The organism is Imperialibacter sp. (assembly GCF_040222385.1).
In the GTDB taxonomy this organism is placed as follows: Bacteria; Bacteroidota; Bacteroidia; order Cytophagales; family Cyclobacteriaceae; genus Imperialibacter.
In genome coordinates this window covers 173,015-230,685 of record NZ_JAVKDF010000027.1, presented here as the reverse complement: position 1 = coordinate 230,685, position 57,671 = coordinate 173,015, and the positions used below count along the sequence as shown (strand labels likewise).

General features: G+C 47.3%; 51 protein-coding genes (2 of these 51 running past the window's edge). 25 read left to right on the top strand and 26 right to left on the bottom strand.

What is annotated here, in order from left to right:
- The 12 genes from RIG68_RS13945 to RIG68_RS13890 all read right to left on the bottom strand — a co-directional run.
- Nucleotides 1-2,497: the 5' portion of a M14 family zinc carboxypeptidase gene (locus RIG68_RS13945; protein WP_350123233.1), read on the bottom strand. The gene continues 20 nt to the left of window position 1, outside the view; the window shows 2,497 of its 2,517 coding nt (coding positions 1-2,497); the start codon lies at nucleotides 2,495-2,497; the stop codon falls past the left edge of the window.
- 87 nt (nucleotides 2,498-2,584) lie between these two features.
- Nucleotides 2,585-3,409: a ThuA domain-containing protein gene (locus RIG68_RS13940; protein WP_350123230.1), complete on the bottom strand. Its 825-nt coding sequence runs from the start codon at nucleotides 3,407-3,409 to the stop codon at nucleotides 2,585-2,587.
- 50 nt (nucleotides 3,410-3,459) lie between these two features.
- Nucleotides 3,460-4,899 carry an amidohydrolase gene (locus tag RIG68_RS13935; protein ID WP_350123227.1) on the bottom strand — a complete coding sequence of 480 codons (1,440 nt, stop codon included), beginning with the start codon at nucleotides 4,897-4,899 and terminating at the stop codon, nucleotides 3,460-3,462.
- 65 nt (nucleotides 4,900-4,964) lie between these two features.
- Nucleotides 4,965-7,106 (bottom strand): c-type cytochrome domain-containing protein, encoded by a 2,142-nt coding sequence (locus RIG68_RS13930; RefSeq protein WP_350123224.1) that lies wholly within the window; start codon nucleotides 7,104-7,106, stop codon nucleotides 4,965-4,967.
- Entirely contained in the window at nucleotides 7,103-8,140 is a 1,038-nt protein-coding gene (locus RIG68_RS13925) for an NHL repeat-containing protein (RefSeq protein ID WP_350123221.1), read from the bottom strand. Before RIG68_RS13925 ends, RIG68_RS13930 begins: the two co-directional genes overlap by 4 nt.
- Nucleotides 8,141-8,146: 6 nt before the next feature.
- Nucleotides 8,147-8,335 (bottom strand): type II toxin-antitoxin system HicA family toxin, encoded by a 189-nt coding sequence (locus RIG68_RS13920; protein ID WP_339784243.1) that lies wholly within the window; start codon nucleotides 8,333-8,335, stop codon nucleotides 8,147-8,149.
- A complete protein-coding gene (locus RIG68_RS13915) occupies nucleotides 8,332-8,550 on the bottom strand; it encodes a type II toxin-antitoxin system HicB family antitoxin (RefSeq protein ID WP_339784241.1) in 219 nt (72 codons plus the stop codon). The genes RIG68_RS13920 and RIG68_RS13915 overlap by 4 nt, the downstream gene beginning before the upstream one ends.
- 31 nt (nucleotides 8,551-8,581) lie before the next feature.
- Nucleotides 8,582-10,036: a DUF1501 domain-containing protein gene (locus RIG68_RS13910; RefSeq protein WP_339784239.1), complete on the bottom strand. Its 1,455-nt coding sequence runs from the start codon at nucleotides 10,034-10,036 to the stop codon at nucleotides 8,582-8,584.
- Nucleotides 10,037-10,039: 3 nt separating this feature from the next.
- Nucleotides 10,040-12,358, bottom strand: a complete 2,319-nt coding sequence (locus RIG68_RS13905) for a PSD1 and planctomycete cytochrome C domain-containing protein (protein ID WP_502880638.1) — start codon at nucleotides 12,356-12,358, stop codon at nucleotides 10,040-10,042.
- A gap of 135 nt (nucleotides 12,359-12,493) precedes the next feature.
- A complete protein-coding gene (locus tag RIG68_RS13900; protein ID WP_350123218.1) occupies nucleotides 12,494-12,841 on the bottom strand; it encodes a HepT-like ribonuclease domain-containing protein in 348 nt (115 codons plus the stop codon).
- A complete protein-coding gene (locus tag RIG68_RS13895; protein WP_350123215.1) occupies nucleotides 12,828-13,424 on the bottom strand; it encodes a nucleotidyltransferase domain-containing protein in 597 nt (198 codons plus the stop codon). The genes RIG68_RS13900 and RIG68_RS13895 overlap by 14 nt, the downstream gene beginning before the upstream one ends.
- A gap of 152 nt (nucleotides 13,425-13,576) precedes the next feature.
- A complete protein-coding gene (locus tag RIG68_RS13890; protein WP_350123212.1) occupies nucleotides 13,577-15,763 on the bottom strand; it encodes a S9 family peptidase in 2,187 nt (728 codons plus the stop codon).
- Between the two features lie 139 nt (nucleotides 15,764-15,902).
- On the opposite strand from RIG68_RS13890, the gene RIG68_RS13885 reads away from it, so the two are divergent.
- Nucleotides 15,903-16,307, top strand: coding sequence for a MaoC family dehydratase (locus RIG68_RS13885; RefSeq protein ID WP_350072459.1), 405 nt, complete (start codon nucleotides 15,903-15,905; stop codon nucleotides 16,305-16,307).
- A 2-nt stretch (nucleotides 16,308-16,309) separates the two neighbouring features.
- Here RIG68_RS13885 and RIG68_RS13880 read toward each other — a convergent pair whose 3' ends face one another.
- A complete protein-coding gene (locus RIG68_RS13880) occupies nucleotides 16,310-16,663 on the bottom strand; it encodes a hypothetical protein (RefSeq protein ID WP_350072458.1) in 354 nt (117 codons plus the stop codon).
- Between the two features lie 20 nt (nucleotides 16,664-16,683).
- Entirely contained in the window at nucleotides 16,684-17,139 is a 456-nt protein-coding gene (locus RIG68_RS13875) for a TerB family tellurite resistance protein (protein ID WP_152001444.1), read from the bottom strand.
- A gap of 199 nt (nucleotides 17,140-17,338) precedes the next feature.
- On the opposite strand from RIG68_RS13875, the gene RIG68_RS13870 reads away from it, so the two are divergent.
- From RIG68_RS13870 to RIG68_RS13850, 5 genes are all read left to right on the top strand, one after another.
- Nucleotides 17,339-18,886: a DUF4301 family protein gene (locus RIG68_RS13870; RefSeq protein WP_350123208.1), complete on the top strand. Its 1,548-nt coding sequence runs from the start codon at nucleotides 17,339-17,341 to the stop codon at nucleotides 18,884-18,886.
- Between the two features lie 235 nt (nucleotides 18,887-19,121).
- Nucleotides 19,122-19,670 carry an RNA polymerase sigma factor gene (locus RIG68_RS13865; protein ID WP_350123205.1) on the top strand — a complete coding sequence of 183 codons (549 nt, stop codon included), beginning with the start codon at nucleotides 19,122-19,124 and terminating at the stop codon, nucleotides 19,668-19,670.
- On the top strand, nucleotides 19,667-20,389 hold the full coding sequence (locus tag RIG68_RS13860; RefSeq protein WP_350123202.1) for an energy transducer TonB: 723 nt from the start codon (nucleotides 19,667-19,669) through the stop codon (nucleotides 20,387-20,389). Before RIG68_RS13865 ends, RIG68_RS13860 begins: the two co-directional genes overlap by 4 nt.
- A gap of 11 nt (nucleotides 20,390-20,400) precedes the next feature.
- A complete protein-coding gene (locus RIG68_RS13855) occupies nucleotides 20,401-22,929 on the top strand; it encodes a T9SS type B sorting domain-containing protein (RefSeq protein WP_350123199.1) in 2,529 nt (842 codons plus the stop codon).
- 13 nt (nucleotides 22,930-22,942) lie between these two features.
- Nucleotides 22,943-24,481, top strand: coding sequence for a PorP/SprF family type IX secretion system membrane protein (locus RIG68_RS13850; protein ID WP_350123196.1), 1,539 nt, complete (start codon nucleotides 22,943-22,945; stop codon nucleotides 24,479-24,481).
- A 63-nt stretch (nucleotides 24,482-24,544) separates the two neighbouring features.
- Here RIG68_RS13850 and RIG68_RS13845 read toward each other — a convergent pair whose 3' ends face one another.
- Nucleotides 24,545-27,037: a zinc-dependent metalloprotease gene (locus RIG68_RS13845; protein WP_350123193.1), complete on the bottom strand. Its 2,493-nt coding sequence runs from the start codon at nucleotides 27,035-27,037 to the stop codon at nucleotides 24,545-24,547.
- Between the two features lie 69 nt (nucleotides 27,038-27,106).
- On the opposite strand from RIG68_RS13845, the gene RIG68_RS13840 reads away from it, so the two are divergent.
- A complete protein-coding gene (locus tag RIG68_RS13840; protein ID WP_350123190.1) occupies nucleotides 27,107-27,718 on the top strand; it encodes a 2'-5' RNA ligase family protein in 612 nt (203 codons plus the stop codon).
- Here the strand turns inward: RIG68_RS13840 and RIG68_RS13835 are convergent.
- Together RIG68_RS13835 and RIG68_RS13830 are read right to left on the bottom strand one after the other, a co-directional pair.
- A complete protein-coding gene (locus RIG68_RS13835; protein ID WP_350123187.1) occupies nucleotides 27,672-28,490 on the bottom strand; it encodes a mechanosensitive ion channel family protein in 819 nt (272 codons plus the stop codon). The genes RIG68_RS13840 and RIG68_RS13835 overlap by 47 nt on opposite strands.
- Before the next feature lie 41 nt (nucleotides 28,491-28,531).
- The gene (locus tag RIG68_RS13830; RefSeq protein ID WP_350123184.1) at nucleotides 28,532-29,020 is read right to left on the bottom strand and encodes a DUF6702 family protein; all 489 of its coding nucleotides are present in this window, start codon (nucleotides 29,018-29,020) and stop codon (nucleotides 28,532-28,534) included.
- Between the two features lie 78 nt (nucleotides 29,021-29,098).
- On the opposite strand from RIG68_RS13830, the gene RIG68_RS13825 reads away from it, so the two are divergent.
- The 3 genes from RIG68_RS13825 (at nucleotide 29,099) to RIG68_RS13815 (ending at nucleotide 34,266) form a co-directional block, all read left to right on the top strand.
- Nucleotides 29,099-29,683: a HupE/UreJ family protein gene (locus RIG68_RS13825; RefSeq protein WP_350121885.1), complete on the top strand. Its 585-nt coding sequence runs from the start codon at nucleotides 29,099-29,101 to the stop codon at nucleotides 29,681-29,683.
- 14 nt (nucleotides 29,684-29,697) lie between these two features.
- Nucleotides 29,698-31,917 (top strand): M1 family metallopeptidase, encoded by a 2,220-nt coding sequence (locus tag RIG68_RS13820; RefSeq protein WP_350123181.1) that lies wholly within the window; start codon nucleotides 29,698-29,700, stop codon nucleotides 31,915-31,917.
- Between the two features lie 117 nt (nucleotides 31,918-32,034).
- Nucleotides 32,035-34,266 carry a M1 family metallopeptidase gene (locus RIG68_RS13815; protein WP_350123178.1) on the top strand — a complete coding sequence of 744 codons (2,232 nt, stop codon included), beginning with the start codon at nucleotides 32,035-32,037 and terminating at the stop codon, nucleotides 34,264-34,266.
- A gap of 175 nt (nucleotides 34,267-34,441) precedes the next feature.
- Here the strand turns inward: RIG68_RS13815 and RIG68_RS13810 are convergent, their stop codons facing one another.
- Nucleotides 34,442-35,599, bottom strand: a complete 1,158-nt coding sequence (locus RIG68_RS13810) for a hypothetical protein (RefSeq protein WP_350123175.1) — start codon at nucleotides 35,597-35,599, stop codon at nucleotides 34,442-34,444.
- A 136-nt stretch (nucleotides 35,600-35,735) separates the two neighbouring features.
- Here RIG68_RS13810 and RIG68_RS13805 point away from each other — a divergent pair, with 136 nt between their 5' ends.
- Nucleotides 35,736-36,659: a M28 family peptidase gene (locus RIG68_RS13805; RefSeq protein WP_350123172.1), complete on the top strand. Its 924-nt coding sequence runs from the start codon at nucleotides 35,736-35,738 to the stop codon at nucleotides 36,657-36,659.
- Nucleotides 36,656-37,225 (top strand): DNA-3-methyladenine glycosylase I, encoded by a 570-nt coding sequence (locus RIG68_RS13800; RefSeq protein WP_350123169.1) that lies wholly within the window; start codon nucleotides 36,656-36,658, stop codon nucleotides 37,223-37,225. The genes RIG68_RS13805 and RIG68_RS13800 overlap by 4 nt, the downstream gene beginning before the upstream one ends.
- Nucleotides 37,226-37,236: 11 nt before the next feature.
- On the opposite strand, the gene RIG68_RS13795 is transcribed toward RIG68_RS13800, so the two are convergent.
- The 3 genes from RIG68_RS13795 to RIG68_RS13785 all read right to left on the bottom strand — a co-directional run bounded on the left by RIG68_RS13795 (nucleotide 37,237) and on the right by RIG68_RS13785 (nucleotide 41,092).
- Nucleotides 37,237-38,202: a Fic family protein gene (locus tag RIG68_RS13795; protein WP_350123166.1), complete on the bottom strand. Its 966-nt coding sequence runs from the start codon at nucleotides 38,200-38,202 to the stop codon at nucleotides 37,237-37,239.
- 223 nt (nucleotides 38,203-38,425) lie between these two features.
- Nucleotides 38,426-40,357 (bottom strand): ATP-binding protein, encoded by a 1,932-nt coding sequence (locus RIG68_RS13790; RefSeq protein WP_350123163.1) that lies wholly within the window; start codon nucleotides 40,355-40,357, stop codon nucleotides 38,426-38,428.
- A gap of 78 nt (nucleotides 40,358-40,435) precedes the next feature.
- Entirely contained in the window at nucleotides 40,436-41,092 is a 657-nt protein-coding gene (locus tag RIG68_RS13785; protein WP_350123160.1) for a Tll0287-like domain-containing protein, read from the bottom strand.
- Between the two features lie 90 nt (nucleotides 41,093-41,182).
- On the opposite strand from RIG68_RS13785, the gene prfA reads away from it, so the two are divergent.
- The 9 genes from prfA (at nucleotide 41,183) to RIG68_RS13740 (ending at nucleotide 50,765) form a co-directional block, all read left to right on the top strand.
- Nucleotides 41,183-42,250, top strand: a complete 1,068-nt coding sequence (gene prfA / locus RIG68_RS13780; protein WP_350072443.1) for a peptide chain release factor 1 — start codon at nucleotides 41,183-41,185, stop codon at nucleotides 42,248-42,250.
- Between the two features lie 30 nt (nucleotides 42,251-42,280).
- Nucleotides 42,281-43,678: a right-handed parallel beta-helix repeat-containing protein gene (locus RIG68_RS13775; RefSeq protein WP_350123157.1), complete on the top strand. Its 1,398-nt coding sequence runs from the start codon at nucleotides 42,281-42,283 to the stop codon at nucleotides 43,676-43,678.
- 92 nt (nucleotides 43,679-43,770) lie between these two features.
- Complete coding sequence (locus tag RIG68_RS13770) at nucleotides 43,771-44,196, top strand: secondary thiamine-phosphate synthase enzyme YjbQ (RefSeq protein WP_350123154.1); 426 nt, start codon at nucleotides 43,771-43,773, stop codon at nucleotides 44,194-44,196.
- 76 nt (nucleotides 44,197-44,272) lie between these two features.
- On the top strand, nucleotides 44,273-45,055 hold the full coding sequence (gene trxA, locus RIG68_RS13765; RefSeq protein WP_350123150.1) for a thioredoxin: 783 nt from the start codon (nucleotides 44,273-44,275) through the stop codon (nucleotides 45,053-45,055).
- Nucleotides 45,056-45,164: 109 nt separating this feature from the next.
- Entirely contained in the window at nucleotides 45,165-45,842 is a 678-nt protein-coding gene (locus tag RIG68_RS13760) for a DUF4956 domain-containing protein (RefSeq protein ID WP_350123147.1), read from the top strand.
- The gene (locus tag RIG68_RS13755) at nucleotides 45,843-46,835 is read left to right on the top strand and encodes an HlyD family secretion protein (RefSeq protein ID WP_350123144.1); all 993 of its coding nucleotides are present in this window, start codon (nucleotides 45,843-45,845) and stop codon (nucleotides 46,833-46,835) included. It abuts the gene before it with no gap.
- Nucleotides 46,832-48,067 (top strand): hypothetical protein, encoded by a 1,236-nt coding sequence (locus RIG68_RS13750; protein WP_350123141.1) that lies wholly within the window; start codon nucleotides 46,832-46,834, stop codon nucleotides 48,065-48,067. Before RIG68_RS13755 ends, RIG68_RS13750 begins: the two co-directional genes overlap by 4 nt.
- 14 nt (nucleotides 48,068-48,081) lie before the next feature.
- Nucleotides 48,082-49,749: a CotH kinase family protein gene (locus tag RIG68_RS13745; RefSeq protein WP_350123138.1), complete on the top strand. Its 1,668-nt coding sequence runs from the start codon at nucleotides 48,082-48,084 to the stop codon at nucleotides 49,747-49,749.
- 254 nt (nucleotides 49,750-50,003) lie between these two features.
- Nucleotides 50,004-50,765 (top strand): SDR family NAD(P)-dependent oxidoreductase, encoded by a 762-nt coding sequence (locus RIG68_RS13740; RefSeq protein ID WP_152001473.1) that lies wholly within the window; start codon nucleotides 50,004-50,006, stop codon nucleotides 50,763-50,765.
- On the opposite strand, the gene RIG68_RS13735 is transcribed toward RIG68_RS13740, so the two are convergent.
- Nucleotides 50,762-51,250: a DinB family protein gene (locus RIG68_RS13735; protein ID WP_350123135.1), complete on the bottom strand. Its 489-nt coding sequence runs from the start codon at nucleotides 51,248-51,250 to the stop codon at nucleotides 50,762-50,764. The genes RIG68_RS13740 and RIG68_RS13735 overlap by 4 nt on opposite strands.
- 3 nt (nucleotides 51,251-51,253) lie before the next feature.
- Entirely contained in the window at nucleotides 51,254-51,667 is a 414-nt protein-coding gene (locus tag RIG68_RS13730) for a VOC family protein (protein ID WP_350123132.1), read from the bottom strand.
- Between the two features lie 68 nt (nucleotides 51,668-51,735).
- Here RIG68_RS13730 and RIG68_RS13725 point away from each other — a divergent pair, with 68 nt between their 5' ends.
- Together RIG68_RS13725 and RIG68_RS13720 are read left to right on the top strand one after the other, a co-directional pair.
- Nucleotides 51,736-52,629, top strand: coding sequence for a patatin-like phospholipase family protein (locus RIG68_RS13725; RefSeq protein ID WP_350090485.1), 894 nt, complete (start codon nucleotides 51,736-51,738; stop codon nucleotides 52,627-52,629).
- The gene (locus RIG68_RS13720; protein ID WP_350123129.1) at nucleotides 52,626-53,240 is read left to right on the top strand and encodes a class I SAM-dependent methyltransferase; all 615 of its coding nucleotides are present in this window, start codon (nucleotides 52,626-52,628) and stop codon (nucleotides 53,238-53,240) included. Before RIG68_RS13725 ends, RIG68_RS13720 begins: the two co-directional genes overlap by 4 nt.
- Here the strand turns inward: RIG68_RS13720 and RIG68_RS13715 are convergent, their stop codons facing one another.
- Genes RIG68_RS13715 through RIG68_RS13705 form a run of 3 tightly spaced genes read right to left on the bottom strand, consistent with a single transcriptional unit; the run spans nucleotide 53,241 to nucleotide 55,035 of the window.
- Entirely contained in the window at nucleotides 53,241-54,038 is a 798-nt protein-coding gene (locus tag RIG68_RS13715; protein ID WP_350123126.1) for a TPM domain-containing protein, read from the bottom strand.
- A complete protein-coding gene (locus RIG68_RS13710; RefSeq protein WP_152001479.1) occupies nucleotides 54,013-54,450 on the bottom strand; it encodes a TPM domain-containing protein in 438 nt (145 codons plus the stop codon). Before RIG68_RS13710 ends, RIG68_RS13715 begins: the two co-directional genes overlap by 26 nt.
- 3 nt (nucleotides 54,451-54,453) lie before the next feature.
- A complete protein-coding gene (locus tag RIG68_RS13705; RefSeq protein ID WP_350072429.1) occupies nucleotides 54,454-55,035 on the bottom strand; it encodes a LemA family protein in 582 nt (193 codons plus the stop codon).
- Nucleotides 55,036-55,107: 72 nt separating this feature from the next.
- On the opposite strand from RIG68_RS13705, the gene RIG68_RS13700 reads away from it, so the two are divergent.
- Both RIG68_RS13700 and RIG68_RS13695 read left to right on the top strand, forming a co-directional pair.
- Nucleotides 55,108-55,653, top strand: coding sequence for a hypothetical protein (locus RIG68_RS13700; protein WP_350123123.1), 546 nt, complete (start codon nucleotides 55,108-55,110; stop codon nucleotides 55,651-55,653).
- 209 nt (nucleotides 55,654-55,862) lie between these two features.
- On the top strand, nucleotides 55,863-57,671 hold the 5' portion of the coding sequence (locus RIG68_RS13695) for a CASTOR/POLLUX-related putative ion channel (protein WP_350123120.1). The gene runs 96 nt beyond the window's last position; the window shows 1,809 of its 1,905 coding nt (coding positions 1-1,809); its start codon is at nucleotides 55,863-55,865; the stop codon falls past the right edge of the window.

Here is a 57,671-nt window from a genome sequence, read left to right as displayed (position 1 = left end):
CAGCGTTAGCAAACAACAGTTTTCCGTTGTCCCAAAATGCCCGGAACAATGGATTGTCAGACATATAGATCACCTGGCCACCGCCCATGCGATCAACGCCAAAGACTAGTGAGTTCTCCAGTTCCTTTTGTACCCTGTTGCCAGCAAAGCCGCTTACGGGTTTAGCGCCTGACGGGATATAGGCGACGTTCCAGGCGCCTGACAATTTGCCGAATCGGCTCTCGGCTGTTTTTAAACTGAAATAGGAGTTGCCGTAGCCATAAGCCAGTGGATGAGTATTGTCGAGGCTTACTTTGTAAATAGCCCCGGGGATAATTCCCTGAATGTAGTTTCGTTCACGGTCAGCATACTTTACGCTGGCGTCTGCTTCTTCCCATTTTTCCTTCAGCTTTTTCAGGGCAGCTTTTTCGTCGTCGTCAGCATAGCGCTTCAGCGAATAGCCGTCACGATCAGCAAAGCTGTTGAGTGCACCCTGCACAAGTATCAGCCTTCCGCCGTTTCGCACCCATTCGTCAATCATTTTCATAGAGCCGTCGCCCAGCCCGTTGTATCTGCCGTTTTGGATAATGATCACGTCGTAGCCCGACAGGTCGAAGCGGCTGAAATCATCTGTGTCGAGTACACTGATGGGGTAGTCGAGCTGGCGCTCGAAGAAATGCCAGGTTTCGCCATAAGCCAAAGAGGAAACACCGTTGCCGGCCAGTACTGCCACTTTAGGGGCGTCGATGTAGTGAACATCGCCACTGCCGAAATCTTTACCTGAATCAACAAAGCCAGTAGTGGTGGCATCCAACGAACGGCCGTATTCTTTGGCTAACCCTTTTACCAACCCATCAAAGCGGGAAGCATGCTGCTCGTTACCTCGACGGGTAATGATAAGCGTACCTCTTTCGTAGTTTTTTCCGCCGATGGAGAATGGCGTTTCAGCATAGCGAACTTTCACTTTGTTTTTGAGCAGCTGGGCTAGAAACTTAGCATCTTCCAGCGTTTGCCAGCGGGCAATATAAGCGTAAGCTTTGTCGGCCGAAGTTACCTCAGCTGAGGGAGCACTGTACTTGCCAGTTCCGGGCGTAATTTTCTCGCTTACTGCATAAGCCTTAAGGCCTTTGGCGTAAGGCACGCCCCAGGCTGTGATATCATAGGTGTTGGAATCTTCCACATAAGTGCTTGGCTCAAACAGAATGCTGGCCAAAACGCCTCTCGGCTGATAGTTACTTACAACCAGGTCGCTGGAAGTTAGATTGAAAGATTCTGTGGCCTGCGTTTGATAATTAAATCCTTTTAGCGGTTTGCCTGCTGCACCTGTTCCATAGGCTATGCCCATAGCATCGAGCCAATTAGCAAGAGCAGTTAGCTTGTCAGGGTTGTTATCTCCCTTGATCACGAACCCTTTGTATTTCCCTGGAAAGCTGTTGACGTTGTTACTGAAGAACTTCTGGTACTCCTGAAGTACCTGGCTCTTGTGGGCAACCGTAACTTCCACTGTTGAAACACCATTGCTGTGGTGGTGGGCAATTCTGTCTTTCAGTGTTAAAGTATCTCCTTCGGCTGTAAGTACGCCTAAACCACCACGTCCGCCGCCGCCTTGTTCGTAGGTCATGCCAATGGCCCCGTTGTACACCGGATAGGTGTCGCCATAAGAAGGATAGAGCAAATCAAAGCGCTCCTTGGTAAAGTACAGCCAGCCATTTTGGTCAAAGTATTTGGCGTTGTTCTTACCAATAGTTACCTGGAAGTCATATTGCCATTTGGTGATCAGCTCATGATAAGGCTTGGCGGCAGGTGCCATGTAGTAAGGGCTGTTGACACCCTGCTCATGAAAATCGACGTGGATTTGTGGCATCCACTGATTGTAAACTGCGATTCGCTTTTTCGACTCGATCTGAGTTTGCCATGCCCAGTCCCGGTTAAGGTCAAACAGGTAGTGGTTGGCTCTGCCGCCGGGCCACACTTCGTTGTGCTCTTTGCTTTGAGGGTCGGGATTGTAATCCTTGTTGCCATACTGATTGTAGTAGTTGGCGTAGCGATCCCTTCCGTCAGGATTGATACATGGATCCATGATCACTACACCCTCTTCGAGCCAGGCAGATTTGTTAGTGACCAGCTCGTAAATAGTGGCCATGCTGGCTTCCATGGAAACGGACTCATTGCCATGCACATTATAGCTGAGCCAGATAATTGGAACGTTGGTAGATGGGCTACCGTTTTGCAAACCGGCTCGTTTCAGGTTGTCGGTTCTGATGGTTTCAATGTTTTGATGGTTGGCCTCGCTGGTAACGATGGCATAAACCAGTGGGCGATCTTCAAAGGTGCGCCCGTATTCTTTGAGGACAACCTTAGAAGAATTAGCCGCCACGTGCTGGTAATATTCCACCACCCGGTGATGGCGGGTAAATCTTTCGCCAAGTTCGTAGCCAAGAAATTCTTTCGGGCTTTGCACTTGTGCCCAGGCCTGTGTGAATGCCAGACAAAGTAGAAGTAGTAGCAATTTTCTCATATCAATGTAATGCAGAGTTTGGGTTTTCAATTGGAGCCCAAGATAAGAGAAAGATGGGAATGGCAAGTTCGGAATTACGCAGGTGGCTTACTTGCTGTTACCCAGCCAAAGCAGGGCGTTGATCACAAGCTGATTCTGGAGCGGATTGTTAAAAGTGTATGACAACGTTTCGTTGGTGTCGCCTTCATAGTCGATATCATTATGACCAAAATTGAAATAGATCATGCGGTATTTGGTATTAGTCCAAACAATGGGGTAGTAGCCGCTGTGCCAAATTTCATGCTGCTTGGATCCCGTTCCCAGGGGAAAACTTGATGAGTCAACCGATAGCAAAATGTTGATGTCGGGATTTTGGGCGAGGTCATTTTCCCACCGGTACCATTCGCTTGGTGACGTTTTGAAAGTGTCGGGTAGGTCTTTTAATGCAGGATGGTTGGGTGCTTCGTTCCGAAGAATGGCTGAGGTTGGCCGCCAGGTATTGCTTTTGTACTGACCGGCCCCCAAAAACTCCTTGTGGTACCAGTCCCAGTCCTGATTAAAATCAGAAGGGGTAAGAGCAAAAGCAGCAAAGTGAAAGCCCATCCATGCTCCACCATTTTTCATGTACTTTTCTAGCGCTGCCCTTTGCTCCGGCGCTTCCGGCCGGGTATCGAGGAAAGCAACGACATCGTAATTAGCCAGGAATTCGTCGTTGAGATTGCTCCAGTTGCTGGTGGAGTCGTAGGTGAAATTGAATTTGGCTGCCTGCTCTATGAACCACGGATGAGCCTCGCCGACAAAGCTGATATGGGCCTGGTCATTTTTGGCAGTGAAGAAGGAGATGACTTTGAATTCGTGGTTCACTTTCGGAGATGAGCAGCTGATTGCCCACAGAATAATACCGCTTAAGATCAGAGCCGAAAACGTCTTCATGGATAAATGTCTTTAGGTATTCTGAATGTTGAAGCTTTTTTCAAGAAAAGTCACCTCACGGGCGGAGGCCCTTCAGGTAAAATGGCCTTGTACACGTAATCGCCTCTTTTTTCCAGAAACTCATCTCGCATCGCTTTTCTGATCGACTCGTTTTCGAAAAGGTCGACCATTGTTAGCGCCAGGCTTTTGGCAGCAAATACCATTCCCTTGTGCCCAATGGACATGCCGCCGCAGGCAACTACTGCCCACGAGTGCCAGGGTGTTCCGATGGGTGCGGTAGTGGCCACAAGTGAAATTTCCGGAGTGATCCAGCTGATGTCAGCCACGTCAGTTGAGCCGCCTGTGGGAAATTCCGCCGTGGGGTCAATTCCGCCTATGGTTCCGTCCAGGCCTTTTTCGTCCATTTTTACAGCTCTCTGGATGCCCTTCGCAAACGCTATTTCATCCGCTGTGTAGCTGATCGGCCCAACCAATTGCATGTTTTTGTAAAGCACGTTGGCGCCGGCAAAATTTGGCAATTGCTCGTGATAGCCAGAGGTGATCGTTAGCTTTGGCGTAACTCCAGCAATCATAGCTGCCCCTTCTCCAATTTCCTGCACCCTTTTATATACTTCCATCATGCCATCTCTGGTGGCATCCCTTACATACAAGCCCACCCGGGCGTAGTCGGGCACAATGTTGGGTGCTTCACCGCCCTTTTCGATGACATAATGGATACGAACGGAAGGCTTAATGTGCTCCCGGAGCATGTTGAGGCCGTTAACAAATGCCTCTACCGCATCCAGCGCACTCCGGCCATTCCAGGGATCGAACGCAGCATGGGCAGCTTGTCCGCTAAACTCAACTGTTACCTCAATCATTGCCTGACTACTCTGGGTGCTTGCTTTGTTTTCAGCGTCGGGGTGCCAGTCGAGACAGGCGTCCAGGTCGTTGAACAAACCGGCCCGGGCCATGTAGATTTTTCCTCCAACTGCTTCTTCGGCAGGGGTTCCGTAAAACCGAACCGTTCCCTTTAGCTTTCCGGCTTGTATCAACTCTTTGATGGCCAATGCCGCTCCAAGACTGCCGGGGCCAAATAGATTATGCCCACATCCATGGCCCGGAGCACCCTCTACCAAAGGATCTTTGCCAGGCACTGCCTTTTGTGATAATCCGGGCAAAGCGTCATATTCTCCCATGATGCCGATGATGGGCTTGCCGCTACCGTAAGAAGCAATAAATGCAGTGGGCATTTCAGCCACTCCTCTTTCGACAGTGAAACCCTGTGCTTCCGCATAGTCGGCCAATGCTTTGGCAGACACATTTTCTTTTAAGGCGATTTCTGCTGCCTCCCAGATTTTGTCGCTGAGATCAATAAGTTCGGAGGAGTGTTTATCCACCGACTCAAGGGCGGCTTTTTTGTTGCTAGAGATTTTTTGCGCCTTTTGACTAAAAGAAACAGAAGTGCTTAGCAGGGCGGCGAATAGCAAGAGAACAATGCTCTTTTTCATGATAGGTTGGTTTACCATAGTTATATAAAACAAAGCACCTGACACTGGTGCTTATTTGTTGGGCTCTAGTTCAAAAGAATCTCGTCGATAAACACCCACCCTGGGTTTCCTTTGGCGTCGTGCCAGGCTGGAAGTTTTGCTACAGGCACAATGTGAAGCTTGAGCACGGCGTATTTTTCCTGAGGCAGATCGAAAGTGTAGAAGGCAGGGCCAACCGGCAGGTTTTCGGATGGTTGTGCTACTTTATTTTTTTTCCAGAGCTTCAGATTTTTTTCGTCTTCACCATACCAAATGTCGATGCTGGCCGGAGGCATGATCCAGCCGCCGGTGTTGTTGAGGCTGCTAATTGTGATCGACTTTTGGGGCACATCGTCGCCAAGGTTGATTTGAACATCCATGGCTTCACCCTGGTAGCCCAACCAGTTGCCGTCGGTATGAATATTGGTGCCTTTGATGTGGTCAAAAAGCGCCTGCTCCAGCTTGCCTTTGTATTTTGGGTTCGGGGGAGTCAGCAAGCTAACGCTGGTGGGCGTAATCGAACTTCTAAGAAAAGATTTCGAAACCATTTCGCTGCTGTACCAGCCATCTTTGAATGCTTTGACAGTAACTATTGTATTGCCGTCCAAAGGAATCCCGTCTTGGTAGATTGGAGAACTGACACTGTCGGGTGCTGAGCCATCCAGCGTATAGCGAAGCGTAACTCCGTTGAGATAATGTTTCACTTTCACTGAAATAGGTTCGGTAAAGAAGGCATCGTTGCCAACAATCACCGGGGCTGAAAGCTGAATGACCGTACCTTTGTCGTCGTAACCCGATTCAAAAGAAACAGTAGAAAAAACCTCCAATAATTGGCTGACTTCGTTTGCTTCAATAGCCGTATTCCAGATAAAAACTTTTTGGAGCGCTGAAAGTGACTTCAGTGCTGAAATACCCGAAGCAGTTACGGCTGTTCCAGACAGCGATAGCTCTTGCAAACTGGAAAGCTTTGCCAGTGAAGAGAGCCCTTTGTCTGTCACACCAGTAAAATTGAGATGCAGTTTTTCGAGGTTTTCGAAAGGCACCAGAAATAAAAGATCCTCGTCTTTGACAGGAATCTTGTTCAGGCTCAACTCAACTATTTGGGTGCGGATTTTTTCGAGCTCTTTTAGTTGATTTGCACCAAAAGCTTCGCTGGAAAAAAAGGTAACGGTGAGTGCCGGCGAATTCAGGGCAATCGGGCTTATGATCCGATAGTTGGAATTGAGAGACTCCACCAGCTCAGGGTCGGCGGCTTTGAAGTCATAGGCTTTGTTCACGTTGAATTTTGCCTGAGCTATTTGATAGAGTGGTTGATCCGGCGCAGTTTCGGCTGCCAAAGCTTGAAAAGAAGCCCCGCTGGCAATCCAGGCTTCAAGCACTTCCTTTTCCTCGTCGGTAAGTTGCGTCTTACCTTCCGGCGGCATATGCTCCTCGACCGATTCCGGCAGGTGAATTCTTTTTAGAAGTAAACTTGTTTCGTAATTGACAGAGTCCCAAAGCGGCCCATTCTTTCCACCAGCCAAAATAGCCTCCCGGGTTTCCATCACAAGCTCGCCCTTGGCTTTGAGGCTGTTGTGGCAACCCATACATTTTTCCCTGAGAATTGGCTGCACCATGTGGTCGTAAATCACGACTTCTGCAAAAGGAACATTTTCGAAACTTTCGTCGGGCATAACAGGTGCCAGCACAAAATTTTCGCCGTGTGTGATATTGGCACCCTGGTGCCCGGCAAATGTGACAAGCGCCACCATGGCTACGGGAATGCCTTTCGACAACATTGGCAGAGAATTCCAGGTTTTTCTGAAAGTGTACCACCCATAGGAGGCAAAGGCAATCAAAGCACCTCCCCATTTGTGCCACGTCAAGCTGCCTTCAGTATAGCCACCCTCCTTAGAGAGTAATAACCCCATGAGGGCAGAAAGAGCAGCTGTAAAACTTCCGAGAAGGAGTAGGTCTTCGGCATGAAGTGGTTCATTGGTTGAGGATTCGGACGGCCTTTTACTCACAAAAACCAACAGGGCATAAACAACCAATAAGGCTATGGGGAAATGAAGCAGCAAAGGGTGCATTCGTCCCAGCACCTGAAGCCAGGCGGGCGTTGTAAAACTATTTTCGAACACGAGAAGAAAAGCCAGCAAGCAGCAAATGAAAAAGCTACCGTTGGCGATCAGGCCCCTAAGCTTGGTCATGAAACAGGCGTTAGTTTGTATGGGTATACCTGGCCAGAATTCCACTGGGCTACATAAAGATTTTCCTCATCATCGATGCACACATCATGAGGGTAGGCAAAAACTGCATCGGTCTGGAATAACTCCTTCAGCTGACCAGCCTCATATTCCGGGGCATTTGCAGCAATGTTGGAAACCACTTTGTCATTCTTGTCGAGAATCGTTACAAACCCAGATTGCTTCCAAGGCTGGCTGGCGCTCATAAGCACGGCTGCATATAAGTAGTCGTTTTTGATAACGGGGCGACAAACCCAGGCTCCAGGAAGGGAAATAGTAGACAGGTATTTTCCATCAAGCGTATACCGCTTGAAAGCCATTTGCTGGCGGGAGCTGATAACCAACGATGGATTAGCCGGATCACGGAAATCCATGCAAACGCCGTGGGCATTGAGCAAGTGGGCATCGGTTTCTCCTCTGCCACCAAAGTGACGGATGTAGTTGCCTTTGCTGTCGTACTGTATGATAAAATCTTTGCCATAACCATCGGCCACAAAGATATCTCCATTGGGAGCAATGGCGGTTTCGGTAGGAACGTACTCGTCTGCCTTTGTGTATTCTCCCGTTTCTTTTGGATAGTCGAGCGTCAAAAGTACACGACCGTTCATGTCCGTTTTGATTACCTGATGACGGGTGTTGTCGCAAATGAAGAGCACCTCGGTGCCATTTTCGTCAAACAAAGTCAACCCATGAGCCCCCGGGTACTCCGATCCCCACGTTGAAAGCAGCTTCCCTTTTTTGTCGTAGATAATGACATTGTTTTTGGTTTCGTTGGTGAGCAGCAGGATACGGCCTTTGCTGTCCTGCACCATTTCGTGGCAGTCTTTCACCGGGTATTTGGTGATGTCGGCCTGGCTCCATTTGGTGTCGAGCTTGTAGCGCTTTTTACCATGGCCGAGGATAATCTCATCCGCTCGCTTATTGGCGAAAACATAGGGTGCCGATAGAATACCAGCCGCCGTGGCCGCACTTTTGACAATGAAATCACGTCTTTCCATAAATCATTATTTTAGACGAGCCTGTTTAAGAATGCTCATTTCCGTTCCTTTTGCCAAGTCTTTGTTCTGACCATGATCGGGAACGGTTACTCTCCCAGGCTTATCAGGGTGTTTAAATTGTTTGTGACTGCCTTTTTGGCTGACCTGAACCCAACCATCCTTTCGTAAGAGATCAATTATCTCTTTTACCTTCATGCTGTTTCAGGAATAATCAAATTCATCCCCTCGCTTAGCGCAGGAGGAATAGGCTCTCCGTCTTCTTTCATTCCCTCTATGTGTAATAAAATAGCTTCCTGGATATTATTTTCAGTTTCCTCACGAGTCTCACCTACAGTTATACAGCCTGGAAGATCCGGTACATATGCGCTATAGCCCGTTTTGGTTTTCTCGATGACTACTAAATATCTCATAGGGAAATTTCTGAAAATAAAACTAACAAGATTAAGCAATAATTCCTTTCACGACCTTTCCGGCCACATCCGTCAACCGGTACCTTCTTCCCAAATGCTTGTAGATAAGTTTCTCGTGATCGAGGCCCATTTGGTTGAGCACGGTCGCATGAAAATCGTTGACGTGCACGGGGTTTTCGGTGATATTATAGCCAAACTCGTCGGTTTCTCCGTAGACCATCCCTGGTTTTATGCCGCCACCTGCCATCCAGATAGTGAAGCAGCGGGGGTGATGGTCACGGCCATAATTGTCGCCGGTCAACTTACCCTGGCAATAGTTGGTTCTGCCAAACTCACCGCCCCAAATCACGAGGGTTTCGTCAAGCAGGCCTCTCTGCTTCAGGTCCATGACCAGTGCTGCAGATGATTGATCCACATCTTTGCACTGGCCAACAATTTGGCCTGGCAAATTATCGTGGGCATCCCATCCCTGGTGGTACAGCTGCACAAACCTAACCCCGCCTTCGCTGAGTTTGCGTGCCAGCAAACAGTTGGCTGCGTAGGTGCCTGGCACCATGCATTCCGGGCCGTACATTTTCACGATGGACTCCGGCTCATTTTTTAGGTCGGTAAGCTCCGGCACGGAAGTCTGCATGCGGTAGGCCAACTCGTATTGTTGGATTTTAGCAGCAATCTCCGGATCGCCAAACTCTTCGTAGTTTTCCTGATTCAACGCTGCCAGGTGGTCGAGCATTTTTCTTCGCTCTGCCCGATCCATTCCCTCAGGGTTGTTGAGGTACAAAACCGGATCGTCACCACTTGAGAATTGTACGCCTTGATGGACGGAGTCGAGGAAGCCGTTGGTCCAAAGCTTTGAGTAGACTCCCTGCCCGTTCCCTTTTCCTTTGGAAAGCAAAACGCAGAAAGCGGGGAGGTTTTTGTTTTCACTTCCTAACCCGTAACTCAGCCATGCTCCCATGCTTGGGCGGTTGCCGACCTGAGCGCCGGTCTGGAAAAAGGTGAGTGCCGGGTCGTGGTTGATGGCCTCGGTATAGATGCTTTTTACGAAGCAAAGCTCGTCGGCTATGCTGGCGGTGTGAGGCAGCAAGTCGCTGATCCAGGCACGAGACTGGCCGTATTGTTTAAAGTCGAAAATTGTTCCTGCCAGGGGAAATTTGGACTGCCCGGACGTCATGCCTGTCAATCGCTGACCCTGACGAATCGACTCTGGCAAGTCTTCCCCGTGCATTTTTTGCAGCATGGGTTTATAGTCGAACAAGTCAAGCTGTGAGGGAGCTCCATTTTGGAAGAGGTAAATAATCCGCTTCGCCTTGGGAGCAAAATGTGGGAGTTGGGCGAATAGTTCTTCTTCCGGACTAGCTCCTCCTTTGAATAAATCAGGAATCAGCAGTGAGCCCAGTGCAGCACTACCAATACCGAGACTTAGCTTCGAAAGAAATTTTCGCCTGTTTTGATTTAAGCCGTTTTCCAGTTGTTCTTTTTCCATGGCTTATGTCTTTGTAATGGATTCCTCCATGTTGTAAATCAGTTGAATCACGTTGGCCAATGCAGCTGCCTCACTTTTCTCCACTTCCAAATGAGGGTATTCACCCACATCCAGCACCTCCGAAGGGTCGATCGCCTGGCTTTTGTAAATGCCAAGTTGTTCTGAAAAATAACTATTCAACAAATCCTTCTCAGACTCCTTCGGCACCCGGCACACAATCAGCCTAAAAGCTTTTGTGATTTTATCTTCGCTACCCGACTGCTCTTCGACCAGCTTTTCGGCCAATACCCTAGATGCCTCCAGCATTGTGGGGTCATTCATCATCACCAGTGCCTGCAAAGGTGTGTTGGTTTGAGGCCTTTTCACCTCGCACTGGTCTCTGTTGCTACCGTCGAATATCATCAATGCGGGAGGAGGCAGTGTAAGTTTGATAAATGTGTACATACCCCGGCGATACAAGTCCTCACCGTGGTCTTGCTGGTAAGTAGCCAGCACACCCCTGCCGGAAGTAGCAGCTTCCCAAAGGCCGTCGGGCTGGTAGGCCTTTACACTTGGGCCACCTATTTTATTCACTAAAAGCCCACTGCTAGCCAGGATCAGGTCTTTTACAAACTCAGCGGGCAACCGGAAGCGAGGCCCGTGGCTGAGGTAGATATTGTCGGGATCGATGGCCAGCTTTTCTTTCGATACACCGCTCGATTGCATATAGGTAGCGGACGTCACAATTTGTTTGACAAGGTACTTAATGTCCCAGTTGTTTTCCATGAAGTCGACCGCCAGCCAGTCAAGCAGTTCTGGGTGTGACGGTAAATCACCCTGCATACCAAAGTCGCCGGCGGTTTTCACAATCCCCTGGCCGAAGATCATTTGCCAAACCTGGTTCACAAATACCCTGGCGGTCAAAGGATTGCTTTTATCAACCGTCCACTTGGCCAGACCAAGGCGGTTTCTTGGGTAGGCGGTAGTGTCAAAACCCATGACTTCCGACAATGGCTGCGCCTTCACCTCATCGGTAGGTGAATCGTACTGCCCCCGGTTGAGCACGTAGGTTTTGCGCAGGGTGTCAAGCTCGTCCATCACCGACACCATCATGGTGTCCTTTTCCAGTTGTCTGATAAATGAAAGCACTCCATCGAGGTCGGCTGTTGTTATTTCAAGCCTTGGAGCTTTGGCTGGTTTCGAAACGGATATGTCGCCCTCGTACCCGACTTCAGGTGTATTGTTGAAGAAGGCAAACATTCTAAAATAGTCCTTCTGCGAAATGGGGTCGTATTTGTGGTCATGACACTGGGCGCATTCCACGGTGAGGCCAAGTATGCCTTTGCTGAAAGTCTTTGTTTTGTCAAGAATGTATTCAACCCGGTACTCTTCATCGATTACACCACCCTCTTCCGTGTATTTGTGGTTTCTTAGAAAGCCGGTGGCAAGAATTTTCTCCTTGTCAGCGTCGGGAAGCATGTCGCCAGCCAACTGCCAGGTGAGGAATTTGTCGTAGGGAAGATTGTTGTTAAAAGCATGAATCACCCAATCTCGCCAGGGCCATTGCGTTCGGATATTGTCGTCTTGATAACCATAGGAGTCGGAGTAGCGCCCAACGTCCAGCCAGTGTACGGCCATTCTTTCGCCGTAAGCGGGCGTGTTGATGAGCTCTTCTACCACTTTTTCATAGGCATTTTCACTTTCGTCGGCCATAAAGCGATCCATGAGATCAAGCGAAGGAGGCAGGCCTGTGAGATCCAAAGCAACTCTTTTCAGCAGTCGTTCTTTGTCGGCTCCTTCGTTGGGTTTCAAACCCTTCTCTTCCATTTTTTTGACGACGAAAAAGTCAAGGTCGTTCTTTGGCCACTCATCGTTTTTCACTTTGGGAAGAGGCGCTTTTTTTGGGGGGATAAACGACCAGAGCTTCTCAAACTTGGCACCCTGCTTGATCCATTTCTTCACCAGCTCAATTTCGTTCTCTGTTAGCAGGGGGAGATGTGACTCCGGCGATGGCATTTGGTAAGCAGGGTCGGCCGATGAAATACGTTTTACCAATTCAGATTCTTCAGGTTTCCCCGGCACGATGGCAAATTTTCCTTTGCTCTCTTTCAGCTCAGCAAAGGCAAGTTCCGGAATATCGAGCCTCAGGCCTGCTTTCACTTTGTTTTTGTCGGGGCCGTGGCAGGCGAAGCACCTATCGCTCATCAACGGCCGTATATGAAAATTGTAGCTGACGGTTTCGGGCAGGCCTCCTGAAGATGTCGAGTCGCTGCATCCAGGCATGGAAATAATTAATCCCGCAAAGGCAATGGACAGAAGCCCGGTGATGAGCCTGGTATACATGTTCAAGTAGGGTTATGTAAAATCAAAATTTAGTAAGGTTTGGCAAGGATAACAATGTAATGTATAAGAATAAACTAAGATGGTCGCAGGAAGGATGCCAGTGTTTGTAGACGGTTAGCTTGGGCGATGAGGTTATTAAAACTCCTTAGTAAGTATTTCTTCCATCATTTCTTTCAAGCCGGGCAATATCTCCGTGGTGGTATCCCAGATCACCCTCATTTCCACAGCGTGGTATTCGTGAAGTATAAAGTTTCTGAACGACTTTACCTTGTACCACGGGTAATCATATTTTTCTAAAACACTTGAATCAATACTTGCCGTTGCCTCACCTATGATTGTGTACTGATAAAGGCAAGCATCGATTGTCTTTGCGTCGGCCAAAAAGCTGTCGACAGAATGCTTTTGACAGTACAGTTGAATGCTGTCTATGGCTTGGATCACATGCTCCAGTCGCTCTTTGCTAGTTGGTTTACCCGGCTTCATAAATCAACTGCATTTCATTCTCTATACTTTTTTTCAAGGCAGGTCTTATACCGTTGAGCATTACCACGTCCACTTTTTTTCCCACCGCCTTTTCCAGCTGTTCCCGAATCTCAGCGATATCAAACAGTGTGAATTTTATTTCTTGTGGTACATCAATCAACACATCGATGTCGCTTTTTGGACCATCATCCGCTCTGGCAAATGAACCAAATATCCAGGCCCTGTCTATTTGTGAAAAGGCCCTCATGCCCGATTTTAGCTTACTGATGGTTTGGCTTCGTTCGGATTTTTCTGCTGCTCGATAAAGCACCTGGTCTTCTGCTGCCTGTAGCGCCTTAAGTGCCAGGTCATCATCTTGCACCTCGTAAAGCACTTTATCTGACAGCCAGGCAATGAGCAGCTTCTCCTTGTTTGTGTTAAAAAACTCGGCCAGCTTTTCCACCAATTCCCGTTTGGGCTTCCGTTGGCCCCGCTCTATTTTACTGAGAACGGCCTGATCAATGTCGAGGAAGGCCGCCACCTTACGCAGCGGGATATTAGCCTCTTCCCGACTCTTTTTAATAATGGAACCAAAACTGTTCACGGTGATATCGTTTTGACATTTTTTGTCAAAACAATCTTAATCATTTTTTGGAACATTTTCAATTGATAGTATGAAAACCCACAAGGAGCCCTGCCATCAGTACACCATACTGGTCAAACTTATCTGACAATAGCTCCTGGATGCCCTATAAGCTATTCCCCCACAGTAGCCGCAGGCGCTTCCGGATGTTTCACGTACCTTTCAAAAAATTCAATAAACCGGCCGAGCCTATCCATCATCCGCAGCGGATTGCCGCTTCTGCTGAGCTCATGCCCTTCGCCCGGATAGCGCACATATTCCACAGACCTGTCTAGTGCTTTGAGACTTTTGTACATCATTTCCGACTGGATAGTACCCGTTCTCAGGTCCTGGTCAGAGTGCATGATGAGCAGAGGGGTCGTAATTTGGTCGATGAAGGTAATAGGTGAGTTGGCATCAAGGATTTCCTGCACGCCGTCTTCCCATGGGTAGCCGAAATGTGTTGGTACCAGCCGCCAGGCATTGCCTTCTCCCATAAAGGTAGTGAGATCGTATACACCTCTTTGGGCATTCGCTGCTTTGAAACGTTTGTCTTGCGTTACCAGCCAGGCCACCATGTAACCAGCATAGCTGCCTCCTGTTACAAATAGCTGGTCGGTATCCATCCAGCTGTTTTTGGAAGTAGCGTCATCCAATGCTGCCAGAATGTCGTTGGCAGGCCCGTGGCCCCAGTCTCTATAATTACCTTTTTTGAACGCATCGCCGTAGCCGCCACTACCCCGTGGGTTACTGAAAACCACACCATAACCCCAGCTGGCCAGCAGCTGAAATTCATGCCACATACTGAGTCCCGACGGCCCCCACATAGCAGAAGGCCCACCGTGGATTTCCAGTACCGTCGGATATTTGGTTCCTTGTTTGAAACCAACGGGCTGCATCACCCAATACTGTACTTTTACGCCGTCGGGTCGGGCGACCCAGTATTCGGAAACGGGAGTGACGATTTTGTCTTTCAGCCAATCCGAGTTGAAATGTGTTAACGCTGTTAAAGCACCGCTCTTCATGTCCATGCTGTATACTTCCAGGGGGTTATTGAAGTCGGTAATGGTCATGATGATTTTTTTGCCTGCAAGCGCAAAGTCATTGATGCCTTTGTCTCCTTCCAAAAGGGTAACGATTTCGCCTTTCTTCAGGTCGTAGCTGTACAAAGGAATGTCGCCTTCGGACGAGGCAGTAAAATAGATTTTTTTGTTATCCGGAGAAAAGACCGGCCCACCAGCGTCTCTGTCAAACTCCGCTGTAATCATTTTTGCACCGCTGCCGTCGGTCTTGACAAGCCCCAGGTCATTTTGCGTAGCATGCCTGTTTACATCATCTCGCATGTAAAACAGTATCGACTTTCCGTCGGGTGAGAATTGTGGATTGCCTAAGGAAAAACCCTCCATATGAAGGAAGGAGGTAGCCGCACCTGAAGCAGCGTCGATTTTCCAAAGGTCAGAGTAGCTTTGTTTGTCGGGCTCCACTTTGTAAGACACCGAAGTGCAAACAATGGTTTTTCCATCGGGTGACCAGTCGCCACCACCAAAATCCTGGAAACCTTTGGTGAGTTGACGGGCTTTTTCGGTGTCAAGCGATTGAATAAACAAATGCCGGTACTTCATTTCTGGGTTGAGTCCCTGTTCCGCTTGGAAATCCTGATTGACGAAGACCCGTGGGTTTTTGTCGACGGCGTTTTTAGCCAGCCATGCCCGAAGTTCTTCAAGGTCGCCGTCGGGTGTAGACTTGATGTCCTTTTTCTCTTCGTCTTTTAGCGCCTTCCAGTTGGGTTCGTCTTTGAATGCCCTTCCTGGTCTTTCATAAGCCCAGGTTGGAGTGCCTTCGGTGTCCCAGTCGGGGATGGACGACGAAAAGAGAATAGATTTTCCGTCGGGAGCCCAGCGAGGACCAGAAGCACCGTGCTTGGCAGAAGTCAGAGGATAAGCTTCGCCGCCGGTTAACGGCAGAATCCATATTTGCGACTTTCCGTCGTCGGATCGAACAAAGGCAATTTTTTCACCATCTGGAGCCCAGGTAGGTTGTGAGTCGCTCTTTTTTCCGAACGTAAGCTGAATGGGCTCTCCACCTTTTTCAAGATCGAGCACGTAAAGGTTGTGGCTGTAGAAGTAGTCTTCTCCTTTTTGATCTCTTTTGGTCACCACCATCACCGCTTTTTTAGCGTCGGGAGACACTTCTAATTGTGAGGAGGTCACAATTTTCATGAGGTCAGAAGTGACGATAGGTTTTTTTCCGCTTTGCGCTTCTGCCCAATGGATGAGCAGGACAGAGGCCAGCAGCAACAGGTAGTTGAGTCTTTTTTGCATGACTGATTGGTTTTCGGGTTAATGCGGGAAGAACAACATAAATGGTTTTTGATTCAAGGAATAATCCGTTGGTGGTGAAAACTTGTTGTGCGGAGGCAGTTGCGAAAAAGCCCTTATATTTAAGCCAAACAATATCACCATGCTAAAAGTCGGAGATACCTACGAAATGCCCTTTTCACTTACCCAGGAGCAGGTAAATGCCTTTGCCGAGCTAAGTGGCGACAAAAACCCCGTGCACATCGATGCAGCTTTTGCTGCCAACACCTCTTTTAAGAAACCCATCGTCCACGGTATTTTCAGTGCAGCCATTTTCTCCAGGATATTGGGCACCATTTTTCCTGGCGATGGCACCATCTACCTTGGGCAGACACTGCAATTCAAAAGGCCTGTGTACCCAGGTGAGGACTACCAGGCAAAAGTGGAGGTGGTAAGCCTCGATGGTAGAAACTCAGCCACCATTGCCACGGTGCTTATTCATGCCCCTACGGGAAAGGCCGTCATCGAAGGAGAGGCCAAAGTGATGCACAAAGAATTAATTCCGTAAGCTCAGGGCTTAACGATTTCCCAGGTGATAGAATACCGGGCGATTTGCTTGGGGTCGGCCAGCTGCATATCGGTTGTGTAGGGCCCGCCTGGCTTGTCAATAAGCATGCTGATTTTTCCCATGTAATCGTTGGGGCTAAGGTAATCGTAGTCCCACACCTCCAAATCAACCTTTTCGTTCACTTTGAACCCGTCGATTACATGATCAACTTCCAGTGATTCGGCCTTCATGCGGTACCACTTTTCATCCACGGGCCATACTTTCTTTTTGTTGATGACCAGAAATACCTCGTCACCATCGTTTTCTTCATAAAAGTAGCAATGAATGTTGATGATTCTGATAGATAGAGCTTCCATAGGTTAGCTGGATGTTGAGGTTAAAGAATTGTTTGTCGGAGTTTGTCGGCAGCCCGTTCCATTTCAACAAGGGCCTCCATAGCCATTACTGTCTCCTTATTTACCTTTAGAATTCGGGCACACTCATCTACACTTTCTCGCTCTTTGTCAGAAAAATCCCCATCAGCATAAGACATCCTGATGGCGTCGTAGAGCATAAGTTTGCTGTAGTTGGCTATTTGATTAGGGTTGAGTCGTTGGAAAATCTCGCCAAGGTCAGCATTTTCCCAGTCGAACTCTTCCCAGGCAGCAATGAGGTCGGTACCTACTTTCAAAGACTGCCCAAGGTCTTCGGTAAGCCAGTCCATTTCGGGGTCTGATACATCCCCATCAGCTCCGGCAATAGTGAGCAGCGCAAAGCCATAGTCCTTCCAGTATTTCTTCGGCACGATACTCATACCGTAGAAGGTAGGTGATATTGTCAAAAATTCGTTCATGATGGAGACATATGCTTTAGGTAGACAAATTACGAAGACTTTTGATTTTTACGAATTAACATTTTTTAAAGTGTAAGACCCTACGTCGAATAACTCAAAGGAGCTTATAGTAAGAATTCTTATCCATTTTAACCTTGGATTTATCGACCCCTTCACCTTAATTAGGTGAAGCTAATTGCCGACTTAAACGACATACGAAATGTTTTCCAGCAGCGATATTGATTTTATAAAAAAGAGAGGCTCCTCAACTGACGTAGTGGAAGCTCAAATTCAAAACTTCAAAGACGACTTCCCTCCTTTGAGGCTGGAAAAGGCTGCCACCATCGGCGACGGCCTTAGTAAGATGTCGGACAAAGACATTGAAGGCCGCCTAAAAGCCTATGAGAGTGCGACTGCCTCAAAAGCCATCGTGAAGTTTGTGCCAGCCTCCGGAGCGGCCAGCCGCATGTTTAAGGATCTCTTCAGCTTTATGGAGGAGTACACCGGCTCGGAGGCTGACTATCAAAAGCTCACAGCCAATCAGAAAAGTGGCTCCATGTTTGATTTTTTCAAGCGGCTGGAGGATTTCGCTTTTTACGATGACTTGAAAGATGCTTATGCAAAGTCAGGCACTTCGCTGGAGGAAGCTCACTTGAAAAGAAAATACGTTTCAATTCTTGAGTACTTATTACTCGACAAGGGACTCGGTTACGGGCAGTTGCCAAAGGGGCTTTTGAAATTTCATAAAAAGAACAATGTTGCCAGAACTCCTGCGGAGGAGCACTTTGTGGAAGGAGCCAACTATGCTAAATCGTCGGACGGCAGCGTAAAGTTGCATTTTACAGTAAGTCCAGAACACCGAACCAAATTCAAAGAGCATGTGGATGCTGTGCAGGATGGCTATGAAAAACAGTACGGGGTAAAATTCGAAGTAAGCTTTTCAGAGCAGAAGGCATCTACTGATACCATAGCCGTGGACATGAGTAATCAACCCTTCAGGGAAAACGACGGCGGGCTACTTTTCAGGCCGGCCGGCCATGGGGCATTGCTTTCCAACCTCAACGACCTTAATGCCGATGTTATTTTTGTTAAAAACATAGACAATGTGGTGCCCGACCGACTGAAGGAAGACACATTTGTCTATAAGAAGGTGATTGCAAGCCTGCTGTTGGAGCACCAAAGTAAGATTTTTGGGTTCCTTGAAAAACTTGAAGCTGGTGCTGCAAGTGCTGCCGACCTTGACGCCATGTACGACTTTTTGGAAAAAGAGCTTTGCACCAGTAATCACACGACGGCCAGAACAGCATCCGCTGTGGAAAGGTCGGCTTATCTCAGAAGCAAATTCAACCGACCCATCCGCATTTGCGGCATGGTGAAAAATGAGGGAGAGCCAGGAGGGGGGCCGTTTTGGTGCAAAAATCCTGACGGCACAGTTTCGTTGCAAATTGTTGAAAGTGCTCAGGTCGATTTGAAAGATGCTGGACAAAAGAAAATATTCGAGGAGAGCACACACTTTAATCCGGTGGATCTGGTTTGTGGTACCAAAGACTATAAGGGCAAGAAGTTCGACCTCATGAAATTCACCGACCCGAAAACCGGTTTTGTCACCGAGAAATCGAAAGATGGCAAGGCTCTGAAGGCGCAGGAGCTCCCCGGCCTTTGGAATGGCTCTATGAGCAACTGGAATACCGTATTTGTGGAAGTACCCGTCTCAACATTCAACCCTGTGAAAAAGGTAACTGATCTGCTGAAGGATCAGCATCAGTAGAAAAGCACACCGCCTTTTGTTAAAAAGCCAATTTGAATTAGAATCTCGCTCCTGGCGGGTATAATATGCGGCGCTGCGTCTTCTGCTGTACAACAAACTGCTTTCATCTGTAACCTCAGTGCCAACTAATCCCGGCTTCCAGAGAAAAACATTTTTTCATATTCTGTATCTTTTTGATACTTCCCCGTTATAGGGCCGAAAGCTTCAAAATTCTGACCAATCAAACAGCGCAAAGGTGGAGTTGGATGAACACGCACTTGTAGAGCAAGCCAAGCAAGACCCCAAAAGGTTCGGCCCTATCTATGAGAAGTACCACGAACCCATTTTTCGATTTGTCTATGCCAGGATCGGACAGCTTGAGGCTAGTAAAGATGTAACCTCTTCAGTGTTTTATAAGGCCCTGGCCAATTTGAAAAAACACCAGGTTCGGGGCCTTTCTTTTTCTTCCTGGCTGTATCGCATCGCATTGAATGAATGCTACGATTTCTTCAGAGCCGAAAAGAAACACCGAACTGTTGCGCTCGATGACTACATGGGTATCAGCCTGTTGGAAGAACTCCAATTCGGGGATAGCGAGCAGGAAATATGGATGAATTCGTTGCCGGTGTTGCTTGAGTCTTTGGAGCCGAAAGATCTGGAGTTGATCGAGATGAGATTTTTCGAACGAAAGAGTTTTAAGGAGGCGGCAGATATTCTGGACATCACTGAGAACAATGCCAAAACACGTACCTATCGCTTACTGGAAAAAATGAGGAAAGAGGTCAAAAAACTTGTCGTGAAATGAAATACCAATTTGTAAAAAAGAGACAAGAGATCAGTACAGAACAAATCCACTCACTGAGGGATTTTGACTCCGTGCTGGCGGGGAGTAAGCAGGTTTCCGGCCTGGCTTATTCCGGGAAGCTACTGTGGGGGCTGGCTGTTATTCCGGCTATCGGGATTGTTTATTTACTCACAGTTGGCAGGCCCTCCGTCAACGACAAACAGCCAGCTTTGGCAGACGTGCCGGTGAAGGAAGAGGCCGTCTCGGCAAGGCCTCCAGTTGAAGCTGCACCGGCGACCAGGCTCGACGATCAAAAGCCGACACCATCAACATCGGAACAGCCGGTTGCGAAACAGAAGACATCCCCACCGGCTGAAAAGAAAAGCGCTCCGCCATCGGAGACGGGGGCTCAGCAAACCAACCAGGTACAAAAAGAAGATGTATATCTGAATGCGGAGCCAAAGGAGGGATTTGAACTGTTTTATGCCTTTATAGAAACAGAGCTTACCTATCCCGAATTGGCGAGAAAAGACAGCGTTCAGGGGTATGTCAAAGTGATGTTTTCTGTCGATGTGGATGGCACGCTTAAAGACATTTCGATTGTGGAGTCAATGGGAGACCTCTTTGACAACGAAGCTATCCGGGTCATCAAGCGTAGCCCGCCGTGGAAACCCGCCTCTTTCAACGGCTATCCTGTTAGCAGCAGAATGTCTATTAAACTCACTTTCAAAGTAGAATAATAAAAACGAGCATGAATACACTAAAAGCACTTGGTTTTAGCATCCTCGGGTTGCTTAGTTTTAGTCACCTCCGGGCGCAAACATTTGAAGCTGTGGATACGCTCAACGTAAACGGTATCGAGAATGTATCGATGAAGTGGGTTGATTTGAATAACAACTTGCTTTACGATCTGATACTTTATGGCAATGATAGCCTGGGCAATGGGGTACTTCAGGTGTACCTCAATGAAGGAGAAGGGAAGTTTACCCTACAAAACGCTTCTTTTCCGGATGTCCGGATTTCAAAGCTACAACCAATCGATTATGACAGAGACAGAAAAATAGATCTCGCTTTTTCTGGCATAGTCAACGGCGCTGACACCGTTGTTTCAGTACTGCTGGCCAGGGAAAACTTCACTTTCGAGTTGCTTCCGACACCGGTGTTGAGCGGGCCAGTAGAGGCTTTCCAATTTTTAGACCTGAATTACGACACTGTAAATGACCTGCTCATCTCACAACGAAACGATGAAGATAGTGTCGAATTTAAAGTATTGAGGGGCACCGCACCAGGCTTTGAGGACTTGATGATAGAGTTTCCTCTTTTTACGGAAGGGGCTTTTTTTGCCCTGGATATTGATAGCGACGCTAGAAAAGATTTATTGCTGTCGGGTTCCAGGCAAGGGCAGTCTTTTAGTAGGCTTTATAAAAACAACGGCAGCTTTGAGTTTGCTGATTCTGCCAATTTTGGCTTCGAGTACGAACAAATTGTGCAAGAATCGGATACGTCATTTTTTGTGGCCATGGATCATCAGGTAGAGGCAATCTCCCTGGGTGAATATGATGGCAATAGCAGGCCTGATCTTTTTGTCAGAGGAAAAAGCTCCATAGGGGAGGATTTAAATGTCCTTTACCGAAGCAGTGGGGGTCGGATAGTTGCAGATCAGGACAGTATGTTGAGTAACTATAAAATTCAGGCCTCACATATGGCAGATTTCGACTCGGATGGCAAAACGGATCTTTGGGTAAGTGCCTCCCGAAACGACTCGACCTTTGTTTTTTGGTACAACAACTTAAATGCATTTGCGGAGGCTGAGCCAGTTTACCGGGACTCCCTCCTTCTTACTGAATTTTCCGATTGGGACCTGGATTTCAACCTGGATTTTGTAGAGCTCCGGCAAAGCCTTCACGGATTGAAGCTTGTGTTTTTTGAAAACATGGCCGATTCGGTTAATAAGGGCCCGTCGCTGCCGTTTCCGCAGGTGGCGGTGCAAACCGGTACAGGAGAAGTGAAAATACAATGGCAGTCGGCGATTGACTCTTTAACCAGCAGCAGTTCGCTCTCCTACGATGTGCTTTTAGTTGACGCCGATACCACGGTACTTTTTGAGTCTAACATGAGCACAAAGAGCTTTGGCCTCCAGCAGCCATATCATGGCAGTGTGCTGTATGGCGACTACCTCACTGTTAACAACCTTGCTTCTGGGGACTATCTCTTTTTAGTAAGGGGGGTAGACAATGCCTATAATGCCTACAACGGTGGCGGAATGGGTGGCCTTCAGCTATTCAGGTTTGCCATTTGCAATGGTGACCTGGTAAGGACCTCGGCAGAGCTTTGTCCAGGGAGCCCAGAGGTTTTTGGTGAGGAGGGAGTTGAAAGAAATTGGTACTCAAATAATTATGGGGCCCTGGGCCAAATCGATTTGCTGAGCTATTCTGCCACTACCAGCGATATACTATATGGAACTGTAGTGAGCGCAGAAGACTGCCCGAAGGGACAGCTGGCTTACATCATAAACACAAAGCCACTTGAGCCGCTGGCTGATGACGTGCCGGCGTTCACTCAAGTTTGCGACGAATCCGAGATTACTTATGAGCTGCCCAACACATGGACAAACGTTATTTGGAGTTCAGCGGCTTTGGGCAGTATTGGCGAAGGGTCAAGCCTTACTTTCGCCGTTACCCAGGCAGATACGATATCCGTAGTGGCAGCCAACGAGTTTGGGTGTTTTGACAGGGCCGAGAGCGCCATCGCTTTCTTCGATCCGCAGGTGTCGGATACTTTGATCACAATATCTCCCGGCGAATCAGCGGAGATCACCGCCTTCGGTGGGCAGGCTTATGAATGGAGCCCTGCTAATGAATTCGACGGCCCGTTTAATCAAAAGCAGACAGTTTCTCCCAACGAAACAACGGATTATCAAGTGCTGGTCAAAAATGACGCAGGTTGCGAGCGCCTATTCAACATCAGGGTGGAGGTTGGGCAGCTCGGTGGAGTAGCGAACCTTTTTTCTCCTAATGGCGACAGCCGAAACGACCAGTTTTTCCTTCAGCTTTCTACCGTTCCGGCAACTATCGATTTTCGGGTATATGCCAGGTCGGGAGGACTGATTTACCAGGAGTTGGACGCCGCAAGGGCTGTCAGTGAAGGATGGGATGGAACCCATAACGGGGAAAAAATGCCCCCGGGGGTATACTACTGGCGTGTGGAAGGGAGATATAGCGATGGCCGCCCCGTGCTGCTCAACGGAAAGAAATCCGGAAAAATTAACCTCGTAAGATAGATCACAGCTAGCGATGAGGTGGATGTTCCTGGTTCTTGTTTGCTTTCTTTTGATGCTTTGCGGCCAAACGATGTTGGCGCAACAATTCAATTTTTCACAATATGGCTTCACTGACCAGCGGGTCAATCCGGCGCTGGTGGGCATCGGGAATTACTGGAAGGTCGGAGGCATTCACCGGCAACAGAACACGGGCCCGCAATTCGACATAAAAAGCACTTCGCTCTCAGCCAGCTATCCGCTGGTTGCACCGGGTAGGGGTCGAACTTTAGGAGGGATTGGAGTAACTTTTTTGGACGACAAGGCTGGAGAAGGCAAAGCGTTCAAAACACAAGAAGCTGGCCTGAATTATGCCATGCAAGTGCGCACAGCCAGCAACCAGCAGCTGGCACTTGGCGTAGGTCTTTTTGCCCAAACAAGAAAATTCAGCTACGACGACTTCTTCACCAGTCAGCAATACATACCCAATCGAGGCTATGACCGCTCTGTGGACAGTGGCGAAAGCTTTGACGAACTCAGGCGATCTTTTGGGAGACTGAGCATAGGCTTGCATTGGGAAAAGCAAAGCAGGGACAATACAAGGCTTGCCCATTTCGGCTTGTCGAGTTTTGATATCAACCAGCCAAGCGAGGCGTTTATTGATGCTGACTATAGGGTGCGCACCTCATTTATGCTTAATGGTGGTTTCCAGCTATATCAATCGGGGTCGATGAGCCTTTACCCGGAGGTGCTTTATACCTACAACGGAAGAAACAATCAGCTCAATGCTGGTATCAACTGGCGGTATTTGCTGGCCAACAAGGGCTTTGTGGAGTTGAAAGGAGCTTATTTGTCGGGAGGGCTTTTTTTGGCTGGGTTTCAATTTGGCCGGGACGAGTTTCGCATGGGGGTTAGTTACGATGTGCCAACAAATGCGAGCAATACCGCCAACCAGGGCGCCTTTGAATTTGGCTTCGAGTTGAAAGGGCTTGTGACCAGGGCTGCCAAATCAAAAACCAAAAGACAGAAAAAGCAGAAAACAGCGAGGAGTAAGAGCAAGCGGCCTTCACCCACCAACGTGGCAAAGCGACTGGCTGTTCCGAAAGAAAAGGTGGAAGAAACGGATGTCTCCGAGACAGACACGGTGGATGTACCAGCAGAAGAAGGTGATGCTGGCGCCGCCATTGAACCGGACGTAAAAACAGGAGTGGAAGGAGTAGAGTTTGAGAAATTTGTATCTGAGAAAATCTCAGAGGAGCTGGGCTTCGAAACCAACAGAACAACTATTAGCGCCAAATTTAAGGAGAAGTTGGATGAGTTGGCCGATCGCCTGGAGAAGGAGCCATGGCTGAAAGTTGACATTGTGGGTCACACAGACAATGTTGGGAGCGAAGCCGCTAATGAGACACTTTCTGTTGCCAGAGCAGCGGCAGTGGAGGCCTATCTGCTGAGCAAAGGCATTGCCAGAGAGCGGCTTACAACCGAAGGCAAAGGAGAACTGGAGCCAATTAGCTCAAACGAGACGGCTGAAGGACGAAGCCAGAACAGAAGAGTTGAATTGATTATTCACAGGTAGTTTAGGACGATCGAAGTAAAGGAAGCCCCAGGGCGCTAAGCACCCCGGAACTTTTCTTTTTGCTCAAAATCCGCACGCCATTCCCTCGTCCATGCCAATGGGAGAGCCGTCAGGCGCTTTCGTTTCTTTGTAGTATTCTTTGACAACTTCTGGCTTCTCGAAAAACAGACCAAGCTGAGCAGAGGCCAAGGTCAAATGCGCCTTCTGATCTGAATCATTTTCAGACTTCACCTTCGCATCGATCCAGCTTTTCAGGTCTTTCAACTGCAGGTAGGTAATAGCTCTTGCCTGATCGCTGGCGTCGGTATTGATACTGAGGTTCATCAGGTGGTACATCACCAGCTTGTCGACAGTGCGCATGATTTCTCCATGATAGCCGGCAGGATGAGCTTTCTTCCATGTGCTGGCTGTCAATTTGCTGAGAAGTGAGCTAAAGTCAGGCTGTGCAGCGTTGCGGGCATGGTGCTCAACAAGCCTTGTCGCTCTTTCCGGGTGGATCAGGTAAGATAACGTCAAATCAGCAGCCGTTTCAGCAGCCGACAAGGGATCGAACTCTACGCCTGTTCTAGCCTCAAATGTTTCTCTCGTTCTCGGATAGCCGTAAGGCCTGGGAGGAATTTGCTGAATGAGCTTTTCGGGCAAGGCCAAAGCTTCTGGAGTCATCGTGGCCAACAGCGCATCGAACGCTTTCATTTGCATGGCAGGCTCCAAATATCTGGTAGTGAATTGCCCGTCCCCTTTCATGGCGTAGTTGTAGTTGAGTCCGCCGACCACTTTCGATGTGGCGTCTACCTGATAGCGATGGAACAAGTACATTGGAGCCAATGCTTCTTCTATCAGCGCCATGGGAGCGTCGGCACGAATGGTCTTTTCAGAAAAGTTATCAAGTATTTTTCTTCTCACCACCATCATTCTGTTCAGCTCGTCAGCGGCATCGGGGCCATTGTCCCACAGGTGGGAATAAGGATGCGCACCGCCAACAGGTCTTGAATCCTGGTCGGTAATATGCATAAGGCCTTTGCTGAAAGTCTCCCTGATGATCTTATCAAGCGCTGCTGCTTCATCAGTTCCCTCGGGAAAATCAGAATAGCCATACTTGATAATTTGCTTGTCGAGTTCGCCAATGCCAACAGCGTAGGCTTCGGAAAGATCGATGTTCCCGTTCGCATCCATTTTTATATAAGGGTGCGGATAATCCATCACCGACGCTCTGTTGTTGACACTGGATGCATAACTATGAACAATGCCAAGCGTATGCCCCACTTCATGTGCTGAAAGCTGACGGATACGGGCCAGCACCATTTTCATCATTTCATCAGAAACCGGCTTGCCATCTTCATATGGAGACAAAAGCCCTTCTGCTATCAGAAAATCCTGGCGAGCTCTCAATGAGCCGAGACTCACATGCCCTTTAATAATTTCGCCCGTTCTTGGGTCAGCAACAGACGCCCCGTACGACCATCCTCTGGTTGACCGGTGAATCCATTGAATCAGGTTGTAACGAACATCCATCGGATCCACGTCTTCAGGCAGCATTTTCACCTGGAAGGCATCTTTGTAACCGGCCGCTTCAAACGCCTGGTTCCACCATGCAGCCCCTTCAAGCAGTGCTGAGCGAATGGGCTCGGGTGTGCCTGGGTCGAGGTAGTAGATAATAGGCTCAACTGCCTCGCTCACTGCGGCATTAGGATCAACCTTTTCTAATCTGTGACGGTTGATGGTTCTTTTGGTAATGGGCTCATCAATCGGCGTGGCGTAGTCCATATAAGTGGTGCCGTAGTAGCCCGACCTTGGGTCAAATGCCCTTGTTTTGAACCTTGAGTCGGGTAGTTGTACCATAGAATGGTGCATCCTGACCGTCACAGCTTCCGGAGAAGGAACCACCGACCTGATCCAGGCGCCGGCTGGGGTGCCGGTGAAGGTAATGGTCGCTTCAAACTCGCTGTTTTCAGGAAAGTTTTTGGTCATTTCGGTGTAAATCATCGACCGGCTTTTGTCCAGGCTATAATTGCCTTGTTTGGCTCTGCTTAGTCGCTGACTTACCCCATGCGAATCTCTGAGAAGAAAATCGGTAAAGTCTACGAGTGCCGACCAGTCTTCTTCGGCCAGCACATCAAAACCCCAGATAGCCGACTGTGCAAATGCTTGTTCCACCGACTTTCTTTCAAGTGCGTCGTCGCTGATGGCACGGTAGTCGTAGTTGGGCTGGATCATCAGTATTTTTGGTCCGCTCCTGACAAACTTCACAACTTTCTCACCACCAAGCTGCCCTCTGTCGAGCCCTATGTCGTTGGAGCCAATTCCGGCAGGCAGGGAGCTGATGTATAAAAACTCAAAATTTAGTTTGTTTACTTCAAGGTATACTTTGCCTTTTTTGGAGTCCCAGTAAAAAGGAAAAAAGCCTTCATACTTTTCCATTCCTGATGTAAAACCAGCAATGTCCTTGGTGGCGGAGGCTGCGTTCGCCCCTGAAGCAGGGGTAGTGGCCACGGGGGCCTGGGAGGCTGTGCACGATGCCAGTACAAAGCCCAAAATAAAGAGGTAAATTTTTCTCATAATGAATGGTTTTCGAAAGATTTGCTAAAATATAGCTTAATCTCTAATTCAGTAATTATTAAGTGCTTAATGGTAAAAAACCTACTTCGGGATGAGAAATTGTACTTTGTGGCAGTAGTGCCGCCGGAGCCGTTGAGGGGGGAACTTCACCAACTGAAAGAGTACTTCAGGGATAAATATAATTCTTCCAAATCGCTCAATTCTCCACCACACATTACGTTGCACATGCCCTTTAAATGGAGGGAGAGCAAGGAGAAAAAACTTCTTACTGCGCTGGAAGAAAGCTGTTTGCCGCTGACTCCGTTCGAAGTGGCATTGAAGGGATTCGCAGCTTTTCCTCCGAGGGTAATCTACGCTGAGCCCGTTGAATCGCCTCAATTACACGATTTACAGAAAACAGTGGCCCGAGCTATGCGATTGTCGCTCAATTTGTTCAATGCCGACTATCAGGGCAGAGGTTTTCACCCGCACATCACGCTTGCTTTCAGGGATTTAAAAAAGCTTCGCTTTCACGAGGCTTGGCAGGAATTTGAAAACAAGCCACTAAAGGCTTCATTTCTTGTTGACAATATTTGTTTGCTTAAGCACAACGGCAGCTCCTGGGATGTTTTCCAGGAGCTACCCTTTGGCATCATTACTTCTGCTGAAAAAGGTGAACGTCCCTCTGAGGAAACGGAATAGAAATACCCTCTTTGTCGAACGTGCTTTTCACTCGTTCCTGCATATCAAACGTCATTGGCCAGTAGTCCTCTTTCTTCACCCATACCCTGAAAAGGAAGTTTACAGAGCTGTCGGCCATTTCTTTAATGGCAATAAACGGTGCCGGATCTTTTATCACCCGCTCATCGTCCATTGCCATTTGAGTTAACAACTCCTTCACCTTCTTAATATCATCCGAGTAGCTCACGCCGAAAACGAGGTCAAGCCTTCTATTGTCTTCCACTGAATAATTGGTAATGGTGCTTCCCATTACGGCACTGTTGGGAATAACAATTGTTTTGTTGTCAGGCGACTTGAGCACAGTGTACAGGATTTGGATGGCGTTGACAGTGCCCGCCTGCCCGTTGGTCTCGATAAAATCACCAACCCTGTATGGCCGAAACATAATGATCAGAACGCCACCGGCAAAGTTGGAAAGGCTGCCCTGCATGGCCAACCCAATCGCCAAACCCGCTGCACCTATTACCGCCACAAAACTGGTCGTTTGAATACCCACCATGGAAGCCACCGAAATGAGTACCATGGCCTTGAGGATGACATTGAAAATATTGGAGAGGAAAGGAATGAGAGTTGGATCCACGTCCCTTTTCTTCATCAGTTTTTTTAAGGATCTGGTGAAGAAGCCAATGAGATAAAAGCCAATGATAAGAATGACTATGGCAGCCACTAGTTTGGGAGCGTAGTCAAATAATAGTTGAATGAGTCCTTCCTGGTATTGATCCAATTTGTCCATAATAGAGTTTACGTGATTGTTTATTCAGAAATTTGGGAAAACTAGTAGTCGATACTACCCTTTATGTTATCCCTGTACAACTTTAGAGATCGAATTTTGCTTTCTTTTTTGACATGAACCAGGTTCACCTGGTCAGGAAAAGTGTCAATGAGCACACTATTTTCAACCCCTATTGTAGTCAAATTGTTCACGCCGGTCACTTCGAGGTAGCACCAGATAGCATCCGATTCCAGCTCATGGCCGAGATAGGACAGCTTTACGGGCTTATTATTTATTTCTATTGAAAGATTTTCTATCACAAACTCTTTCATAAGCGCATCAAATCGCTTCTTATCTGAGGGGTTGACAACGTCCAGCGTTGTCCAGCCACTTTTCTTTCTCAGCGCTTCTTCAAGGTCGTCAAGGAAAATGCGTTGGGAAATCTCCAGGGACTTCGTTTTATCATTGAACTCTACATCGCATACGCTCACGTGAAAAGGATGAGCCAGCCACGTAACGAATACGAAGGAGATATGTACAATCATTGCCATAGAAACAACATTTACTGCAAGTACAAAATTTAAGATGTATACTTACAACCTTTTTTGTGGCAGCAACTTAAGAAAACTATGTCGGAGTTTAGCCTCTTTTTTGGATTAGGACTGGAACACATTCTTGATGTCAATGGTTACGACCACATACTGTTTGTTATTGCCCTGTGCGCCATTTATTCGGCCCAACAGTGGAAAAACGTCCTTGTTTTAGTGACTGCTTTCACTTTGGGTCATTCGTTGACACTGGCACTATCTACGCTAGACGTAATTAAAGTAAACTCAGGGCTCGTGGAGTTCCTGATTCCGATTACAATATTTATCACGGCGGCGGCCAATATTTATAAAAAAGACGCCGAAGTGGGCAGCAAAAGCGTGAAGCTAAACTATTGGTTTGCGGCGTTTTTCGGACTGATTCACGGCATGGGATTTTCTAACTACCTGAAGAGCTTGCTGGGCAAAGACGAATCCATTGTCACACAACTTCTTGCTTTCAATTTGGGCCTTGAGGTTGGCCAGATTGTGATCGTTTTGGTGGTGATGGTGGCGGCATTTCTTTTTATGACGTTGGGAAGTGTAAAAAAAAGAGACTGGATTTTAGTGATTTCGTCGGCTGTGGCAGGCATATCACTGACAATGATTATAGAAAGTAAATTTTGGTAAAAAGTGAAATTGATATGAAGAAACTACTCATTGTAGCATTGACCCTTTGCACAAGTTATTTAGCAAAAGCCCAGGGAGAATGGGGCCAGAAATTTGAGCAGCTTGGCACAATGCTGCCAACCCCCAATAGCTACCGGACAGCCTCAGGTGCACCCGGAAGAGACTACTGGCAACAAAAAGCTGACTACGATATTTCAGTTGAGCTGAACGACAACAATCAGAGTATAGCCGGCACCGAAACCATCACCTATCATAACTTGTCGCCTGACCGGCTTTCGTACCTGTGGGTGCAGCTCGACCAAAACATGAGGGCTAAGTCGTCCAACACGCCCCTGGTGACTACCACGGCAATGTCAGATTCTGTTTCAGGGAAAGCCTTGCAAATGATGATCAATGATGCTGACTACGATGGCGGCTTCAAGATCGTCTATGTAAAAGACATGTCGGACAAGGGCCTCAAATACACCATCAACCAAACCATGATGAGGGTGGATTTGCCCAAAGCCCTGGAGCCGGGGGGAAAGGTTTCATTCAAAATCGCCTGGTCTTACAATATCAATGACCGTATGCTTGAAGGCCCACGCTCAGGATACGAATTCTTTCCGAAGGACGGAAACTATGTGTACACCATTGCGCAATTCTACCCGAGAATGGCCGTGTACGACGACGTGAATGGCTGGCAGAACAAGCAGTTTTTGGGTAGAGGCGAGTTTACGCTGCCTTTCGGAGACTTCACTTTTAGTGTTACGGTGCCTGCGGATCACATTCTGGGCGCAACAGGTACGCTGCAAAACCCCTCTCAGGTGCTAACGCCTGAGCAACTTCAGCGCTTCGAAAAGGCGAAAACAACCTTCGATAAGCCAGTAATTATCGTTACTCAGAAGGAAGCAGAAAAGGCTGAGAAGACAAAGTCGAAAGAAAAGAAAACCTGGACGTTCAAAGCTGAAAATGTGCGTGATATAGCCTTTGCTACTTCCAGAAAGTTCATTTGGGATGCCATGGCGGTTGATATCAACGGAAAAACGCCACTCGCCATGAGCTACTACCCCAAAGAAGGCAACCCGCTGTGGGAGAAGGAGTCGACAAGGGCCGTGGCCAACACTTTGATTACCTATTCAAAGCATACTATCGACTATCCTTATCCAAAAGCTATTTCTGTACATGCCGCTTCCATTGGCATGGAATACCCTATGATCTGCTTCAACTTTGGCCGCCCTGACCCTGATGGCAGCTACACTGACCAGAAAAAGTGGGGCATGATCGGTGTGATTGTGCACGAGGTAGGGCATAACTTCTTTCCAATGATCATCAACTCCGACGAACGTCAGTGGACCTGGATGGATGAGGGCTTGAACACCTTCGTGCAGTCCCTTACTCAAAAAGAGCACTACCCTGACATGCCAATCCGTCGTGGTTGTGCAGCCTGCATTGTCGACTACATGAAAGGTGACAAAGAAGGCATCCGCCCGATCATGACCAACTCAGAGCAAATCCTGCAGTTTGGCAACAATGCCTATGCGAAGCCAGCGGCAGCCCTCAGCGTGTTGAGGGAAACCATTATGGGCCCCGAGCTCTTCGACTATGCTTTCAAAGAATACGCAGACAGGTGGGCGTTCAAGCATCCATCACCTGCTGACTTCTTCCGCAGCATGGAAGACGCTTCGGCCATGGACCTCGATTGGTTCTGGAGGGGATGGTTCTACACAACCGATCATGTGGACGTGGCGGTTGACAATGTAAAATGGTACAAAATGGCCACCAATGAAAAAGGATTCGAAAATCAGGTAACAGCTTCGGGCGAGGTGATGGGAGCCGATGGCAAGAAAGCATCAGCTACCAATTTTCAGGAAGCAGCAGAGACTTTCGTGTTCAGTGGCACTTCCGACGACTCTTACAGAGAGTTTATGAACAAAGTGGATGATGAGGCCATCAAGCAAAAGCATATCAATACCAATTTTTATGAGTTGACCCTGAAAAATGCGGGAGGCCTTGTAACACCCGTTATTATTGAATGGACCTATGTTGACGGCACCAAAGAAAAGGAGTATATCCCTGCCGAAATCTGGAGACACAATGAGCACGAAGTGACCAAGGTGTTTGCCAAAAACAAGGAAGTAGTGAATATTCAACTTGATCCAGATAAAGAAACAGCTGATGTGGAGCTAGACAATAATGTGTTCCCCCGTCAGGATGTGAAAACTCGCTTCGACCAGTTCAAGGAAAAGAAAAACTAAGGAAAAGAGAAAAGTAAAACATATTGTAAGTGAGCCCGGGAAAGTCTTTTCCGGGCTTATTTGGTAGATAAATGAACGACAAAAACCCAAAGACTGATTATCAAATACTCAATGTTTATGAAAAGGATTCTTTTTAGTTGCCTGGCCATTGCAGCGGGCATCATCACAGCAGAAAATGTAAACGCCCAGGGACAGTGGGGCCAAAAGTTTGAGCAAATGGGCACCATGCTGCCCACGCCAAATACGTACCGAACAGCGTCAGGAGCTCCGGGGCGGGAATACTGGCAGCAAAAAGCCGACTACGATATTTCAGTAACCCTTAACGACAACAACCAGTCGGTGACCGGTGAAGAAACTATCACTTATCACAACCAGTCTCCTGACCAGCTCAAGTATCTTTGGTTGCAACTCGACCAGAATATGAGAGCCAAAGACTCCAACAGCCCGCTGGTGTCTTCCAGTAGCATGCCTGATACGATTTCAGGTAAGTCGCTACAGCAGCGGATCACCAGAGATCAGGACTTCGATGGAGGTTTCAAAATCGCCTCTGTTAAGACGGTAGATGGCAAAGCCATTCCCTATACCATCAACAAAACCATGATGCGGGTAGATCTTCCGCAGCCGCTGAAGTCGGGCGGTGAAGTATCTTTCAAAGTGGCCTGGTCGTACACTATCAACGACCGTATGCAGCTGGGCGGCCGCTCCGGCTACGAATATTTCCCTAAGGATGGCAACTATTTGTACACGATTGCCCAGTGGTTTCCTCGCATGGCAGTGTACGACGACGTGAATGGCTGGCAGAACAAGCAGTTCCTTGGATCTGGCGAGTTTGCCCTGGCGTTTGGCGACTACACTGTACGCATTACCACGGCGGCCGATCATGTGGTGGCTTCAACAGGCGTTTTGCAGAACCCAAAAGAGGTGCTCACAGCTACGCAGCTTGAGCGCCTTGAGAGAGCAAAGAAAAGTTTCGACAAGCCGGTAATCATCATTACGCAAGAGGAGGCCATCCAAAACGAGAAGTCACGAGCCAAGGGTACTAAAACCTGGGTTTATAAGGCCGACAACGTGCGTGACTTTGCCTTTGTTTCTTCCCGCAAGTTTATCTGGGACGCTCAGGCCGTGAAGTTTGAGAACAATACGCCATTGGCAATGAGCTTTTATCCAAAAGAAGGAAATCCACTTTGGGAAAAAGAGTCGACCAAAGCAGTCGTAAACACATTAAAGACCTATTCGAAATACACCATCGACTACCCTTATCCGGTGGCACAGTCGATTCATACCGCTTCGATTGGTATGGAGTACCCGATGATTTGCTTCAACTTTGGCCGTCCGAATCCTGATGGCACCTACTCTCAGAGAACGCTTGAAGGCATGGTGGGAGTGATTGTGCATGAGGTAGGCCACAATTATTTCCCGATGATCATCAACAACGACGAACGTCAATGGGCATGGATGGATGAAGGCATCAACACTTTCCTTGAGCACCAGACAGTTGTTGAAAACTACCCTGGCTTCAATACCACCTGGGGTACGCCTGCCGGAGTGGTGAACTACATGAAAGGGGAGAAAAACGACCTTCGCCCAATCATGACCAACCCGGAAAACGGACGTTCATTAGGCTATGAAGCGTATGGAAAGCCCTCAGCCGGCCTCGTACTATTGCGTGAAACAGTGATGGGCCCCGAGCTTTTCGATGCGGCCTTTAAGGAATATGCGCAGCGATGGGCGTTTAAGCACCCCTCACCCGCCGACTTCTTCAGAACGATGGAAGACGCTTCGGCCGTGGATCTCGACTGGTTTTGGAAAGGCTGGTTCTACAGCGTAGACGCTTGCGATATCGCTGTGGACAAAGTGACCTGGTACAAGATGAACATTGACGCAAAAGGTTTCGAAAATCAGGTAAAAGTGAGTGGTGATGGCACACTTGGAGGAGGTGATGCTTCAGTAGAAAATGGCCTTGCCGCACCAAAACCATTCACCATGGCCAACACCAAAAGCTCGGAATACGGTGAGTTCAAAAACGCCGTCGACGATAAAGCCATTCAGAAAAGAAACGCCGAAAAGAACTTCTACGAAGTGACTTTCAAAAACGAAGGTGGCTTGATGTTGCCGGTTATCATCGAATGGACATATGCCGACGGTACCAAAGAAGTCGAGAAGATTCCGGCAGAAATATGGAGACTCAACGAACAGCAGGTAACCAAGGTGTTTGCTAAAGACAAGCAGGTAGTAGGCATCAAGCTGGATCCTAAAAACGAGATTCCTGACATTCAGCAAAGCAACAACGTGTACCCAAGGGTAGACAGTAAGAGCAGGTTTGACAAATTCAAAGACGGCTCGAAGTAGTCGTGCCCACAGCCAAGGCGTATAGCCAAGCTGGTGACACGACAAGAAGCCCCAGTGTGGGCGCATTAAAAAAGGCCCTGACGCTCGACGTCAGGGCCTTTTTTCTTTGCCAGCCCAGGCCCTGAAAGGGCGATATCCACCTGCAACAGGTGCCGCCCATTGCAATCCTAAAAACCTACCTGATCTTCAGCTCATCCTTAAAGTTCTGTATGTAGTTTTTCAGTGCTTCGTCCATTGTTTCGTCGGCATCCCACTTCGTGCCCAGGTACACATCGCCGGTCACCAGGTGTTTTACATAAAACTTGTACACAGGAGCATGCACCGGAATGGTTCTCAGGATTGTCTTGCCGTTACTGGTTTTCATTGTAATGTAGTCTGTTTCATTCTTGTCCACCTCATAGTTCAGCATTTCTCTGATGGTGTATCCGGTAGTGTTGAGGTTAAGCAGCACATACTGATAACCCGCATTATACAGCTTCTTGTCGTCGCCATCATACTCCACCAACTCATACTTGAAGGGGTAATCCTGCATGGCGCCTTTCAGCACATTGTTGGAGCTCGCTACTTTAGCGTTGTACTTCTGTATCTCCTTTTCCACATTGTTGTTGACAATGCCTCCGGGCTTGTTGGCTGGAATCTCCACTTTGGTGTACATCGGCACGGCCAGCTTGTCAATTTTCAGGTCACCGGCGAAAGATGGGAACCGCCTTTTTGTGATAATATCCACGTCTGTAAAGAACTCTGGCTTTTCAGTGATAAGGAAGTTCTTGTTTTCCTGCTTCGATTTGTAGACCGCCTTACCCAGGTTTTTGACCACCTTTTCGAGGTCTTTGTCCTGATCTTTCCAGGCTTGCTGCCCGTTCGACATATAGGTTTTCGTGCCGTCGTAGGGCGTGATTACTACCACTACTCTTTCACTTTCTTTGCCTGCAATTTTAAGATTTACCTTGCTCAAAAGAATGAGGTTCTTGATCTGGCGGGAGTTGAGAAAGTCCGAAAAGGCTTCCGTTACGTCTGTCCCAGCCATCACATCGTCGATATTCAGGTAGGCAACGGCATCAATACCCATTTTCCGAAACTCCTGGTGCATTTCGGCTGAAAAACCTTTCCAGTCGCCTCGTTCCGAAGTCCCCCTGCTTTTGGGTGGCACGCTTACAAATACCGCAGAGCGACCGGATAAAAGATCGGCAGGCAGATCGTTGGTATAGTCCAGAAACCGAAAACCTGCTATATTTATTTCTTCTTCCTGTGCCTGTGCAGTAAAACCAATCAGGCAAAGGGCAAATGTGAATTTCAGCAAGTGTCTCATGGGGATATTTAGGATTACTATCATATTCAACAAGGATAAGTTTCTATTATTGTAAGAGGAATAGCTATTTACGGAAAAAAGGGACAATAGATCAAAAGGTGCCCCGGCGATCCCTTCCAGATTCCCTCCGGCTTTGTAAAACAAGATATTTTCGGAAGAAATGCAAGTAAGAGCAAAAATCATAACACGCAGCAAAGCGTATACTTTAATATGCCTGCTGCTTTTCTGTGGGCTCATGAGCTATGGTCAGGTCAGCGTTGATTCCACGAGACTGATGAATGCTTTGAAAGCGCTTTCGTCTCAGGAAATGGCAGGCCGCCTAAGCGGCACCAACGGCATTAGCAGAGCCCGCATATTTATTAAAAACAATTTCAACTATGCAGGACTTCACGAACTCGAGAACAACTGGTTCATTCCGTTCGATATGAAGGCAAAGAACTACCCTTCGCAGGGAGTGAATGTAGTTGGTTTTTTAAAAGGTGAAAGTGATTCGGCCGTTGTTGTCACCGCTCACTATGATCATCTCGGCGTCAAGAACAGAGAGATTTACTACGGTGCGGACGACAATGCATCGGGGGTGAGCGTGCTGCTGGAGGCCGCCTGGCTTTTTGCCGCAAAGAAAACGACGCCAAAGTACACCATCATTTTTGCTGCGCTGGATGCGGAGGAAACCGGCTTACTGGGAGGTTATGCCCTGGTAGAGTATCTGCAAAAAGCTAATATCCCGGTAAAGCTGAACTTGAATATGGACATGGTGAGCAAGGGCTTCAATAATGAGCTGTACGTGTGCGGCACCTATCACTATCCGCAGCTCAAGTCGCTGATAGATATCGACGGCTCCAGGTATGCCAAAGTTCAGCTCAAGCTGGGCCACGACCAGCCTGGCTCAGGTCACGACGACTGGACGATGTCGTCCGACCATGGGCCGTTTCACAAGCAGAAAATCCCCTTTCTTTATTTTGGGGTAGAAGACCATAAGTACTACCATCAGCCAACAGATACCTTTGAAACAACACCGTTCAGCTTCTTCTATCATGCGGCCGAAACCATCACAGGCTTTTTAAGCGAATACCTCTACCAATGAACGACAACAAGAAACGCTGCGCCTGGTGTCTTGGCTTCGATGACTATGTGAAGTACCACGACGAGGAGTGGGGAGTGCCGGTGCACGACGACCGCAAGCATTTCGAATTTTTGATCCTCGAAGGAGCGCAGGCCGGGCTGAGCTGGAGCACCGTTCTGAAAAAACGGGCCGGCTACCGTCAGTCATTCGCCGATTTCGATCCGGAGGTTGTGGCGCAGTTTACGCCACAAATTGTGGAGGAGCTGTTGCTGTTTCCCGGCATCATCCGTAACCGGCTGAAAGTGCAAAGTGCCGTGACCAACGCACAGCAGTTTCTTAAAGTGCAGCAGGAATTCGGCAGCTTCGACAAGTACATCTGGCAGTTTGTAGACAACAAGCCCATTGTGAACCAATGGAAAGACTACAAAACAGCTCCACCGACAACCAAAGAGTCGGACGCTTTGAGCAAAGACCTGAAAAAGCGAGGCTTCAAATTCGTCGGCAGCACCGTCATTTACGCCCACATGCAAGCTTGCGGCCTGGTGAACGATCACGTGGTGGATTGCTTTAGGTATGCGGAGGTGTGAGTAAACCTGAGCTAAATGTTCTTTTCTATCACTTTGTAGGTTGTCAAGCGATTCATGCCAAGAACGCTAAAATGCCCCAGCTCAACTCCTTTTTTTAAGTCACGACTGGCGGTGGCAGTTGAAATTGTCTTGAAAACACTCATGTAGTCTTTTCGGGTAAGCGACTTCATCTTCAGAGACAGGAAAAACTGGAGTCGATCTTCCTGTGATTGACTTACTCCTTTCGTTTGAAGCACGCTATCCAAGGCCAGGCTAATGACGCCCAGCATATAGGCGATGAAGGGAGTTGAATGCCCGGCTTTGTCGCTGTCAGAAAGTGCTTTGTAATAGTCTGATTGATTGGCGGAAATGAGAGTTTCAAATGGAAGAAACTGAAAGACGGGAAATTTGCTAATGAGGATCACAGTTTGCCAAAGCCTCCCCATTCTGCCATTGCCATCCATAAACGGGTGGATAAACTCTACCTCATAGTGAAAAACACAACTTTTGATGAGGGCCACGTCATTGTCCTTTTTGAGATAGGTGAAAAGATCCTTCATCAGAAAGGGAACGTTTTCGGCCGGAGGGGCAAGGTGTTGAACTTTTGAGCCCTTCACAATGCCTACACCTTTTTTCCGGTAGGTGCCAGCGTCTTTCTCAAGCGCCTTCATAAGTAGTTTGTGCGCAGCGAGGAACGACTTTTCGGAATCAAACCTGAAGCTCTCGATTTTATCATAGACGTCAATAGCATTCCGAACCTCCAAAATATCCCTTTCAGGGCCAATCACTCGCTTATTTTCAATGAGTGCCGTTATTTGATCTTCTGACAGCGTATTGCCCTCAATTTTCAAAGATGAGTGAATCGTTTTGATCTGGTTTTGCTTCCGCAGTGTTGGCGATGGCTTGATCAGAAAGCTGGCGTTAACCGCACCAATTTTCTCCGACACCTCAGTGAGCAGACGAAGTATTTCCGAATTGACCTGATAGGGCGGCTTCATGATGCTATCATTTGATAGCATCAAAGATAAGGTATTTGTATAGACTGGTGAACATTCAATGTAACAAGTTCGTCGGCAGCACTTACGCCCACATGCAAGCCTGCGGCCTGGTGAACGACAACGTGGCGGATATGGGGAAGTGTCAAATGGGTGTAACTAGACTCCTGTGTAGTGCTTTGGAGTTTGTCGATGAAGAACAGGTGTCGAACTCAGAACATAGGCATTAGGATAACAAGCTTTTAATTTTATTTTGCTTTTTTATGATGTCCAAAAACACTTTATTTCTTGCTTCTGCATCCTTAATCAAAGTCGAAGCACTTATTACAAAAATTGAAATATTGGGTTCATTGTAGAAACGATGATAGATTGGACTTTCTAATGAGAATAGTGGAGTATAACCATCGGTTCTGAGCCTTTCGGCAAGTTTGTCATCTATTTCTGTAATTAAAAATGATGACACCTCTTCTATTTTCTCTTTTTCCTTAAAGGCTTTTACATAATCTAATAATTGTTGAATACCTGCAAATTTCTTTCGATCAGGCTTGGATTGATAGTCAAACGGTTTTATCTCTACCAAGACAGATTTTAATCTTTCGGGTTTGTCAGGATTATGGGAGAAGAATAATGACAAGTCTGGTTTGTCATCCAGAATATCGGTATCGCCATTTTCTTCATCAATACCTTTTAATACTTCTCTAATTCTCTTGTCACTTGCGGCATAGCTGTAAGTTGTATATCTATCATCAAGGAGCCAAAGATTATTCTTCCCTACTGCATAATAGTCATCATCTGTCTGCATTTCCATAAACAGATTATGGATGATTTTTTCAACCCTTTCTTTATTATCAATTAATTTTTTTAACCTTTCAATAACTAAAATCCTGTCATTGATGTATGAGACCAATTCGTTATGAGTTAATTCAATCGCTTCGTAGAGTTCAGTATCAGTGTACTCCTCTTTACCTGCTGATGTAAGTATTTTTTCCTTAGCAGTATCAAATTTCTTCTTGGCGTTATCAATTAATTTTTTCTTGTCTATAAAGCCAGCAATTTCAATATCTGTTTCATCAATATAGTTGATTAGATAAGGTCGCTCTTCATGTATTTCTCTTATTTTGATTTTGTTTATTTCTTTGGTTTCCGGGATACCTTCTTTCACCAAGTCGGTTACGGTCTTTTTTAATTCTTCATTGATTAAATCCCATGAAAGCGTAGTAAAGGCATCCGTTCGGAGTGGCTTTATGTCAAAATCGTTTCTTTCGTTGTTAACTCGGGAATTGAAGTAATTTGATTCAAGCAATAGAAAGCCTGAATAACCATAAGGAAAATTCAGTTTAAGGTCTTTTTCTGCAAAGTCGCATACAGTTCTGTTGTTAGCGCAGTAGTAAGCATATAGATTTCCATCTACATTTTCAATTCTATGATTTAATGTAAACTCAAATATTTTTCCTTCTTTATCCTTTACAACGAACTTACGTTCCTTGAAGTCAGGAATATCACTAGGTTTTATGAATACTGATTCAGAAGTAGTTTGGTCTTTAAAACTAATGGTGATTTCACCTCCCTTTTTCTTGTAGAAGAATAACGTAGGAATCAGATTAAGCAAAACCTTTTCTCTGATTGCTTCTAAATCCATTTCAATTCTTCTGTCGATATGCTTGTCGTAATTCAAATAGCTTTCTGACAAACTATTCAATGACACTTCGGTTAAGTTTTCTTTGACTTCTGTTGGTGTGCTTTCAATATTATCTGTGTCAAAATCGAAATCGAATTTGAATGTACGGACTTGTTGCTTTTCAAATAACGAGCTATTGAATTGGGCATTGTCATAAACTTTTAGAAAAACAAATCGGCCAACGCCTTTACACCCTAACGCTTTTTTGTATTCGGTTCTATACTTACAGAATGAATCATAGTTATCGTCGTGTAACCCATCACCATTATCTCGAACGGAAATTGTATGAACTTTTTTCCTTACAATTTCCGTATCATTCTCTTTAATTGGGTTGTCATATGAGTTCAGGATGCATTCAATAGATGTTGCGTTTGCATGAATAGCATTGGTGATGGCCTCAAAAATTACATCATATTGTGACACACGACTACTGATGTCTTCATCCACAATTCGCTTTATTTCTGCAAACATTTTACTCATACTGCCTACTTATTTATGTTGTTAGAGTTATCACGTTGATGGTTGTAATGTCGGTCTTTTGGGCTTGCTTGTGACAATCTACAACTCCAACACCAACTCCTTCTTCTCAAACACCACTTTCCAGATCCCCCGCCATTCACCCAGGTCATAGCCGGTGGCTTTGTCGTCGGGGTAAAGTGTTTTGATTTTATCTGCTACTTCTTGGGTAAGCTCTTTCCCCGGAGTGCCGTGGCATTGGAGGCAGAGGGCGGCACCGATCATTATCGGCCGGGTGTAAATTACATCGGTAGAATTATCTTCCATGAACACTTCTTCTCTGGGAGCCTGGCCCTGCTCCACGCTGTAGGCGTAAGCTTCCATGATGGCTACCTCATCGGCCGTAGGTGCGTCTTTGGGGTTGCGCCATTTGTTGCTCACCCTCCTGATGCCGACATGGTGTACTTTCGAAAGAGAGTCCACCAGGGGAAAAGCATTCACGTTACAGTATTCCACGGCTCCCAGTATGCCTTCTGACTCAATCTTTTTCATCAGGGTCTGCAGCAAGGCTTTCTGAGCCGCATCAGTAATGGCCAGCCCTTTTTCTTTGGCTTTATCGGTAATTTGAGACGGAAGCACATGCTTCACCTCCCTGTCTTCCATTTCCTTTTTCACCGCTTCACTATTCCCCTTATCCATGGGGCCGCAGCCGGAAGCAATCAGAAAGAAGGAAATGGAAAGGATTATCGGCGTTCTCATAGGCGGGTTGTCTAACGATCCGTTAAAATAACCACACTTAATCGAAAAAAGATCAGCGGTTTATTAATTTTGCAGCTTAATTTTTCAGGAATGCTCGATAAACTAGAGGCCATCAAAAAGCGCTTTGAGGAAGTAAGCGACCTTATTGTTCAGCCCGATGCCATGGCTGACATGGCACAATACACCAAACTGCACAAGGAATACAAGGAGCTTAGCCGCATTGTTGGCAAGTTGGAGGAATATAAGAAGGTCAAGAACGACCTGAAGGGAGCCAAAGAACTGCTCAACAAAGAGAAAGATCCAGAGCTCCGGGAAATGGCCAAGATGGAGATTGAAGAACTTGAGCCAAAAGAGGAGGAGCTGGAGGAAGAACTCAAGCAACTGCTGATTCCCAGAGACCCTAATGACAGCAAGAACGTCATTTTGGAAATTAGAGGCGGAACCGGCGGCGACGAGGCTGCTATTTTTGCAGGTGATCTTTTCCGCATGTACCAGCGCTTTGCTGAGGAAAAAGGCTGGAAAATGAATGTGCTTGATCTGACCGAAGGCACGTCAGGAGGTTACAAGGAGATTATCGCCACCGTTTCTGGTGAAGACGTTTACGGCATGCTCAAGTTCGAGTCGGGCGTGCACAGGGTGCAGCGGGTACCAGCCACCGAAACGCAGGGCCGGGTGCACACCTCTGCTGCTACTGTGGCCGTGCTGCCCGAAATGGAGGAGGTGGAGGTGAACATAGACATGAACGACGTTCGCAAGGACACCTTCTGTTCCTCAGGCCCCGGTGGCCAGTCGGTGAACACCACCTACTCAGCGATCCGCCTTACCCACATCCCCACAGGCATTGTGGTAAGCTGCCAGGATGAAAAGTCTCAGATCAAAAACTTCGAAAAAGCCCTGAAGGTATTGCGTTCACGGATTTACGAAGTGGAACTGAAAAAGCACAATGACGAAGTAGGCGCCCAGCGCAAGTCGATGGTGGGCAGCGGCGACCGTTCTGATAAAATCCGCACCTACAACTACCCTCAAAGCCGGGTAACTGACCACAGGATAGGGCTTACGGTTTACAACCTACCGTCAGTCATGGACGGCGATGTGGGGGAGTTTATTGAACAGTTGAGGATAGCCGAACATTCGGAGAAGCTGAAGGATGGAGAATAATTACAACCTTCCATCGTTCAAAATGCACTTATGTTGACTCGTCGAATCGTATGGCTGCTCATTCTTCCCCTTTGGTGGGCGTGCACGCCCGATGAGGAGGTTTTTTCTGAGCTTTCCGATGAGTCTCTCTACTTTTCCACCGACACGTTGTACTTCGACACACTGCTGACCACCCAGCTAAGTCCGTCGTACAGGCTGTTGCTATTCAACCCCAACAAGAATGGCGTTATAGTGCCAGGCATCAGATTGAAGCAACTGGAAGGTTCTCCATTTGAGTTGACCATCAATGGCCTCTCGGGAAAAGCATTCAACAACATTAAAATTTTAGGCAAGGACAGCCTGTTGGTGTTGGTCAATGGCAGGCTGCCCGTTACGGGTGAGGTCGAAGCGAAGAGAGTGCTGGACTACCTGGAAGTGGCAGGCACCATCCGTACCAATGTGGTGCTGGATGCCTGGGCCCAGGACGCTTCGTACTACAAGGGATTGAGTGTTATTGAAGAGGATGAAACCTGGGAAGCTGGCATGCCCTATGTTGTTGCAGACTCGCTAGCTGTTGCCCCTGGTGTAACTTTAACTATTAAGGCGGGTGTTGAAGTGCTTATGCAACCGGGAGCCCAATTGTTTGTACTGGGCACGCTTATTACAGAGGGCACCCCAGGCAAAAAAGTAGTCTTCAGAAATAGCCGTAACGACCGAGACTATCGGGAAGCTCCTGGCCAATGGGTAGGCATTTATTTCCTGGAAGGGAGTAAAGACAACTTCCTCAATCACACCGTCATCAAAAATGGGGAGGTAGGTTTGAGAATAGGTACACCGGACGATGACGACGTTCCTGATGTAGTGATTGCCAATTGTACGATTGGCAATATGTCGTCCGATGGCATTCTGGCCTTGGTAAGTGATGTATACGCCTACAACACTGTCGTGTACAATGCGGCTCGTTACCTGGTAGCGAACGTGGCGGGCGGCAACTACCGCTACGAGCACTGCACTTTTTCCAATTACCCCTCCGACTTCTTTCGTGAAGACCCTTCCGTCATCTTTTCAGACAATATATTGCTGGCAAATGAAGAGTTGCTTACGTCGCCATTGCAAGCACGGATATTCAACAGTGTGATTTGGGGCACGCAGAAGGAAGAGATCGAGTTCAATACCGAGGGTGGGGCCAGCTTCATTTACCAGGTGGGCAACAGCTTACTGAAGACGACCAACTCGCTGCTGAACGCCAACAACAACCTGATCAACACGCCGCCAAAGTTCTTCAACGAATTTCTTTACGACTACCGCCCCGATAGTTTATCGCCTCTTATTAACAAGGCAAAATACCTCAATATCGATCTCGACAACCTTGGGCACCAAAGAGACAGTCTCCCTGACATTGGGGCGTACGAATGGGTACCTGGGCAAAAAGAAAACGAGGAGGGATAATTTGGCAGCGTGGTGTTCACCTGGCAATGCTAAAAGAGTGATTTGCTGACCACGCAGGTTGCAAATCAGGCACCCAATCGTTACTATTAATCATGGAATTTTTTCAAAAAGAGATAACACTGAAGCCCTACCCAAGAGGGTTTCATCTTATCACCAGAGAGGTGTTGGAGCAGTTTCCCGAGCTGCAAAAAATTAGGCAAGGCGTGCTACAGGTGTTTATTCAGCACACATCGGCCAGCCTCACGATCAATGAAAATGCAGACCCCACTGTGCGGGTAGACTTCGAAAGTCACTTCAACAAGATGGTGCCCGAAAGCGCACCCTACTACCGGCATACCATGGAAGGTCCCGACGACATGCCGGCACACATCAAAGCATCGTTGCTGGGAGCTTCCGTACAGCTCCCTGTTACGAATGGCAAGCTTAATACGGGCACCTGGCAGGGGATATATCTTTGCGAACACCGAAACTACGGTGGAAGTCGGCAGCTAGTGCTGAATGTCTGGGGAAACACATAAGACAACCTTCAAAAGTGTTGGTTTCAGGAACTGTCGATGGCCGCCCTTTTGTTAAATAGCAGGAAATAATTGAACTATGGATTTTGACAAAGAAGTAATAGCGAAAAGTAAAGACGTGCCTGTGGTCGTTGACTTTTGGGCACCCTGGTGCGGGCCCTGTCAGTTTTTAGGGCCGATCATAGAGGAACTGGCTGATGAGGCCAACGGCACCTGGGAATTAGTAAAAGTGAACTCAGACGAAAACCAGCACCTGTCGGCGGAGTATGGCATCAAGGGAATTCCGGCAGTGAAAATGTTCCATAAGGGTGAGGTGGTTGCTGAGTTTACCGGAGCACTTCCTAAACACGAAATTCAAAAATGGCTCGATCAATATTTGCCGAGCGAAGAGAAGGAGCTTTTGGATCAAATAGAGCAAAAGCTAATCACAGGAGATCAGAATGCTTTGGGCGAACTGGAAAGCTTTATTATCGACTATCCGTCGAGTGATGAGGGGAGGATGCTAATGGCCCGGAGCATTGTTTTGCAAGATGCTTCGACGGCCAGAGAACTGCTGTTAAAGGTGGTAAACCGGAATAAGTTCTTCGAGGACATTCAGCGAATAGAGGAAATGGCCAATTTTCTGGAAGCGGACATTTCTGTTGACAGTGCCGTCGGGAAAAAACTCGGAGCGGCGCAGGAGGCTTTTAGAAACGATGACCCCGAAAGCGGCATCAGTCTGCTCATAGAGGCGGTTATGATCGACAAAGCTTTTATGGAGGAGCTTCCCAGAAGGGCTGCCGTAGCGTTCTTTCAACTCGTTGGCGCACAAAATGAGCTGACAAAAAAGTACCGGCGAAGGTTTGATATGGCACTTTATTGACGAAAAGAGTTGAAATTAATAGCGAGCGGCCCCACCGGGTCGCTTTTTTTTTACGTTAAGGATACATTACTTAGATGTTACGCTAGAGTAAATACGAACGTTAGAATGTATGCTTGAATTTTTTCCGGTGGAGCTTCAGTCGGGGTTCCCCACTTTTGTCACAGCTATTTACACCCTCATGTGGGGCCTTGTTTTGGCTTCGCTTATCGCCATCACGCATAAAAAGACCTACACGGGTTTTGTGTACCCTGACCAGTTTTTTATTTCGATGATCCTTGCCACGCTGGTGTCCACCGCCGTAATGATGTCGATAGGAGACAGCCTGGCACGTGGCCTGGGCATTTTTGGGGCACTGGCCATTATCCGGTTCAGAACCAGAATAGAGGAGCCCAAAAACCTGCTTTTTCTTTTTTCCACACTGGCTTTGGGGATAGCACTGGGCGTTTACGGGTTCAGCATCGCTATTTCCAGCACCTTCATGTTTTGTCTGGTGGCCTGGCTACTCCATTTTTTTGTTGAGAGAAAGAACCAGAAAGAGCGGTTTGCGCTGGTAGTGACAATGGAAACAATGGAGCTGGCCGCACAAATTGAGCAAATTATAAAGCCGCTAAGCCTGAAAATTAGGTTGGTGAGTCAGCAAAAAGGGAAGGAAGCCACCTGGCAGCTCGAGTGGCAGGTAGTTCGGGTAGCCGGAGAGGCGGCAACATCTTTTTTGCAGCAAATGAGTGAGATTGAAGGAGTTCTTCAGGTGAAATGGTCAAAATCAGGAAATTTGGTAAGAGTATAAATGAGCATCCCAAAACAAAACTATTACGCATTCTATATAACAATTGTGCTTTTGGCTGGGGCTCTCCTCTATTTCAGCCTCGACTATCCTGTGCGCAAAGCCAATCTATATGGCGTTGTGGAAAGCCCCAAGGTAAGACTTAACCACCCACGTAAAGCTGTGATCCTTGAGGTGAATGTTACCCCTGGTCAAAAAGTTGAAAAAGGGGCTGTGCTGATGAGGCTTGAGTCGCAAGCCATCCTCGACGACCTCCAAGACCTGGCCTATCAGGAAAGCAAGCTTGAAGCAACTAGCGAAAAGGAGCTTTTTGAGTTTGAAATTGAAAAAAATGAGCTCGCTTTGGAGCTACAGCAGGAGCGCACTAAACGAGAGCAGGCTATCTCTGAGATCAAGATGTCAGAGAACCGGGATGCCTCCTGGCTAAAGAATTTCACTACTACCGAACCAAAAGACACCACAAGCGCAGCAGCCTGGAAGCTGGCGATTATTGAGCAGAATTTTGAGGCAGGTGTTTCCGAGAATAAACTCAAACAGTCGTTGTTGCTAAAAAAGAGACAGCTACAAGTAAAGGCCATTGAAGCCAGCAGGGAGGAGCTGCTACATGAAAAGCATAGAATGGAGGCAGAAAAGGCATCACTTGTGCTTTTGGCTCCAGCCAGCGGCATTGTCGACAATGTCTACTTTATGCCGGGTCAAACGGCCGATGGCTTCTCAGATCTGCTGTCGCTGTTGCCTGACGAAAACAAATTTGTGCGGGCCTATATTACAGATCAGACCAATATTGTTGGCGACCTGTCCAGGGTGGTGGTACAGTCAGCGCTGGAAACAGACAAGAAGACAACAGCCACTTATGTCGGGTCAGGCGGAGTTGAAGTGCTGCCCACTATGATGCAACAGCTACCTGTACAGCAATCGGGTAAAGAGATTTTCTTCAAGCTCGACAGCACAAAAGGCTGGCTTCAGGGCGAAAAAGTAATGATTCTGGTACCATGAGAGGGAACAAGCTCATAGTTGTGTGTCTTGTCTTTCTTCCCATTTTGGCAAAAGCCAGGCAGCAGCCCTTGCCGTTGTTTGATCAAATCGGTGTTGGTATTGAGAGTGAACCAGAAATAAGAGCGGCCAGGCAGCAGCTGGAATGGTTTCAACAAAACAGGTACGGCGTTGCTTATTTTGATGAGATCGATTTTAGAGTGGGTGGCATTACCAACGACAAAACTGAATACGCCTTCCGTCTTCGTCCGACCAATCCGTTCTATTATGCGGCAGGAAAAAACATGGGCAGGCTTTTAGAGGCTGAAGCCCGGCTTGAGTTAAAGGCGGCTATGCAAACGGCCTTTTTTGGAAAAATTGCGGCTTGGCTGAAGATCAGGTATGCGACACTGCAATTGCAGGAAGTGGAAGCATCGGCGGCTTGGCGGCAGAAGTGGCTGGAAAACATGGGCCAATACATTTCCGAAGGAGGGTTTGATGCTGAGGAATTGCTTGATGTGGAGCTTGAAAGGATTGACCTCCAAGTAAGTGGAATGAACTTGACAGAAGAACTTGAGGGTGAGCTGGCCAATTTTATGGAAGGGTCAAGTCGGGCTGACCTGGAATCACTAGCCCAGTCACTGTCCCAAAGCTCGTTTCCAGATGTATCGCTGGAAAAATTACTGAGTCGGTTGGAGGGCCTGGAGGAGGCTCCATCAGGGGTGCCGCTTGCGCTGGAGAAAGAGCAGTTGAATGTGCAACTCACGGAAAGCAAGGTACTTCTGGAAAAGCGAGATTGGGACGTTGGCTTTGTGCAGCCTGAGTGGGACATGGAGGGCGAAGAGAGATTCGGCTTACGGGTAGGCATTGGCATTCCAATTTTCAACACCAATCGCATGCAAACCCAAAACAGGCAATTATCTCTGATCAATGATAAATGGGCGGAGGTAAAGACAAGGACGGAGTGGGATGTTAAACTTGGAGCGGCCTACGAGAAAACGTTAAGAAAGGCAGATCAGGTCAAAGCCCTGAAAGAATTGGATGTTCAATTAGATGCCTATCAGCAGAAATTGTCGGTCATAGATCCTGGCGATGCCAGACAGAGCCTGTTGAAGTGGCTAAAGGCCAAGGAAAAGCTAAGGGGAAGAGTAATAAAGGATCAGTTTTTGCTGCTATCGGCCTACCTGGACTACCTTAAGCTAAAAGGCCTGCTGGTTGAACCAACAGCCTTAAGCTATTTTGAAGACATTTGGTAAGTAAACCTACTTTTATGAAAACTACATTGCTAAGAGCTCTTCTTGCGGGAGCTATTTTTTGCACGCAGTCCGCTTACTCTCAGGTTGTTGATTTCCAGTCTTCCAACCTCCCCATTATTATCATCAACACCGAGGGGCGTACTATTGTAAACGAACCCAAGGTGAAAGCAAGAATGGGCATAATCAACAACCCGGAAGGAGCCACTAACCACACCTCCGATCCTTTTACCGACTACGACGGTTTTATAGGCATTGAGTTCAGAGGCTCCTCTTCGCAAGCCCTTTTTCCAAAGAAGTCTTTCGGGATTGAGACCTGGGACGAGCAGGGCCAGGATCTCGACACGGCGATTTTGGGGTTTCCATCGGAGGAAGACTGGGTTTTGCACGGACCCTACTCCGACAAAACGCTGATGCGGAACAAACTGACCTTCGATCTTTTCTCATTCACCGAGCGCTATAGCTCAAGAACAAAATATGTTGAGGTGGTGCTAAATGGGCAATACCATGGAGTCTACCTTTTTATGGAAAAGGTGAAGAGGGACGACAACCGGGTGGACATAGCCAACCTAAAACCGGAGGACAATGAAGGCGGAGAGCTTACGGGTGGGTACATTTTGAAGCTCGATAAGTTCGACGGCAGTGGTGGTGGTGGCTTTGCGTCAGAGTACCGACCAAACAATTATAAAAACAGTGATCAGGTGGCGTTCTTTCAATACGATGAGCCAGCAGATGACGAAATCACCAGTGCCCAAAAGGCATATATTCAAAGCTTTATGAAGAGCTTCGAAAGCGCTCTGAAGTCGAGTTCTTTCAGGGACCCGGTGTCAGGCTACCGCAAATATATAGAGCTGTCGAGCTTTGTTGACTTTTTCCTGATCAATGAGCTCAGCCGGAATGTTGATGGCTACAGGCTCAGCACCTTTATGTACAAGGACAAAGATGACAAGGGCGGGCGCCTGACGCTGGGGCCAATATGGGACTTTAATCTTGCGTTCGGCAATGCCGATTACTGTCAGGGAGGAAACACTCAGGGCTGGGCCTATAAGTTCAATGATGTTTGCCCGAACGACTTTTGGCTGGTTCCTTTTTGGTGGGACAAGCTGATGACTGACCCAGTTTTCAGACAGCAGGTGAAATTGCGTTGGCTTACCCTGCGGAGTGGTGCCTGGTCCAACGAATCAATTGACACGATGATTGATGAATATACCGATGTCTTATCTGACGCCAAAAATAGGAATTTTCAAAGATGGCCGGTAATTGGCCAGTACACATGGCCTAACAATTTTGTTGGAGCAACTTACACAGCGGAAGTGGACTATCTTAGGAACTGGATAAATCAGCGCACCACCTGGCTGGATCAGCAGATAGAAAACTTTGAGGGGCCAGTGGATGTAACGGGGCTAAGCAACAGTGAAGTTGATCTGGTGACGTTTCCCAATCCTTTTGTTGATTTAATATACTTCCAAAATGGAACCCCCTCTGGCGTTGAGTCAATAAAAATATTTTCATTCTCTGGCCAGCAGGTGAGAACCATTATTAACCGGGGAAAATTAGGCAGCAACCTGACCTGGGATGGCAGAAATTCAAACGGAGAGGACTTGCCGCCAGCTGTTTATCTCTACCAGGCATTTTCAGGTGACGGACAAGTGACGGTTGGAAAGATCATCAAATCAGCACGTTAGATGAATTGTGGATAACTTTGCAAAAATTGTGGATAATCATACACAAAAACCATAACTATCTATATATAAGATAGTTAACTTAATTTAGTTATCGACATTCTTAAACCAGATTCACCAATTTTCTTGGTCTCCCGCTTCGCTGAGGCTACCTGACTATTGGTAAATTGGAAAATCATTCTAAGAGAGGATTGCCGATTGTCTTTTAGTTTCAGCGCTAATCACTTATTTTTCGGCATATCGAATGATCCTTCACTATGTACATTAATTTATCTGGTCTGAATGTGCTCGTAACAGGAGCCAGCAGGGGAATAGGCAAGGCCATTGCGGCTAAGCTGGCCGAGGCCGGTGCCACCGTGGCAGTGCATTACCACAAGAGTGGCAGAGAGGCTGAAAACCTGGCCCACGTGCTGGGCAATGAGAGCAAAGCTTTTCAGGCAGATTTGGCTCAGCCTGATCAGGTAGTGCAGCTATTCGATAAGGTGGTGAGTGAATTTGGGTCTCTCGAACTTCTGGTCAATAATGCAGGCCTGGCCATAGCTTCTGACATGGGTTCCGCCGATAAACAGTGGCTTGAAGAATGGAACAAAACCATGATGGTCAATCTTAATGCAACAGCCATTCTTTGTAAAAAGGCCATCGACCATTGGCTTAAAAGAAAGGCGACTGGAAGGATCATCAATATCTCATCAAGAGCTGCCTTTAGAGGAGACACCGCCGAGTACCTGGCTTATGCGGCGTCCAAAGGTGGGGTGGTATCGCTCACCCGCTCGATAGCGAGGGCCTACGGCAAGCAGGGTATCAAAGCGTTCAATATTGCGCCTGGCTTTGTGCGAACCGATATGGCCAAAGAATTTGTGGAGCGATATGGCGAGCAGGTGGTGCTTGGTGATTTGGCGCTTGAGCGACTTACCGAGCCGAAAGACATTGCCCCCATGGTGACGTTCTTATGCAGTGGCCTAGCCGACCATGCTACAGGTAGCACCATCGATATAAACGCCGGAAGCTACGTGCATTAACTTGAGGGCAGGTAGGCTCCCGCAACCTTCGCCGTGGTGACAATCTGCCCAGCATGGTAAATGTCGTGATGGACGATGCCTTCAATCAGGTGTTTAAAGTTGTAAGACTTTCCTGGCACTTGCTTCTCGAATGTATCCGTAGAGGTTCTTTGAATAAGGTCAAGAAGTACTTTCTGGTTGTCGTCAAAGTCCTGGAGCAAAGCGCTCCAACTCTCTGTATTTATTTGATCAGACGGGCTCCAGTCTTTTTCAGAATTGAGAGGTACTTTATACGCCTCGTTGCCTTTTAGTTGCTCAACCACAAATGTGCGCCAGGTAAGCATATGTTGCGCCAGTTGGTACATCGAATGCGAAGAACCATCCGGGCTCACGCCAACTCTTTCCGGCATAATTTCCCGTAAAATTGTTCTAACCGGCTTGCCATACCAGGGCGAACCTGAATAAACATCCTTCAACTGACTTACTACGATTTCGATCAACTCCATTTGTTAATGAGCAAAAATCTGTGACATGTCCTGAAATGACTTGAACTCCAACGCATTGCCGCTCGGGTCGAGAAAAAACATGGTGGCCTGCTCGCCTACTTCTCCTTTAAACCTCACATGGGGCTCAATAATGAATTCGATGCCTTGCTTGGTCAGCCTTTCGGCCAGCTCATGCCATTCTTTCCACTTTAGTATAGCGCCAAAATGCCTGACAGGAACCTTGTCGCCATCCACCTCATTCGTTTTTGCCTGTGCCACTTCGTCTGGCTTCAAATGGGCGCTGATCTGGTGCCCAAAAAAGTCAAAGTCGATCCATTTCTCAGCTGAGCGGCCGACTTTGCAGCCAATCACTTCAGTAAAGAACTTTCGGGTAGCTTCGATATCACTAACAGGAAAGGCAAGATGGAATGGAGTCATCGTGTTAAAGTTTAGATTTAGGTCGAAAATTTACATATTAAAGTGGCTGTTAAAAACTATTTTTACACATGGGTAAAAAAGTTGCGTTGGTGCTTTCAAGTGGTGGGGCCAGGGGAGTCGCTCATATTGGCGTTATCGAAGGGCTCATTGACCACGGCTTCGAGATCACCTCGATTGCTGGTTCGTCCATGGGATCGGTTGTCGGTGCGTTTCATGCTTGTGGCAAGTTGGCGGAATTCAAGGAGTGGATTTGCAACCTTGATCGAGTTGAGGTTTTTAAGCTCATCGACTTTACTTTCAGTTCGCAAGGGTTCATCAGGGGGGAAAAGGTTTTCAAGAACCTGGAAAAATTTATTCCTGATCGGCCTATTGAAGAAATGCAAATCCCGTTCATTGCCGTTTCAACTGACCTTAATACGCAAAAAGAGAAGGTGTTCGACTCCGGGAGTATGTACCATGCTATCAGAGCGTCCGTAGCCATACCCACAGTGCTCACTCCCCTTAAGTCGGGAGACAGTTTGTATGTAGACGGCGGTGTGACCAACCCCGTGCCTGCTGATAGAGTGAAAAGAACAAAAGGCGACATCCTCGTTGTTTCCAATGTAAATGCGTTCAAGCCGTACGTTAGCCCTTTGAAGAAACCCGAGAAAAAAGAATCTAATCAATACACAAAGCGGCTGGAGGAGATGATGAGTCAGATAAGCAAGGTGATTCCTGGCTCCAGCTCAGCAAAGAAGAAACTAGGGTTCTTTGATTTGCTCAACGACTCCCTCGACCTTCTGCAGGATCGGCTTACGTCCGAGCTTTTGAAGCAATACAAGCCGGAGTTAAGTGTTGAGGTGTCAAGGCAGGCTTGTTCCACATTTGAGTTCTACAGGGCCAAGGAAATAATAGAAGCCGGAAGGCAGGCATTTGAAGAGGCCTTGAAGGCATCCAACCTTTTGTCGGAATCGGAGCAATGAACTTCAGGGAACTCAATGCCCAGTTGGGCAACATCGACATATACCTTTTGGATCAAATACTTAAGGGCCGCTTTGAAGGAAAAAGCAAGGTGTTAGACGTCGGCTGTGGGGAGGGACGAAACCTCGTCTATTTTGCCAGAGAAGGCTTTGATGTGTATGGTTTCGATCAAAACCCTTCTGCATTGAAGATGCTCAGGTATTTGCTCAAGGGAATCAGGCCGGACTTTGATGAAAGAAAGCTGATAGAGGGAAATGCTGAGAGTTTGCCGTTGCCAGCCGGTTACTTTGACATTGTCATCAGCAGTGCTGTGTTGCACTTTGCCGAAAGTGTGGAAGGTTTCCGTAAACAGGTCGCCGAGTTGTTTAGGGTATTAGCCCCTGACGGCATTCTTTTTATTCGCATGACCAGTGATATTGGTCTGCCCGAGACTACCGAAGACCAGGGAAACGGTCGTTACCTGATTCCTGATGGATCCATAAGGTTTTTACTCAACAGAAGGTTGATCGAAGAGATCGCTGACAACTTTTCGTGGCAGCTTATAGAACCTGTGAAGACTACGGTCGTAGATGACGTTAGATGCATGACAACGCTGGTGTTTAGAAAAGACTGACTACCAGGAACCGCTGGCGCCACCGCCACCAAAGCTTCCACCCCCAAAACCACCAAAGTCGCTCCCGCCGCCAAAGCTTCCTCTGCCACTGTTGAAATCATTGAAAGTATTGCCACGGCCCCGGTTCATGCTCGACATGAGGAAGAGCATTGTCCAGAAGCCAGGTTTGCGTGAAGAAAAATGCCCTCTTCTTCCCCGGAAAACGGAGATGATCGGAATAATAACAAAGAAGAAGACCAATATTAGAGACAGAACCCCCGGGGTTTTCTTTGCCGTTCTTGGGTCGGCCTTGAACTCTCCTGAGGCCATGCTCATGAGTATGCTGGTTGCCTGATCCAGTCCCTGGAAATACTTTTGCTCTCTGAAATTAGGCGCTATGTACTTTTCAATGACTCTTTTTGCATAGGCATCGGGAATAGCACCTTCTAGCCCGTAGCCAGTGCTTATGCTCACCTTTCGGTCACTAATTGCAACTAAAACTAACACGCCGTTTTCTTTGCCTTTTTTTCCAATGCCCCATTTTTGAGCCAATTCGGCTCCATAAAGGTCAATGTCGTCTTGTCCAATTGTTTCCAATATCACAACGGCGAACTCATTGGAGGTAGTGTCCCGATATCCCCTGAGTTTGTTTTCCAACATGTTAGTTTCCTGTTGGCTAAGCAAGTTCGCATAGTCGTTCACGATCCTTGGCGGCGACATTGGCTTCGGGAAATCCTGCGCCGAAGCCGCCAGGCTGGTCATGAACACTAAACCAGTTAAAAAATAGAAAAGCTTAATTTTGGCCAAAGGAAATGTCATCAGGGAGTTCGTTTACGTCGTCTTTTTGGTAAGGGAAATGCTCTTTTAGCTGGGCGCCAGCCATGCGGATGCCATCACTCAGGCCAAGGGTGAGCTGTCCCGACACGAAGCGATCCTTCATGTGGTCTTTGATATCGCCCCAGTAATGGTCAGGCACCACCTGGTTGATGCCGGCATCACCAATTATCGCAAACTGGTGATCTTCTACAGCCAGGTAAAAAAGAACGCCGTTTCGTTGCTTGGTCTTCTGCATGTTCAATGTAGAAAAGACCTCCGCAGCTCTGTCCAGCACATCTTTCTGACAATGTCTTTCGATGTGTACCCTAATTTCGCCGGAGGTGGCCAGCTCGGCCTCCTTGATCGCTTGCACGATATTGCGGCGTTCTTCTTCGCTAAAATATTCTTTCGCCATAGTCTAGAATTTTACCTCAGGCGCCTTTTCTGCACCCTCAGAAGCTTCAAAATAGCCTTTTTTATCGAACCCAAACAAACCGGCTGTAATGTTGCCTGGAAACCTCCGTATGGTTGTATTGTAAGCCTGAACTACTTCATTAAATTTTTTTCTTTCAACAGCAATCCTGTTTTCAGTGCCTTCAAGCTGGGCCTGAAGCTCCAGAAAGTTTTGATTGGCTTTCAAGTCAGGATAACGCTCGACCACTACCATCAGTCGGCTAAGCGCTGAACCAAGCCCGTCCTGTGCTTGCTGAAACTGCTGCATCCCTTCAGGAGACAAATTGTCGGCACTAATAGTTGTAGAAGTTGCCTTTGCCCGGGCCTCTACTACCTGCGTAAGGGTTTCTTTTTCGAAATCAGCATAACCCTTTACCGTATTCACCAGGTTGGGAATAAGATCGGCCCTTCTTTGATAAACGTTTTCCACCTGCGACCATTGGCCACTAACACCTTCTTCAAGGCTGACCATCTTGTTATAGCCACAGGATGAGGCCAAACCAACAATTACAACCAGCAATACAACAGCAATAAGTATTTTCTTCATTGTTTAATAATTATAAGGCGGAAAACTAATCAGAGAGACATTTGTGTTCAAAGGAAGCACTATTCTTACCAAATGAAAAATGTATTGACCTTAGTAGGGGGTGTATTTTTTCTACTAGCATGTAACGTTGACAAGGGCAAAAAAGTTGATGTCGAAAAACTCGACTTTAAAACGACCGACCGTTCCGAACTCTTTTTCAAGAACATGCGGCAGTCTGTCTACACCACAGCGGAAGAGCAGGAGGCAGGCGTTTACCTCTATACTCACAAGACATGGGATAGGGACTCGTTATCCCCGCTGATCCCAACTATCGTGTTCAATTGGCGACAGGACAGGGCCTATTTGATGCTTAATTGGTCAGAGGAGTGGAGTGCCCTAAATGAAATCGATATTACGGTCAGCAGTGATTCTTTGCCTGATTACCACATCACCTATGCGGAAGGTAATATGCGGGATCAACTAAGCTTTTCAGCCACCCTTTATAACGCTACGATGGATGGGGGTAGATTTGTGCTGCGAAAGGATGGAGAGGAAACGCCGCTTTTTGTGTCTGACGAAAAAAGAGAAGCGTTTAGGGTAACGCTGTATGATTATCTCAGGCTTACGGGGTGGTTTTGAGCTCACCTTCAGCAGTTGGAAGGCGTTTATTCGTCAATTACTTTCATACTCAATCAGTAAATTCCTTGTCATCACTTTATGGGCAAAGGTGTTTTATCCCAAATATATCCGGTAATTGAAAGGTTTATGCTTTACTATACTGGTAAATTAGATAATTTTGTTTCCATCGACGAAATGGAAATTTTTTTTGAGTTGTTTAAACCCTATTAATGAATAACGAATCAACCAAGGCCCGGCTGAAATACGCATTTGATAATTTCATGTCCGCAGGCTCTACCAAGCTTATTTCGTACCTGGGCTTGGTGGCATTGCTTCTGGTTTTGATGTTCGCCACTATTCTGTATTTGGCCAATATTCATCCCGATGAGGTAACCAGGCTCAACTTTCTCGATACCTTCTGGACGAGCCTTATGCACGTGCTGGATCCCGGTACGATTGGCGAGCACGATGGCCATTGGGATTTCCGGATTTTCATGTTCCTGGTTACGCTGCTTGGTATTGTCATCCTCAGTATCCTGATTGGTTTGATTTCCAATGGAATTATGGACAAACTGGATCAGCTAAGAAAGGGTCGTTCGTTCGTAATGGAGCAGGACCATGTGCTCATTCTGGGCTGGTCTTCAAAAATATTCACCATCATTCCAGAGCTTATCATCGCTAACGAAAACCAGAAGAACCCTAAGATTGTGATCCTGGCTGACAAGGACAAGGTGTTGATGGAAGACGAGATAAAGGACAAAATTGGCAACACCAAGAACACCAAGATCATTTGCAGAACTGGTAACCCGATCGACTTGCATGACCTTGAGATAGGCAACCCTGTGAACTCAAAGTCTATCATCATTCTGGACAAAGAGAATGAGAATTCTGACAGCCAAATTATCAAAACCATCCTGGCCATTATTTCCAGCCCACACCGAAGGCAGGCCCCGTATCATATTACGGCAGAAATAGAAAACAAAAGGAACTTCGAAGTTGCCAAAATGGTGGGCAAAGACGAGGTGGAGCTTATCCTTTCCGACGACTTTGTTTCCAAAATCATGGTGCAAACAAGCCGTCAGTCGGGGCTGTCGGTTGTTTATATCGAGCTAATGGATTTTGGCGGCGATGAAATCTATTTTGTGGAGGAGCCGAAGCTGGTCGGCAAGACTTTCAGGGAGGCTATTTTCAGTTACGAAGACTCAGCCATCATCGGCATACAGTTCGCTTCCGACAACCACGTGGAGGTAAATCCACCAATGAGCACGGTCATTCAGCCTGGCGACTTAATGATTGGAGTAACCGAAGACGATGACACAATGATTGTGTCTAATCGCACAAATTTCAATTTGGAAGAGGACTCAATAAGAACGACCGAAGTAGATGTTACCCACGCCGAGACAATTTTGCTGATTGGCTGGAATAATAGGGCCAAAACAATTATTCAGGAGTTGGACAACTATGTGCAGCCTGGATCTTCCATTAAAATAATCTCGAAGTTTGACGATGCGGTAGCGCCAATAGAGAAGCTAAAGAAGACAGTGAGCAACCTCACTCTTGAGTTTGAAATGGTTGACACTACGGACAGAGCAGTTTTGGAGACACAGAAATGTCAGACATTCGACTACATTATGCTGCTGTGCTATCAGGAGTACTACCCCATTCAGGAAGCGGATGCCCAAACACTAATTACCCTGCTTCACCTGCGTAATATTTCTTCCAGTTCTCCACGAAAAATGAACATTGTGTCGGAAATGCTCGACATGAGAAACAGGCAGCTGGCAGATATTACCAGTGCCGACGATTTTATAGTTAGTGATAAACTGCTGAGTTTATTGATGACTCAGGTAGCTGAGAACAAGTACCTGATGAGGGTTTTTGAGGATCTTTTTGACGCAGACGGTTCAGAGATTTACATAAAACCGGTTACAGATTATATCAATGTAGATAAGCCGGTGAACTTCTACACGATTCTGGAGTCGGCCGCCAGAAAGAATGAAGTAGCTATTGGCTACCGGAAAATTTCCGATGCCAGAAAT

Excerpts from the sequence above, each read along its gene's own strand:
- RIG68_RS13940 (WP_350123230.1), bottom strand. The coding sequence starts at position 3,409 with ATGAAGACGTTTTCGGCTCTGATCTTAAGCGGTATTATTCTGTGGGCA.
- RIG68_RS13935 (WP_350123227.1), bottom strand. The coding sequence starts at position 4,899 with ATGAAAAAGAGCATTGTTCTCTTGCTATTCGCCGCCCTGCTAAGCACT.
- RIG68_RS13930 (WP_350123224.1), bottom strand. The coding sequence starts at position 7,106 with ATGACCAAGCTTAGGGGCCTGATCGCCAACGGTAGCTTTTTCATTTGC.
- RIG68_RS13925 (WP_350123221.1), bottom strand. The coding sequence starts at position 8,140 with ATGGAAAGACGTGATTTCATTGTCAAAAGTGCGGCCACGGCGGCTGGT.
- RIG68_RS13920 (WP_339784243.1), bottom strand. The coding sequence starts at position 8,335 with ATGAAGGTAAAAGAGATAATTGATCTCTTACGAAAGGATGGTTGGGTT.
- RIG68_RS13915 (WP_339784241.1), bottom strand. The coding sequence starts at position 8,550 with ATGAGATATTTAGTAGTCATCGAGAAAACCAAAACGGGCTATAGCGCA.
- RIG68_RS13910 (WP_339784239.1), bottom strand. The coding sequence starts at position 10,036 with ATGGAAAAAGAACAACTGGAAAACGGCTTAAATCAAAACAGGCGAAAA.
- RIG68_RS13905 (WP_502880638.1), bottom strand. The coding sequence starts at position 12,358 with ATGTATACCAGGCTCATCACCGGGCTTCTGTCCATTGCCTTTGCGGGA.
- RIG68_RS13900 (WP_350123218.1), bottom strand. The coding sequence starts at position 12,841 with ATGAAGCCGGGTAAACCAACTAGCAAAGAGCGACTGGAGCATGTGATC.
- RIG68_RS13890 (WP_350123212.1), bottom strand. The coding sequence starts at position 15,763 with ATGCAAAAAAGACTCAACTACCTGTTGCTGCTGGCCTCTGTCCTGCTC.
- RIG68_RS13885 (WP_350072459.1), top strand. The coding sequence starts at position 15,903 with ATGCTAAAAGTCGGAGATACCTACGAAATGCCCTTTTCACTTACCCAG.
- RIG68_RS13880 (WP_350072458.1), bottom strand. The coding sequence starts at position 16,663 with ATGGAAGCTCTATCTATCAGAATCATCAACATTCATTGCTACTTTTAT.
- RIG68_RS13875 (WP_152001444.1), bottom strand. The coding sequence starts at position 17,139 with ATGAACGAATTTTTGACAATATCACCTACCTTCTACGGTATGAGTATC.
- RIG68_RS13870 (WP_350123208.1), top strand. The coding sequence starts at position 17,339 with ATGTTTTCCAGCAGCGATATTGATTTTATAAAAAAGAGAGGCTCCTCA.
- RIG68_RS13860 (WP_350123202.1), top strand. The coding sequence starts at position 19,667 with ATGAAATACCAATTTGTAAAAAAGAGACAAGAGATCAGTACAGAACAA.
- RIG68_RS13855 (WP_350123199.1), top strand. The coding sequence starts at position 20,401 with ATGAATACACTAAAAGCACTTGGTTTTAGCATCCTCGGGTTGCTTAGT.
- RIG68_RS13850 (WP_350123196.1), top strand. The coding sequence starts at position 22,943 with ATGAGGTGGATGTTCCTGGTTCTTGTTTGCTTTCTTTTGATGCTTTGC.
- RIG68_RS13845 (WP_350123193.1), bottom strand. The coding sequence starts at position 27,037 with ATGAGAAAAATTTACCTCTTTATTTTGGGCTTTGTACTGGCATCGTGC.
- RIG68_RS13840 (WP_350123190.1), top strand. The coding sequence starts at position 27,107 with ATGGTAAAAAACCTACTTCGGGATGAGAAATTGTACTTTGTGGCAGTA.
- RIG68_RS13835 (WP_350123187.1), bottom strand. The coding sequence starts at position 28,490 with ATGGACAAATTGGATCAATACCAGGAAGGACTCATTCAACTATTATTT.
- RIG68_RS13830 (WP_350123184.1), bottom strand. The coding sequence starts at position 29,020 with ATGGCAATGATTGTACATATCTCCTTCGTATTCGTTACGTGGCTGGCT.
- RIG68_RS13825 (WP_350121885.1), top strand. The coding sequence starts at position 29,099 with ATGTCGGAGTTTAGCCTCTTTTTTGGATTAGGACTGGAACACATTCTT.
- RIG68_RS13820 (WP_350123181.1), top strand. The coding sequence starts at position 29,698 with ATGAAGAAACTACTCATTGTAGCATTGACCCTTTGCACAAGTTATTTA.
- RIG68_RS13815 (WP_350123178.1), top strand. The coding sequence starts at position 32,035 with ATGAAAAGGATTCTTTTTAGTTGCCTGGCCATTGCAGCGGGCATCATC.
- RIG68_RS13810 (WP_350123175.1), bottom strand. The coding sequence starts at position 35,599 with ATGATAGTAATCCTAAATATCCCCATGAGACACTTGCTGAAATTCACA.
- RIG68_RS13805 (WP_350123172.1), top strand. The coding sequence starts at position 35,736 with ATGCAAGTAAGAGCAAAAATCATAACACGCAGCAAAGCGTATACTTTA.
- RIG68_RS13800 (WP_350123169.1), top strand. The coding sequence starts at position 36,656 with ATGAACGACAACAAGAAACGCTGCGCCTGGTGTCTTGGCTTCGATGAC.
- RIG68_RS13795 (WP_350123166.1), bottom strand. The coding sequence starts at position 38,202 with ATGAAGCCGCCCTATCAGGTCAATTCGGAAATACTTCGTCTGCTCACT.
- RIG68_RS13790 (WP_350123163.1), bottom strand. The coding sequence starts at position 40,357 with ATGAGTAAAATGTTTGCAGAAATAAAGCGAATTGTGGATGAAGACATC.
- RIG68_RS13785 (WP_350123160.1), bottom strand. The coding sequence starts at position 41,092 with ATGAGAACGCCGATAATCCTTTCCATTTCCTTCTTTCTGATTGCTTCC.
- prfA (WP_350072443.1), top strand. The coding sequence starts at position 41,183 with ATGCTCGATAAACTAGAGGCCATCAAAAAGCGCTTTGAGGAAGTAAGC.
- RIG68_RS13775 (WP_350123157.1), top strand. The coding sequence starts at position 42,281 with ATGTTGACTCGTCGAATCGTATGGCTGCTCATTCTTCCCCTTTGGTGG.
- RIG68_RS13770 (WP_350123154.1), top strand. The coding sequence starts at position 43,771 with ATGGAATTTTTTCAAAAAGAGATAACACTGAAGCCCTACCCAAGAGGG.
- trxA (WP_350123150.1), top strand. The coding sequence starts at position 44,273 with ATGGATTTTGACAAAGAAGTAATAGCGAAAAGTAAAGACGTGCCTGTG.
- RIG68_RS13760 (WP_350123147.1), top strand. The coding sequence starts at position 45,165 with ATGCTTGAATTTTTTCCGGTGGAGCTTCAGTCGGGGTTCCCCACTTTT.
- RIG68_RS13755 (WP_350123144.1), top strand. The coding sequence starts at position 45,843 with ATGAGCATCCCAAAACAAAACTATTACGCATTCTATATAACAATTGTG.
- RIG68_RS13750 (WP_350123141.1), top strand. The coding sequence starts at position 46,832 with ATGAGAGGGAACAAGCTCATAGTTGTGTGTCTTGTCTTTCTTCCCATT.
- RIG68_RS13745 (WP_350123138.1), top strand. The coding sequence starts at position 48,082 with ATGAAAACTACATTGCTAAGAGCTCTTCTTGCGGGAGCTATTTTTTGC.
- RIG68_RS13740 (WP_152001473.1), top strand. The coding sequence starts at position 50,004 with ATGTACATTAATTTATCTGGTCTGAATGTGCTCGTAACAGGAGCCAGC.
- RIG68_RS13735 (WP_350123135.1), bottom strand. The coding sequence starts at position 51,250 with ATGGAGTTGATCGAAATCGTAGTAAGTCAGTTGAAGGATGTTTATTCA.
- RIG68_RS13730 (WP_350123132.1), bottom strand. The coding sequence starts at position 51,667 with ATGACTCCATTCCATCTTGCCTTTCCTGTTAGTGATATCGAAGCTACC.
- RIG68_RS13725 (WP_350090485.1), top strand. The coding sequence starts at position 51,736 with ATGGGTAAAAAAGTTGCGTTGGTGCTTTCAAGTGGTGGGGCCAGGGGA.
- RIG68_RS13720 (WP_350123129.1), top strand. The coding sequence starts at position 52,626 with ATGAACTTCAGGGAACTCAATGCCCAGTTGGGCAACATCGACATATAC.
- RIG68_RS13715 (WP_350123126.1), bottom strand. The coding sequence starts at position 54,038 with ATGACATTTCCTTTGGCCAAAATTAAGCTTTTCTATTTTTTAACTGGT.
- RIG68_RS13710 (WP_152001479.1), bottom strand. The coding sequence starts at position 54,450 with ATGGCGAAAGAATATTTTAGCGAAGAAGAACGCCGCAATATCGTGCAA.
- RIG68_RS13705 (WP_350072429.1), bottom strand. The coding sequence starts at position 55,035 with ATGAAGAAAATACTTATTGCTGTTGTATTGCTGGTTGTAATTGTTGGT.
- RIG68_RS13700 (WP_350123123.1), top strand. The coding sequence starts at position 55,108 with ATGAAAAATGTATTGACCTTAGTAGGGGGTGTATTTTTTCTACTAGCA.